Origin of the sequence: Nitratireductor indicus C115 (genome assembly GCF_000300515.1) — a bacterium.
GTDB lineage: Bacteria > Pseudomonadota > Alphaproteobacteria > Rhizobiales > Rhizobiaceae > Nitratireductor > Nitratireductor indicus.
In genome coordinates this window covers 114401-172071 of sequence record NZ_AMSI01000007.1, presented here as the reverse complement: position 1 = coordinate 172071, position 57671 = coordinate 114401, and the positions used below count along the sequence as shown (strand labels likewise).

Annotated in this window: 51 protein-coding genes (2 of these 51 running past the window's edge); 43 read left to right on the top strand and 8 right to left on the bottom strand. The window is 61.5% G+C overall.

What is annotated here, in order from left to right:
* Both NA8A_RS12040 and NA8A_RS12035 read left to right on the top strand, forming a co-directional pair.
* Positions 1-702, top strand: the 3' portion of a protein-coding gene (locus NA8A_RS12040) for a DUF7146 domain-containing protein (protein ID WP_009450562.1). The gene continues 336 nt to the left of window position 1, outside the view; 702 of the gene's 1038 nt are visible here — the last part of the coding sequence; its start codon lies beyond the left edge, outside the window; its stop codon occupies positions 700-702.
* Positions 703-1008: 306 nt separating this feature from the next.
* The gene (locus tag NA8A_RS12035; RefSeq protein ID WP_009450561.1) at positions 1009-1935 is read left to right on the top strand and encodes a DUF2493 domain-containing protein; all 927 of its coding nucleotides are present in this window, start codon (positions 1009-1011) and stop codon (positions 1933-1935) included.
* Between the two features lie 32 nt (positions 1936-1967).
* Here NA8A_RS12035 and NA8A_RS12030 read toward each other — a convergent pair whose 3' ends face one another.
* Entirely contained in the window at positions 1968-2468 is a 501-nt protein-coding gene (locus tag NA8A_RS12030) for a hypothetical protein (protein ID WP_009450560.1), read from the bottom strand.
* Between the two features lie 232 nt (positions 2469-2700).
* Between NA8A_RS12030 and NA8A_RS12025 the strand changes: the two genes are divergently transcribed.
* Both NA8A_RS12025 and NA8A_RS12020 read left to right on the top strand, forming a co-directional pair.
* Positions 2701-3141: a hypothetical protein gene (locus NA8A_RS12025; protein WP_009450559.1), complete on the top strand. Its 441-nt coding sequence runs from the start codon at positions 2701-2703 to the stop codon at positions 3139-3141.
* Between the two features lie 566 nt (positions 3142-3707).
* Positions 3708-4034: a DUF736 domain-containing protein gene (locus tag NA8A_RS12020; RefSeq protein WP_009450558.1), complete on the top strand. Its 327-nt coding sequence runs from the start codon at positions 3708-3710 to the stop codon at positions 4032-4034.
* A 94-nt stretch (positions 4035-4128) separates the two neighbouring features.
* Here NA8A_RS12020 and NA8A_RS12015 read toward each other — a convergent pair whose 3' ends face one another.
* Positions 4129-5370 carry a type II toxin-antitoxin system HipA family toxin gene (locus NA8A_RS12015; protein WP_009450557.1) on the bottom strand — a complete coding sequence of 414 codons (1242 nt, stop codon included), beginning with the start codon at positions 5368-5370 and terminating at the stop codon, positions 4129-4131.
* A complete protein-coding gene (locus NA8A_RS12010) occupies positions 5348-5668 on the bottom strand; it encodes a helix-turn-helix domain-containing protein (RefSeq protein WP_009450556.1) in 321 nt (106 codons plus the stop codon). Before NA8A_RS12010 ends, NA8A_RS12015 begins: the two co-directional genes overlap by 23 nt.
* A 319-nt stretch (positions 5669-5987) precedes the next feature.
* Between NA8A_RS12010 and NA8A_RS12005 the strand changes: the two genes are divergently transcribed.
* The 26 genes from NA8A_RS12005 (at position 5988) to NA8A_RS11875 (ending at position 26906) form a co-directional block, all read left to right on the top strand.
* Complete coding sequence (locus tag NA8A_RS12005; RefSeq protein WP_009450555.1) at positions 5988-6254, top strand: helix-turn-helix domain-containing protein; 267 nt, start codon at positions 5988-5990, stop codon at positions 6252-6254.
* A gap of 60 nt (positions 6255-6314) precedes the next feature.
* The gene (locus NA8A_RS12000; RefSeq protein WP_009450554.1) at positions 6315-6590 is read left to right on the top strand and encodes a DNA -binding domain-containing protein; all 276 of its coding nucleotides are present in this window, start codon (positions 6315-6317) and stop codon (positions 6588-6590) included.
* A 128-nt stretch (positions 6591-6718) separates the two neighbouring features.
* On the top strand, positions 6719-7051 hold the full coding sequence (locus NA8A_RS25465) for a transcriptional regulator domain-containing protein (protein ID WP_240532777.1): 333 nt from the start codon (positions 6719-6721) through the stop codon (positions 7049-7051).
* On the top strand, positions 6987-7484 hold the full coding sequence (locus NA8A_RS11990; protein ID WP_051017999.1) for a DUF2285 domain-containing protein: 498 nt from the start codon (positions 6987-6989) through the stop codon (positions 7482-7484). Before NA8A_RS25465 ends, NA8A_RS11990 begins: the two co-directional genes overlap by 65 nt.
* 136 nt (positions 7485-7620) lie before the next feature.
* Positions 7621-7902, top strand: coding sequence for a helix-turn-helix transcriptional regulator (locus NA8A_RS11985; RefSeq protein WP_010336149.1), 282 nt, complete (start codon positions 7621-7623; stop codon positions 7900-7902).
* A gap of 19 nt (positions 7903-7921) precedes the next feature.
* Positions 7922-9067: a replication initiator protein A gene (locus NA8A_RS11980; RefSeq protein ID WP_009450550.1), complete on the top strand. Its 1146-nt coding sequence runs from the start codon at positions 7922-7924 to the stop codon at positions 9065-9067.
* Complete coding sequence (gene parA / locus NA8A_RS11975; protein ID WP_009450549.1) at positions 9064-9717, top strand: ParA family partition ATPase; 654 nt, start codon at positions 9064-9066, stop codon at positions 9715-9717. The genes NA8A_RS11980 and parA overlap by 4 nt, the downstream gene beginning before the upstream one ends.
* Entirely contained in the window at positions 9714-9968 is a 255-nt protein-coding gene (locus NA8A_RS11970) for a hypothetical protein (RefSeq protein ID WP_009450548.1), read from the top strand. Before parA ends, NA8A_RS11970 begins: the two co-directional genes overlap by 4 nt.
* Positions 9965-10483, top strand: coding sequence for a DUF2840 domain-containing protein (locus NA8A_RS11965; RefSeq protein WP_009450547.1), 519 nt, complete (start codon positions 9965-9967; stop codon positions 10481-10483). Before NA8A_RS11970 ends, NA8A_RS11965 begins: the two co-directional genes overlap by 4 nt.
* Positions 10480-11025, top strand: coding sequence for a S26 family signal peptidase (locus NA8A_RS11960; RefSeq protein WP_009450546.1), 546 nt, complete (start codon positions 10480-10482; stop codon positions 11023-11025). Before NA8A_RS11965 ends, NA8A_RS11960 begins: the two co-directional genes overlap by 4 nt.
* Before the next feature lie 35 nt (positions 11026-11060).
* Complete coding sequence (locus NA8A_RS11955) at positions 11061-11396, top strand: DUF736 domain-containing protein (protein ID WP_009450545.1); 336 nt, start codon at positions 11061-11063, stop codon at positions 11394-11396.
* A 4-nt stretch (positions 11397-11400) separates the two neighbouring features.
* Positions 11401-12111: a lytic transglycosylase domain-containing protein gene (locus tag NA8A_RS11950; RefSeq protein WP_009450544.1), complete on the top strand. Its 711-nt coding sequence runs from the start codon at positions 11401-11403 to the stop codon at positions 12109-12111.
* A 310-nt stretch (positions 12112-12421) separates the two neighbouring features.
* Positions 12422-14497, top strand: a complete 2076-nt coding sequence (locus tag NA8A_RS25690; RefSeq protein ID WP_338086163.1) for a relaxase/mobilization nuclease domain-containing protein — start codon at positions 12422-12424, stop codon at positions 14495-14497.
* A gap of 175 nt (positions 14498-14672) precedes the next feature.
* A complete protein-coding gene (locus NA8A_RS11935) occupies positions 14673-16661 on the top strand; it encodes a conjugal transfer protein TraG (RefSeq protein WP_009450542.1) in 1989 nt (662 codons plus the stop codon).
* 14 nt (positions 16662-16675) lie between these two features.
* The gene (locus NA8A_RS11930; protein ID WP_009450541.1) at positions 16676-17137 is read left to right on the top strand and encodes a ribbon-helix-helix domain-containing protein; all 462 of its coding nucleotides are present in this window, start codon (positions 16676-16678) and stop codon (positions 17135-17137) included.
* Positions 17138-17283: 146 nt separating this feature from the next.
* Positions 17284-18276 carry a P-type conjugative transfer ATPase TrbB gene (trbB, locus tag NA8A_RS11925; RefSeq protein ID WP_009450540.1) on the top strand — a complete coding sequence of 331 codons (993 nt, stop codon included), beginning with the start codon at positions 17284-17286 and terminating at the stop codon, positions 18274-18276.
* On the top strand, positions 18273-18605 hold the full coding sequence (locus tag NA8A_RS11920; RefSeq protein ID WP_009450539.1) for a TrbC/VirB2 family type IV secretion system protein: 333 nt from the start codon (positions 18273-18275) through the stop codon (positions 18603-18605). The genes trbB and NA8A_RS11920 overlap by 4 nt, the downstream gene beginning before the upstream one ends.
* Complete coding sequence (locus NA8A_RS11915) at positions 18605-18886, top strand: VirB3 family type IV secretion system protein (RefSeq protein WP_009450537.1); 282 nt, start codon at positions 18605-18607, stop codon at positions 18884-18886. The genes NA8A_RS11920 and NA8A_RS11915 overlap by 1 nt, the downstream gene beginning before the upstream one ends.
* A gap of 10 nt (positions 18887-18896) precedes the next feature.
* Positions 18897-21404: a conjugal transfer protein TrbE gene (gene trbE / locus NA8A_RS11910; RefSeq protein WP_009450536.1), complete on the top strand. Its 2508-nt coding sequence runs from the start codon at positions 18897-18899 to the stop codon at positions 21402-21404.
* Positions 21401-22183 carry a P-type conjugative transfer protein TrbJ gene (gene trbJ, locus NA8A_RS11905; protein ID WP_009450535.1) on the top strand — a complete coding sequence of 261 codons (783 nt, stop codon included), beginning with the start codon at positions 21401-21403 and terminating at the stop codon, positions 22181-22183. Before trbE ends, trbJ begins: the two co-directional genes overlap by 4 nt.
* Before the next feature lie 20 nt (positions 22184-22203).
* On the top strand, positions 22204-22491 hold the full coding sequence (trbK-alt, locus tag NA8A_RS11900) for a putative entry exclusion protein TrbK-alt (protein ID WP_009450534.1): 288 nt from the start codon (positions 22204-22206) through the stop codon (positions 22489-22491).
* Positions 22492-22494: 3 nt separating this feature from the next.
* Positions 22495-23856, top strand: a complete 1362-nt coding sequence (gene trbL / locus NA8A_RS11895) for a P-type conjugative transfer protein TrbL (protein WP_009450533.1) — start codon at positions 22495-22497, stop codon at positions 23854-23856.
* Positions 23853-24542 carry a conjugal transfer protein TrbF gene (gene trbF / locus NA8A_RS11890; RefSeq protein ID WP_009450532.1) on the top strand — a complete coding sequence of 230 codons (690 nt, stop codon included), beginning with the start codon at positions 23853-23855 and terminating at the stop codon, positions 24540-24542. The genes trbL and trbF overlap by 4 nt, the downstream gene beginning before the upstream one ends.
* Positions 24539-25552 carry a P-type conjugative transfer protein TrbG gene (gene trbG, locus NA8A_RS11885; RefSeq protein WP_009450531.1) on the top strand — a complete coding sequence of 338 codons (1014 nt, stop codon included), beginning with the start codon at positions 24539-24541 and terminating at the stop codon, positions 25550-25552. Before trbF ends, trbG begins: the two co-directional genes overlap by 4 nt.
* Before the next feature lie 29 nt (positions 25553-25581).
* Positions 25582-26682 carry a TraB/TrbI/VirB10 family type IV secretion system protein gene (locus tag NA8A_RS11880; protein WP_009450530.1) on the top strand — a complete coding sequence of 367 codons (1101 nt, stop codon included), beginning with the start codon at positions 25582-25584 and terminating at the stop codon, positions 26680-26682.
* 2 nt (positions 26683-26684) lie between these two features.
* Positions 26685-26906: a DUF2274 domain-containing protein gene (locus NA8A_RS11875; protein ID WP_009450529.1), complete on the top strand. Its 222-nt coding sequence runs from the start codon at positions 26685-26687 to the stop codon at positions 26904-26906.
* On the opposite strand, the gene NA8A_RS11870 is transcribed toward NA8A_RS11875, so the two are convergent.
* Positions 26901-27530 carry a TetR/AcrR family transcriptional regulator gene (locus NA8A_RS11870; RefSeq protein WP_009450528.1) on the bottom strand — a complete coding sequence of 210 codons (630 nt, stop codon included), beginning with the start codon at positions 27528-27530 and terminating at the stop codon, positions 26901-26903. The two genes, NA8A_RS11875 and NA8A_RS11870, sit on opposite strands and share 6 nt — an antisense overlap.
* A 207-nt stretch (positions 27531-27737) precedes the next feature.
* On the opposite strand from NA8A_RS11870, the gene NA8A_RS11865 reads away from it, so the two are divergent.
* The 13 genes from NA8A_RS11865 to NA8A_RS11805 all read left to right on the top strand — a co-directional run bounded on the left by NA8A_RS11865 (position 27738) and on the right by NA8A_RS11805 (position 54177).
* Complete coding sequence (locus NA8A_RS11865) at positions 27738-28709, top strand: LysR family transcriptional regulator (protein ID WP_009450527.1); 972 nt, start codon at positions 27738-27740, stop codon at positions 28707-28709.
* Positions 28710-28975: 266 nt separating this feature from the next.
* The gene (locus tag NA8A_RS11860) at positions 28976-29878 is read left to right on the top strand and encodes a BrxR family helix-turn-helix transcriptional regulator (RefSeq protein ID WP_009450526.1); all 903 of its coding nucleotides are present in this window, start codon (positions 28976-28978) and stop codon (positions 29876-29878) included.
* Complete coding sequence (locus NA8A_RS11855; RefSeq protein WP_009450525.1) at positions 29875-30477, top strand: DUF1819 family protein; 603 nt, start codon at positions 29875-29877, stop codon at positions 30475-30477. The genes NA8A_RS11860 and NA8A_RS11855 overlap by 4 nt, the downstream gene beginning before the upstream one ends.
* A gap of 2 nt (positions 30478-30479) precedes the next feature.
* Positions 30480-31082: a DUF1788 domain-containing protein gene (locus NA8A_RS11850; protein ID WP_009450524.1), complete on the top strand. Its 603-nt coding sequence runs from the start codon at positions 30480-30482 to the stop codon at positions 31080-31082.
* 3 nt (positions 31083-31085) lie between these two features.
* Entirely contained in the window at positions 31086-34625 is a 3540-nt protein-coding gene (gene brxC, locus NA8A_RS11845) for a BREX system P-loop protein BrxC (RefSeq protein ID WP_009450523.1), read from the top strand.
* Positions 34625-38140, top strand: coding sequence for a BREX-1 system adenine-specific DNA-methyltransferase PglX (gene pglX / locus NA8A_RS11840; RefSeq protein ID WP_009450522.1), 3516 nt, complete (start codon positions 34625-34627; stop codon positions 38138-38140). Before brxC ends, pglX begins: the two co-directional genes overlap by 1 nt.
* A complete protein-coding gene (gene pglZ, locus NA8A_RS11835; RefSeq protein WP_009450521.1) occupies positions 38133-40640 on the top strand; it encodes a BREX-1 system phosphatase PglZ type A in 2508 nt (835 codons plus the stop codon). The genes pglX and pglZ overlap by 8 nt, the downstream gene beginning before the upstream one ends.
* Positions 40641-40647: 7 nt before the next feature.
* A complete protein-coding gene (gene brxL, locus NA8A_RS11830; RefSeq protein ID WP_009450520.1) occupies positions 40648-42729 on the top strand; it encodes a BREX system Lon protease-like protein BrxL in 2082 nt (693 codons plus the stop codon).
* 124 nt (positions 42730-42853) lie between these two features.
* Positions 42854-45400 (top strand): PD-(D/E)XK nuclease family protein, encoded by a 2547-nt coding sequence (locus NA8A_RS11825; protein WP_009450519.1) that lies wholly within the window; start codon positions 42854-42856, stop codon positions 45398-45400.
* A gap of 2 nt (positions 45401-45402) precedes the next feature.
* A complete protein-coding gene (locus NA8A_RS11820; protein ID WP_009450518.1) occupies positions 45403-48603 on the top strand; it encodes a UvrD-helicase domain-containing protein in 3201 nt (1066 codons plus the stop codon).
* On the top strand, positions 48603-49817 hold the full coding sequence (locus tag NA8A_RS11815) for a hypothetical protein (protein ID WP_009450517.1): 1215 nt from the start codon (positions 48603-48605) through the stop codon (positions 49815-49817). Before NA8A_RS11820 ends, NA8A_RS11815 begins: the two co-directional genes overlap by 1 nt.
* A complete protein-coding gene (locus NA8A_RS11810) occupies positions 49817-51619 on the top strand; it encodes a phospholipase D-like domain-containing protein (protein WP_009450516.1) in 1803 nt (600 codons plus the stop codon). The genes NA8A_RS11815 and NA8A_RS11810 overlap by 1 nt, the downstream gene beginning before the upstream one ends.
* A complete protein-coding gene (locus tag NA8A_RS11805) occupies positions 51619-54177 on the top strand; it encodes a DEAD/DEAH box helicase family protein (protein WP_009450515.1) in 2559 nt (852 codons plus the stop codon). The genes NA8A_RS11810 and NA8A_RS11805 overlap by 1 nt, the downstream gene beginning before the upstream one ends.
* Here NA8A_RS11805 and arcC read toward each other — a convergent pair.
* The 4 genes in view from arcC to NA8A_RS11785 are tightly spaced (at most 12 nt apart) and all read right to left on the bottom strand, a layout consistent with a single transcriptional unit that may run on beyond the window.
* A complete protein-coding gene (gene arcC, locus NA8A_RS11800; RefSeq protein ID WP_040672458.1) occupies positions 54161-55087 on the bottom strand; it encodes a carbamate kinase in 927 nt (308 codons plus the stop codon). The two genes, NA8A_RS11805 and arcC, sit on opposite strands and share 17 nt — an antisense overlap.
* A 1-nt stretch (position 55088) precedes the next feature.
* Complete coding sequence (argF, locus tag NA8A_RS11795; protein ID WP_009450513.1) at positions 55089-56090, bottom strand: ornithine carbamoyltransferase; 1002 nt, start codon at positions 56088-56090, stop codon at positions 55089-55091.
* 12 nt (positions 56091-56102) lie between these two features.
* Positions 56103-57329, bottom strand: a complete 1227-nt coding sequence (gene arcA / locus NA8A_RS11790) for an arginine deiminase (protein ID WP_009450512.1) — start codon at positions 57327-57329, stop codon at positions 56103-56105.
* 11 nt (positions 57330-57340) lie between these two features.
* Positions 57341-57671: the final stretch of a YfcC family protein gene (locus tag NA8A_RS11785; RefSeq protein WP_009450511.1), read on the bottom strand. The gene runs 1103 nt beyond the window's last position; only the last 331 of its 1434 coding nucleotides appear in the window; its start codon lies off the right edge, out of view; its stop codon occupies positions 57341-57343.

Sequence of the window (57671 nt, the reverse complement as noted above, 5' to 3'; positions counted from 1 at the left end):
CGAACGCCTGCACCATCGGGATCATCCGAGGCGGCACGTCGTCTCTGGTGCATGACACAGCCGCTAATCGGCAATACCGCAGAAGCGTATTTACGCAGACGCGGCATTACGGATTTACGCCAAACCGCAAATCTGCGCTTCCACCCCAGCTGCTACTGGCGGCCCGAGGACGATAGCCCGACCGAAACATGGCCCGCCATGATCGCCGCCGTCACCGACTTCGGTGGCAGGATTACCGGTGCGCACCGCACATGGCTGGCCCCTGACGGTTCCGGCAAGGCACCTGTCGATCCGCCGAGGAAGGCAATGGGCGACCTGCTCGGACATGCGGTTCGTTTCGGGGATGTGCGGGATGTCATGGCAGCGGGGGAAGGTATCGAAACCATCCTGTCGCTGCGTCAGGCTCTGCCCACCATGCCAATGGTTTCCGCACTCTCGGCCGGGCATCTCGCTGCCATCCTGTTCCCGCCGCACCTGCGCAGGCTCTATATCGTCCGCGACAACGATCCGGCAGGTGACAGCGCCCGCGATAGCCTGGTGGACCGGGCGCACGAGGTCGGGATCGAGACCATCACGCTCTCCCCCATGATGGGGGACTTCAACGAAGATCTCACAACTCATGGACTGGATGCCGTTCGGACAGAGATCCGGGTGCAAATCGCTCCCGAGGACGTCAGCCGCTTCATGGCTTCAATTGCATAGCCGGCACGGGGCCGTGATCGGACCGTTCCGATCCTGTCATGCGTGCAGGCTGCATCCTGTCATCAGCAGAGGACCGCGCCTTGGCCTTCCGAGAGGGCGATCGGCCCACAAACGCTCCGGTCAGGCAATGGCGGCGCCCGACTGATTTCCGTCGGCGGGCAGCCCGCCTTTACAGCGCGAAACAAATCAGCCGGGCTTTGCCATCAAGGCCCTCGCCAGAGGCTCGCGCTGCCAGACCGGAGCGCCCGTGGGCGTGTCTCGCCATGAAGGCCGCGACGGTCGCGGTCCAACTGACGGAAGCATCCCATGTACGCGCACGACGATTTCGAACCCGATCACAGCACGTCCCCGACCGGCCATGCCATCGAAGAACTCGAACTCTACGGCTACCGTCCCTCCGAAGACGAGGCCGATCCCCGGATTACACCCGAAGATCACGTCATCCAGGGCGCAGTTTCCGACATCTTCGACGCCCTGATTTCCACCATGGCCGACACCAGCCTCGATTTCGACCTCGACGAGATCCTCTGGTCCACCGTCAACACCTTCCACCGCGCTGTCGAGCGGATCGAGACCAAACTCGACGATAACGAGCAGGCACAGAAGCGCCTTCAGCGTGAACAGGATGGCAGCGAGGTCAAATCCGTCCAGCTCGAAACCCTGATCGGCGCGGGACAAAGCCTGATCGAGCGCCGCGACAGCATGGAAACCTTCCGCGATACCGCCGCCGACATCTATCTGCGCACCACCGGGACGCCCTGGTCGCAACGCTCCGGCTCACGGGTCAACCATCGCCAGATGACCTCGGCCATGATCGACAGCCGCGACTTCATCGCCGCAAAACGCCGGGCCGACAACGAGGTGCTGCTGCCCGCCGGACCGAAAATCGCTTTCTCGGGCGGTGACACCACCGATCACCGGACGATCTGGGCCAAGCTCGATCAGGTCCACGCCAAGCACCCGGACATGGTGCTGATGCATGGCGGATCGCCCAAGGGCGCGGAACGCATCGCGGCCACATGGGCTAATAACCGCAAGGTCGCACAGGTCGCCTTCAAACCTGACTGGGCGAAACATGCCAAGGCAGCACCGTTCAAGCGCAACGACCAGATGCTCGACATCATGCCGATCGGGGTCATCATCTTCCCCGGCACCGGCATTCAGGACAACCTTGCCGACAAGGCCCGCAAGATGGGCATCCCAGTCTATCGCTTCGGGACCGGCAGCGCGTGAGCGCTGCCGGTTCGGCATAACACCATTGCGCACTACTGCAAGAGCGCCAGGTCCTCCCAGCGAATCCGGAGATAACGGCCTGAGCGCTTTGGCAATTGCTTGCGGCTGACCATTCGCCCGGAGACCTGGAACTCCGCATTTATTTTGACCACGAGCAACTTGTTGAAATGCCTCGATGTATCCACCATCACTACGTCCTTGGTCTTGAAAGGTGTGATGGTTTTGATTTCGACATGATCGTTTTCGAGCCTGCCGTCCGAACCCTGCGCGTAGGTCTTGTTCAACTTGATGCCGTAGGTGATGGCACCGAACAGCTCACCGATGTCGCCATACACGGACAAATGCAGGCCCGTCTCCAGATGGTAGCTCTCAGCGAGTGAGATCAGGTCCTCAAAATACGGGATCATTGATCGGATGGCGTTTGGATACTTCGCTCCCCATTCCTTGTGGCGAAGCTGTTCGTCAATGTCTGACCAGCTTACCCATTCGCCATCGTCGTAAAATGCCCGATCTGACCAATCGACTTCTGCCATAAAGTTTAACCCGCATCCTTCCGCCCAACGATATGGTCATCGTAGAGGTGCAGCAGATACTGGTCCACCAGACGCATAAGGTTTCTCATTCAACCTGCTAGTTTTCGGACAGGCCTGGCCTCGAAAGCCATCGCTTCTCGCGCGGTGAGAGGAATGCTGCTATGCTGTGATTGCGCCATGGTGGTGGTGGTGGAAGGCGCAGCCGTCCGACCTTTTGCACGGAGTCACCACCATGATCGTTCTCGGAATTATTGTTTCCATTGCAGCCATCGGGACCATGTGCTGGCTGCTGTTCAATCTCGCCGTTTTTGCCCTGCCGTTCTTTATCGGCCTGAACGCAGGCATATGGGCCTATGGCACGGGCGCTGGCTGGCTTGGCGGCATCCTCATCGGTCTTATCGCTGCGGGTCTGACAGTGGCGGTCGGTCAGGGCCTGCTCATGCTGGTTCGTCCGATCTGGGCACGGCTGCTGATCGCTTTGACCTTCGTTGCCCCGGCGGGCGTGGCAGGGTTTTACGCTACGCTCGGGATCGTCAAACACATGATGCCGTCCGAGACGTGGCAGATCATCTTTTCGGTAGTCGGTGCGGTCGCGGTGGGCGTGACGGCGTTCCTGCGCGTTGCAGGCATGGCGGCAACCGGCCCTGCGGACGGGAACCTTGCACGCACCTGAACTGGAGTGACCCGTAGAGGCAGGACCAGAAGCGGATACGGATCATCTGCCGTCTTCGTCAGGAGGCGGGTGGGTAGATAGCGTGTGGATCCCAGGGCAGCGTGAGGCACAGGCACGGTCCATAGGAGCGCAGGACGGTCAGTGCCAGCATTCGAGGACTGACCGAAAACCGGTTGGGGCAATGCCGATAGCACAGGCCGGAGAAAAGGATGTGCACGACCTGAAACGCGGGGGACCAGACAAGCCGGTGCGCCGGTCTGGTCATCCTGATGGAGCCTCGAGGTTGCCACCGTCCCCGTTCACCCCCGTGTCTCGACCGCTCCAAACGGCCTCTTCAATGGCCTGATCTGGCCGAAGAACAGCGCGATGCGCTTCGACCGCTTTAGCGCAACAGCGTCGTCACAACTTTCTTCCCCTGCCGGCAAAGCCGCCATTCCGCGCGGAACAAGAAAGTTCCTCCTGTGCTGTCCAGCCCCTTTGGGGTGCGCCAGCGTTCGTCTCCGGCCGGTCGATCGCCATAGAGGCCGCAATGGTGCGGGCTCGGAAACGGAAAGCGGAGACTTAAAATGGCAACCATCGGCACCTTCAAGAAGACCGGCTCGAACGAATTCACCGGCGAAATCGTCACCCTCAGCGTCCAGGCCAAGGGCGTGCGCATCATCCCCGACCTGCGCGCCACCGGCGAGAATGCCCCCAGCCACCGCGTTCTGGTCGGTCGCGCTGAAATCGGCGCCGCCTGGTCCAAGCGCTCCAACGAGGGCCGCGACTATCTGGGCCTCAAGCTGGACGATCCAAGCTTCAACGCTCCGATCTACGCCAACCTCTTCGACGAAGAAGACGGCGAAACCTTCTCCCTCATCTGGTCCCGCCCCAACGGTCGCCGCGGCGACTGAGGCGCGGAACAAAGGCTCCGACCGCAAGGTCGGGGCCTTTCCCGTGCCCGCGGGAAAGCCGCCAGGCCCGGTGACCTGACCGGGCTGGAACTGCTCAGCCGGTCAGGATCGGGATCATGGTTTTCACATGGGCGTCGATCCGTTCCAGCACGGGCGGGGGGACCACCTCGCGTTCCGGCAGTGTCCACCATTTCGCATCGATGCGTTTCACCGTCTCGACAACGGCCTTGAGCACGGCAGGCTCGGGAAGCCTTGCCCGATTGGCAAACGTCTTCCAGCGGGCCGGGGCCAGGCCCTTGAAGGCCCGCTCGCCGCCCAGAGACAGCGCCAGCCCATCTGCCGGAATATAGGGAATGGTCGAAAGCATGTCGTAGATCGGTGCAAGAGCGGGCGTGTCGCCGTCGCCCGAATAGATCAGTGACCAGTTCTTGAGGTGCATGTCGCCATTGCCCATGACCACCGAGAAGGTCAGCCGCCGGACAAACTCCAGCGCGGCGAACGGCGAGATTGCCACATTCAGCACAGAGGCGATGTCGTGGGAGGCGGCGCCATCATATTTGCGCGCCGGGTACAGGCCGAAAACCTGCGCGAAATCCTCGATATGGATGCGCTCCCCGTCTGCCCCGCGATCAAAACGCCGCACGAGCAGGACCAGCCCCTCGGCAAGTGTTTCAAACTCTTCGGGAATGCCCTCGAACTGGTCTCGGCTGACCAGTTCCCGCTCAGGCACATTCATACCGATGGCTTCGGCAAGCGCGAGGTTCGCGAACTCGTTCTCGGACACGCCCGGAAAGGCGGTCGAGGGGAATTTCGCAATATATTGGCCCTCGTCATCCCCGAGCGGCAAGGTCAGCCCGCCGCCTTTGCCGGTGTTCTTCATCACCGAGAGCTTCATCTGCACGCCTGCCAGCGAGAAGCGAGCCTTGGGCCGTCCTTGGGGTGGCGCCACCCCGATGCCGGGTTGGCCGTCACTGGGCAGCACCCGAACGGCCCCCGGCAAATCCGCACCAAGGGTGGCCAGGAGATCGAAATCATTCCCCGGCCGCACATTGCCCGCATGGTGTTTTTCCATCGCCTCGCGCAGCCGGTCTTCGGGCAGCAGGTTGGCAAAGAAGGGCGGCAGGCTGCCTGCGACAGGTCGCGGATCCTTGCGCAGGCCCCCTGATGCCGCGCGCAGCGACAGGCTCAGAACCGGAATGCCGCCGGTCGCGCGATAGGCTGGATCAAGGCTGAAGGCGTTGAAATCACCCGGCGTCCTGACGATCGTGCCAACCTTCGCACTGTTCAGGAACACGTCCAGCGCGGTGATGGTCTCAGCGGTACGGACGGCTGTCATCGTCGCTCTCCGGTTGCGGGCTGAAGGCCGGATGATCATCCTCGGCCTCGGGGCGCAGAAGCGCCTCGATGGCGGGCACCATCGCCTGCGGGACCAGCATCATTTCCAGCCCAAGCGCCCTGGCAATGTTGATCAATGTCGTGGTGCGCGCAGCCGCCGCCCCCGTCTCGATGTCGCGGTAGCGCGGGCGCGAAATGCCCGCAAGATCGGCCACCTGCTCCTGGGTCAACCCCGCTGCAAGACGCGCGCGGCGAAAATGGTCGCCGATCAGCCTCAGTGTTTCTTCTTCCGCCTTCATGTGACGCCTTTACAGATCATTTTTGCTGCACTGATCTGGATGGGTATCATATCCAGCGCAGAACGCAAAGAAAATGATCTCCAAACATATCACGATCATTCCTCTTGGAGCGTTTGGGGATCATCTTGTGCTGGTCGGCGCTACGGCCAGCACAAGTGCTGCAATTGCGGCATACAGGCGAATCAGTCGGGCTGCATGCTCAGCCGTGCAGATAACGCCCTGGCCAGATTCGACGATTTCGTATGGCGTATCGGGCGAAGGCGACTAAAATAGCCGTAGTTCTGGAATGCGCGCCGGTCGCGATGGGAGGTGATCATGCATGATCACCGCTCGACAGTCGCGGGCCGCACGCGCGTTGCTGGGTTGGACGCAGGAGACGCTCGCTGACAAGGCCCGAATATCGCTGACTGCCCTGAAACGCCTTGAGTCCGAGAACCGGCTCGAGGTGTATGAGACAACGCGGGATCAGGTGCGCCGGGCGCTTGAAGCAGCAGGGATTGTTCTCCTGTCCACGGATCGCGGGCAAGGAGTATTGCTGGTTCATGGGGAAGACGAGAAGAGACACCGACAGAACCAAGACGCCTGACCGGCGTGGGCGGCATCATCGATCCGCTGCGGCCGCCTGTGCTCTGTGGCGACCCTCGACATGACATCCCCGCTTCCCCCCTTCAACGATATTGCACCTGTTAGCTGCGAGCTGACCGAATATGACCGCGCGCATATCAAGCTCTATATGCGGCTGCTCGATGCCGCCGATGATGGGGCGGAATGGACCGAAGCCGTTAATGTTCTGTTCGGAATTGACCCTGTTCGGGAACCTGAACGCGCCCGGCAGGTCCATGACAGCCATCTGGCACGGGCGCGCTGGATGACACGGAGCGGCTATCGTCAGCTGCTGCGTCATCCAACAGATCGGACCTGACCTCGCCGCCGTCGCACCAGTGATGCCCTCAGAGCATCCCCCCATGTCTTCGTTCCGGCTTCCATCTCGGTAGAGGTGCCGCAATTCTTTCACGCTCCACCTGTGCAGTTTCAACCAGGAGCGGAGCAATGAAGCCGGATACATCCCGCTGGCGAGACCAGGACCAGTATGAATTCTACGATGCGCTGCCCGTTGAGGGCGTCGCCTGGGAATGCCTGCGCCGTAACGCCTCCTATCAGGCCAGTTTCGATGATCTTGTAGCGCAAGGCACCGGGCATCTTCCCTTTGCGGATGATGTCCAACATCGCTGGGGGTTGCGATTTTCCGGCAGACCCCTGCTTTTCCGCGCTCGACCAACCGGTCATCTGGTCGCCTGCTGCCAATCCGGACGTGCTGATGCTCGGGGCGGCGCCCGATTTTCTTCCGCCTTCTCCGTCCGCCTTATCGGTCGATCTTGCTGATGCCATCTGCGGACCAGAGGGGACATATGGTGTCTTTGACGCCAGAGACGGCATTCAATATCTGATCCTCGCCGACACCGATGCCAATTCGCAGCCGGCGATCATCCTGCCAATTGACCAAAATCTGCCGGATCGGCTCGAAGCCATTCTCAGGCTCTGGCACATGCTGGCCGGGAAACCCGCGCGCCGCGACCCCAGAATGACGCCGTATCAGCGCCGGCGGTTCCGCCTGATGATGCAAGCCGCCGACGGAAACACCAACCACGCGACTTATCGTGAGATTGCCATCGCCATCTACGGAGAGGCGCGCGTTCGGGCCGAACCGTGGAAGACATCGGCTTTGCGCGCCTCTGTTATCGCCCTTGTCCGATCTGCCGCCACTCTGATCGACGGCGGCTACCGTGACCTTCTGCGTCATCGTCGCAAACCCTGACGCTGACGCCTGATCGAGGGTGAGGATTTTACCCCTTCGATCTTCCTCATCCCCCATGCCGCCGCGCCTTCGCCACCGTGCGCATGTCATGCCGTTGATCGTCAGCGGCATCCTGCACAACCACGGAGGCCACCCCATGCGACCTGATCTCGCCGCCTTGCCGCCACGCTACCTGCGCACCAAGGAAGCTGCCGATTTCCTCAGCCTGTCCGCGCGCACGCTGGAAAAGCACAGAACCTACGGAACCGGACCTGCCTATCACAAGCTCGGCGGCCGCGTTGTCTATTCGGTCGAGGATCTCGCAGCCTGGGTTGCGCGCGGATCAGTCACTTCCACGTCGGACCCGCGTGGACAGGTTCTCCCGGCGAAACCTTTGCCCCCGACCGCGTTCACCTCGCCCAAGCGCATCACGCGCTGAACGTGGTTGTCACCCCCTGATGGCAGCGCAGCATCCATCCGCCTCGGAACGCGGACAACTCGATCTGTTTCGGGCGCTTCCCGGGGAATTCGCACCACGAGACGCGCAGGATCTCATGGCCTATCCTTTCTTTTCCCTTTCCAAATCGCACCGTATCCGCCCGATTGACTTTGCCTTGGGCAACGTCTCGATCCGTGTCGAAGCTGTTCCCGATCACGGTATGGCGACGATCTGGGACGCCGATATACTGATCTGGGCGGCCAGCCAGATCGTGGAAGCGCGGGACGCCGGTCTGCGCACGTCGCGCCTGATGGCGGCAACGCCTTATGAAATCCTGACATTCACAGGGCGCGGAACCTCCCTGAGGGACTATCAGCGCCTGAAGGCGGCGCTGGACCGGCTGCAATCGACCACGGTTGCAACCTCGATCCGCCAGCGCGCGAATGGACGGCGACATCGTTTTTCGTGGATCAACGAATGGCACGAGCGGACCGATGCCAATGGCCGTCCGGACGGCATCGAGATGATCGTGCCCGACTGGTTCTACAGTGCGGTTCTGGATGACGCCCTGATCCTCACCATCGACCGGGCCTATTTCAATCTGACCGGCGGGTTGGATCGCTGGCTCTATCGCCTGGTGCGCAAGCATGGTGGGCGACAGAAAAACGGTTGGCGGTTCGACTTCCGTCACCTGCACCAGAAATCGGGCAGTCTGTCGCCGTTCAAGCGCTTCGCCTTCGAGCTGCGCGACATTATCCGCCGCCAGCCACTGCCCGGCTACACCCTGTTCGCCGAGGTCGAAACCGGCGGCCGGATGCTGCTCGCTTTCGAGCCTGTCCCGGCCTGTGGAAAACCTGTGGATAGTCTCGTGCTATCGGGAACCCGGACTATCGTGCCATCAGGAACCGGAGGCTCGTGCTATCGGGAACCCAAACACCTCCTATCCTTCGGTAACAAAAGCGAAAATCGCGCCCTTAACTTAGAGTCTAACACAGAATCTAACTTTGAAGAGCGGCGGCGCGATGTGGAAAAGCTCATCGCGAAGGCTGGTGCGGCCCTCAGATCGGGTGCCCATAAAGGCAAGCTGACACCCCCAAAGCAAGGATCGCCCGCGTCAACAAGCACGCCTGAACTTCCTCTCGGCAAGCCGGGAGGACAGCGATGATCGTCGCTCTCCTCAATCAGAAAGGCGGTGTCGGAAAAACCACGTTGGCGCTGCATCTCGCCGGTGCGTGGGCTGCGGAAGGCAAACGCGTCATCCTGATCGACGCCGATCCGCAAGGCTCCGCACTCGACTGGTCGCAGCGGCGTGGCCATGAAGGGCTGCCAAGGCTGTTCAGTGTCATCGGCCTGGCCCGCGATACGCTGCACCGGGAAGCGCCGGAGCTGGCGCGTGACGCCGACCATGTCGTCATCGATGGTCCGCCCCGTGTCGCTGGTCTGATGCGCTCAGCGCTGCTTGCAGCCGATCTGGTGCTGGTCCCGGTGCAGCCATCTCCTTTCGACGGCTGGGCCTCCGCCGAGATGCTGGCGCTTCTGAACGAAGCACGCATCTATCGTCCTGAACTGGCCGCCCGTTTTCTGCTGAACCGATGCGCTGCGCGCACCGTCATCGCCCGCGAAACGGCTGAGACACTGGCGGACCAAGATCCGCCGTTGCTGGCCACGACCATCGGCCAGCGCGTCGCCTTTGCTGAAGCCGCACAAACTGGGCGACTGGTCTCAGAGACCGATGGCGGCGAACGGGCTGCACATGAGGTCACAGCGCTGGTGGCCGAGATCGATAGCCTCGGGATCGGGAGGATTGTGCGATGACACGTCCACCCGCCAAATCCGGCTTCGCATCGCGTCCGGGTAATCCCGATAGCTGGGTCAGGGCCGCCGATGCGCCGGCAACCGGAAAGATGGCTGCCGAGGCGTTTACCGCCCGCCTGACCATCGACATCACACCCGAACTGCGCGGGCGCATCAAGGTGGCCGCTTTCCGGCGCGGCGTCACCGTCGCCGTGATGCTGCGCGAGCTGCTGGGCCGCGAGTTTCCACCCACCGAAGGAGACCGGCCATGACCGGCAAAACCGGGCGTGGTGCGCATGAACATCCGCTGGCGGACGGTCCAGCGCCCTTCACCACACTTGTCGAACTGGCCTTCCAGAAGCGGAAGGTTGAGCACTGGATACGCTTCGGCCACAAGAGCTTTGAGCAGATCATCGACCGCCGCCGCAGTCTCGTCGGCTTCGCACCCGAAAGCATCTTCGCCTTCGTCCGCTGGGCCTCCAACGACTACGGCACCATCGTCTCGCGGCTCGACATACTGCGCGCTGTCGGGCGTGGCGAGCCGTTCCAGACCGTGCCCTTCGTTCGCCCCGGCGGCGAGATCCTGCTGCGTATTGATGGCTGGCCAAAGGTGCAGCAAGCGCTGGCCGCCATCGACGCCGTGGACGCGCTTGGCGTCGATCCTGCGGATGCTGCGCCGGACCATTGGCGGCACGTCCACAACCGCATGATCGCCGGTCAGGACCCCAACCCCTACACGCCGGAACGCCATGCCGCATGGGTCAGCCGCCGGAGGATCGCACCATGAGCCGCCGTCATATCCTCGCCGTGTCCATGTTGGCCGTCGGTACGCTTGTCGCCACGGCCGTTGCCGATCCGCCAACCAGGCTGATCTGGAATGCGACCGCCAGCGCGCCCATCGGCTTCTACACAGTTGTTCCTGCCGATGTGGTCGAAGTTCCTGAACTCGTCGTCATCGCGCCGCCCGAACCGCTGGAGCGGTTCATGGTCGAGCGCGGCTATATCGGGCGGGGCGTGCCGCTGCTGAAACGCGTCCTCGGCTTGCCGGGACAGCGCGTCTGCCGCAGCGGTGCGACGATCACCGTCGATAACGTCGAGATGGGCGATGCACTGGAGCGCGACCGGATGGGACGCGATCTGCCGGTCTGGCAGGGCTGCCGCATCATCCGCGACGGCGAACTCTTCCTCATGAATTGGGAAATCCGGGACAGCCTCGACGGCCGTTACTTCGGACCTGTTCCCGCCAGTTCCGTCATCGGCCGGGCGCTTCCGCTCTGGACCGATGAGGAAGGCGATGGCCGCTACGAATGGCGGGCGGTCACGCATTGAACCCACGCCAAACCCACCAACACAGGAGACATACCATGCCACAGATCGGTCAATTTGCGCGTGACGCATCCGGCTTCGCCGGTCAGCTCGTCACGCTCACCATGAAGCGCGATCTCGTCATCGTGCCCGCTGAACATTCCGATGCGGAGAATGCGCCGGACTATCGCGTCCATTACATTGAGCATGACGGTCCCGAGGTCGGTGCTGCATGGAAACGCACCGGCGAAAAGGCTGGCGAATATCTCTCGGTGCTGCTCGACGATCCGGCCTTACCGCACCCGATCCGCGCCAACCTGTTCCGCGACGACGATGCAGGCTCGTCATGGTCGCTGCACTGGAGCCGCCCGCGGCCCCGCGAAGATCGCGACTGAGATCATGCGATCCCGCACCTTTCTTCTCTTCACGGCCCTGCTGTCGGCTGGCAGCGGCTCGATGCCGGCCATGGCGCAGGTCACGCTGCAACCTGCGCCTGTCACCGCGCATCCCCATGCTGCGTTCATTGCCGAGGCGTCACAGCGTTTCGGCATTCCAGAGCACTGGATTCGAGCCGTGCTGCGCGTGGAAAGCGCGGGCGATGTGCGCGCAATTTCATCGGCGGGCGCGATGGGACTGATGCAGGTCATGCCCGATACCTGGGCGGGCCTGCGCCGCCGCCATGGTCTCGGGCGCGACCCTTACGATCCGCGCGATAACATCTTCGCAGGCACGGCGTATCTGCGCGAGATGTGGGACCGCTATGGCAATGTTGCGGCCATGCTTGCCGCCTACAATGCTGGTCCCGGTCGCTATGACGAGCATCTGGCGACGGGCCGCACTTTGCCCGCTGAAACGCGCGCCTATGTCGCCACGCTCGCACCTGTTCTTGGCAGGGCGACTGCGCCTGATGTGCCGACGATCGTGCCGCCGCCACCGCCGGATTGGCGCGAAGCTCCGCTCTTCGTTGTGCAATCCAGCGGCCATTCGGCGACGGCCAATCAACCGTCGAACGACGTCCGCGCAACCGTTCCTATGCGCGTTTCCGTCGATCAGGAGCCGCAGGACGGCGGCATATTCGTGGCCCGTGCGGGCAATGGAGACGAGCCATGAGCATGGTGTCTCCACGCACTTTCGGTCCGCTTCCGGTGTGCAGTCAGGCAAGGGGTCGCCTGGCTGCATTCCCGGCAGGAAGGGCAAAAAGGGGAAGAAAGGCGGAGGGCAAGATAAAGGAAACCGGCACCCTGTCGGGGCGGTTTCTGGGCAAGCCCTTGCCTGCACACTGTTTTGGGACGCGGCGCACGGCACCCTGCTTTTGGGCCTCGCGTGCCGCGATATGGCGCAAAGCCTTGGCGTTGCGGGGTTTTGACCGGCACTCTAACCGAATATCGGCCGATTTTCCGCCGTCACGGCTTCGGATACGATGATGAGTGGCGACGACGAGAGCCGCTTTCTCCCAAAGCCTGGCCGCATCAGGTCGGACGTGCCGAAGGCGGGCAAGGCGAAGAGCTTTCTGACGCAGGCAAAGAAGCTGGCGCGTCAGCATAGCAACCGCCCCGGCAGATCATCATCATTCGCATCACGGACCTACTCGTCGCCTTCATCTGGTTCGGCCGGAAAGAGTGGGAAGGCATCGCCGGCCGGCAAAGGTCCGGGCGTCAAGCGTGGTCGTGGTGCGGCCTTTGTCCGCGTCCGAATGCTGTCGGGCGGCTGGCGGCACAGTACGGCCGGCGTGCGCCGCGTCGTTGTCAAGACCCGTTATGCCCAGAGCGCGGGGAAGAATGGCAAAGGGGCTGCCCATCTGCGCTACATCCAGCGCGACGGCACCTCGCGCGATGGCGAACGTGGCCAGCTCTATTCGGCGACCGAGGACCGCGCTGATGGAGATGCCTTCCTTGATCGCAGCAAGGATGATCGCCACCAGTTCCGCTTCATCGTCTCGCCCGAGGATGCCGCCGATCTTTCCGATCTCACCGACCACACCCGCGATCTGATGAACCGCATCGAGGCCGACCTTGGCACGAAACTCGATTGGGTGGCTGTCAATCACCACAATACCGGCCATCCCCATGTCCACGTCATTGTTCGGGGGAAGGACGATCTGGGCGAGAACCTGGTTATCAATGGCGACTATCTCGCCAATGGTATTCGTGAGCGGGCGAGCGAACTGACCACGCTGGAACTCGGCCCCGTGACCGAGATCGAGCAGAGCCGCAAGCTGTCTGCCGAAATCGATCAGGACCGCTTCACGCGCATCGACCGCGCCATGACCGAGGAAGCCGACGAAAGGTTCCTCGATCTGCGCCACGAACCAGCAGATGCACGCCGCCAGTTCAACCGCACACTTCGCCTGCGCCGTCTCGCCAAGCTGGAAAAGATGGGGCTGGCTATGGAACATGCACCCGGCGTCTGGGAGCTTGGCGCGAAGATGGAACCGGCGCTGCGTGAACTCGGTGAGCGCGGTGACATCATCCGCAACATGCACAAGGCGCTGAAGGCCGATGGGCAGGAACGTGATCCGATGACCTTCCAGCTTCACGATGCCGCACCCGCGGCGCCCATCATCGGCCGCGTCGTGGACAAATATCTCACCGACGAGATGGGCGAAAACCTGACGCTCGTGGTGGACGGTATCGACGGGCGAACACACCATCTTCCCGGCATTGATCCGGCCCGCGTCGAAGATGCCCGAATCGGCAGCATCGTGGAAGTCGGCCCCGCCGACACGGCGCAACGTCCCTCTGATCGCACCATCTCTGCGATCTCGGAGAATGGTATCTACCGACCGAGCCGCCACCTCGAACAGGCGAAGTTCGAGGGACGTGTGCCGGGTGGCGATTATGAGGGCTATGTCGATGCCCATGTCCGGCGATTGGAGTCGCTACGCCGGGCCGGGATTGCCGAGCGGATCGACGCCGACCAGTGGCGCATCCCCGAAGACTTCGAGAGCCGCGCCACCGCCTATGATGCCGGTCGCAACCGGCAGGCCAGCATCCGTGTCGTCTCGACCTTCGATCTGGAAAAACAGATCGGCGCCGATGGCGCGACCTGGCTGGACCGACGATTGGTCACACCGGACGCCTCGGACCTTACCCCGGCAGGGTTCGGCCAGCAGGTGCGCGAGGCTATGGACCAGCGGCGTGAACACCATATCGCACAGGGCGATGCCACGCGGCAGCAGAATGGACGCATCCTCTATCGGCGCAACCTGCTCGCCAATCTGCGAGAAAGGGAAGTGGCCCGCGTCGGTGCGGAAATGGCCAGCAGCAAAGGCTTGCCGTTCCGGGCGGCTGCAGATGGCGAAAATATCAGCGGCAAGTTCACCGGGACCGCACATCTATCGAGCGGCAAGTTCGCCATTGTCGAAAAGAGCCACGAGTTCACTCTTGTCCCATGGCGGCCAGTGATCGACCGCCAGCTCGGCCGCGAGGTTGCGGGCATCGTGCAGGGTGGATCGGTATCGTGGCAAATGGGGCGAACACGAGGGCTCGGGATTTGAGCCTTTGCCGATCTGGCACCTCGCAAATTGTTCTGTCGACATCGGCATCTGAAAGGGCCTGTCCGATGTGCCGCCGATAGTATCCGGCAACACGGCACCCCTGCTTTTCCTGTTGCCGCTTTCGAAAACGTCTATTCTTTGATCGGCTCCGACTCTCTTGCCGATTGGAGCCTGTATGCGTGGTGGCCGAATACTCTGGGGCCAGATCATTGTCGTATTCACCATTGTCCTGGTGATGGTCTGGACTTCGACACAATGGGTGGCCTTCCGCCTTGGCTTTCAGCCCCAGCTCGGCAATCCATGGTTCGATGTTGCGGGATGGCCGGTCTATTATCCTCCGGCCTTTTTCTGGTGGTGGTTTTCCTATGACGCCTATGCGCCCGACATTTTCACCGAGGGCGCGTTAATCGCCACGTCCGGGGCGTTGTTCGCTATCGCCGCCGCTTTTTTCATGTCGATCATCCGGGCGCGCGAGGCGCGCAACGTCGCCACCTACGGTTCGGCGCGATGGGCCGAGAACAAGGAAATCCATGTTGCCGGACTGCTCGGTCCCGATGGCGTGGTCCTTGGCAGGCACAGCAAGGACTATCTCCGGCACGACGGCCCCGAGCATGTCCTTTGTTTCGCGCCCACCCGATCAGGCAAAGGCGTCGGTCTCGTTGTGCCGACGCTGCTGACCTGGCCGGGAAGTTGCATCGTGCACGACATCAAGGGTGAGAACTGGAATCTGACGGCCGGCTTCCGGTCCCATCACGGCCGCGTCCTGCTGTTCGATCCGACCAATGTGCATTCCGCAGCTTACAACCCGCTGCTGGAAGTCCGTCAGGGGGAGTGGGAAGTCCGCGATGTCCAGAACATCGCGGATATTCTGGTCGATCCCGAGGGCAGTCTCGACAAGCGCAACCACTGGGAAAAGACCAGCCATTCGCTACTGGTCGGCGCCATCCTGCATGTACTCTATGCCGAGAAGGACAAGACGCTGGCCGGCGTCGCGAGTTTTCTGTCCGATCCCCGCCGTCCGGTCGAGGCAACCTTGCGCGCCATGATGGACACACCGCATCTGGGCGAAGCCGGTGTGCATCCCGTCATCGCTTCGTCGGCACGCGAGCTGTTGAACAAATCCGAGAACGAACGCTCCGGTGTTCTGTCCACAGCGATGTCTTTTCTCGGCCTCTACCGAGATCCGGTCGTGACCTGCGTGACGGCCCGCTGCGACTGGCGCATTGCTGATCTGGTCGAAGCAAAAGAACCCGTCAGCCTCTACCTCGTCGTACCGCCATCGGACATCAATCGCACAAAACCGCTGATCCGCCTCATCCTCAATCAGGTCGGGCGGCGGCTGACCGAGGAGTTGGAAACCTCCGGCAAGCGCCATCGCCTGCTGTTGATGCTGGACGAGTTCCCCGCGCTCGGGCGGTTGGACTTCTTTGAATCGGCACTCGCCTTCATGGCCGGTTATGGCCTCAAAGCGTTCCTGATCGCGCAGTCGCTCAACCAGATCGAGCGCGCCTATGGGCAGAACAACGCCATTCTCGACAACTGCCATGTGCGTGTCGCCTTTGCTGCCAATGATGAACGCACCGCCAAGCGGATCAGTGATGCGCTCGGCACGGCCACGGAAATGCGCGATTCCACCAACTATGCCGGTCATCGCCTCGCGCCATGGCTGGGGCACCTCATGGTGTCGCGGCAGGAAACGGCGCGGCCACTCCTGACGCCCGGCGAAATCATGCAGCTTCCGCCAACCGACGAGATCGTCATGGTAGCGGGTGTGCCGCCCATCCGCGCCGCCAAGGCGCGCTACTATGCCGATGCGCGGCTTCAGGAACGGGTGCTGCCGCCGCCCGATCTACGCAAGCAGTCGGTGAAGATGGAAACATCGGCACCAGACGACTGGACGAGCCGTGTTGTTACGCCCACGGTTGGCCACGGACCCGCGTCGAACACGTCCGACGGCGATCCTGCCGATGCCGGTATCCGTCGTGAGCCGGAGCTTCCCGAGCATGAGGAAATCATCCCGGCACCACCGCCGCCATCGCAAGAATTCGACTTTCTCGATGATGAGCCCGACGTCGATGCCGCCAAGGCCCGCGCTATGCGTCAGCGGATGCGCATGGTCGCGCGGCAGGCATCTCTCGACCCCAATGACGGCATCGACCTTTGAGAAGGAAGGCAGGCATGACGAGCCGCACCCGCATGAATGTCTACTTCTCCCCGGATCTACTGAAGCAGGTCGAAGGCTTGGCGCTGCGCCGCAATGTTTCAAAATCCGCAGTGATCGAGGCTGCGGTAGCATCCTTCCTGTCTGGTGACACGACCGAACGGCTGGAAGCCGCAATGTCGCGACGCCTGGATAAGCTTGGCCGCCAGTTCGATATGCTGGACGAAGATGTGGCCATCCTCGGCGAGACGCTTTCGCTGTTCGTACAATTCTGGCTCACCATGACGCCGCCGCTGTCAGATAGCGCGAAACAGTCGGCGCGCATCAAGGGCAACGAGCGCTTCGAAGGCTTCATGCAGACGCTGGGCAAGCGCCTGGCTTCCGGCGACAGATTCCTGAAAGAGTTGTCGCGGGATATGGATTCGCTTCACGATCTTTCGTCACAAGGCCAGTCCGAAGCGGATGGAAACCAGCTCTGAACTTTCGATCCATCCTATTTGCCGCCCTGCGCCGCCGATGCCCGCACGCGCACAAACATCTGTTGAAACGGCCCTAAATCAGGTTCTTTTAATCGACCCCAATCCGGGGTCCGTCTTTTGCGCGTCCCGCCATGAACGGGGCCGCCATGACCGCATCACATCAGAAACCCGAGACGATTGCGCGTGGTGCGCGGATGCTGCGCACCGCGCTCGGGGCATCGATTGCCCGGTTTCTGGAAGATCCCGGTGTGGTCGAGGTGATGCTGAATCCCGATGGCCGCATCTGGGTGGATCGGCTCTCCGAAGGTCTGGCCGATACGGGAGACAGGCTGTCTGCGGCTGATGGCGAGCGGATCGTCAGGCTGGTCGCCCATCATGTTGGCGTCGAAGTTCATTCCCGAAGTCCGCGTGTATCGGCCGAACTGCCTGAGACCGGAGAGCGCTTCGAAGGGTTGCTGCCGCCTGTCGTCACGGCGCCAACCTTTGCCATCCGCAAGCCCGCCGTCGCGGTGTTCACGCTCGACGACTATGTAAACGCTGGGATCATGACCAGCCATCAGGCCGAGGTGTTGCGCCTGAACGTCGCCACGCGGGCCAATATCCTCGTCGCGGGCGGCACCTCCACTGGCAAGACCACGCTGATCAACGCGCTGCTGGCAGAAGTCGCCAAGACTTCGGATCGCGTCGTGATCATTGAAGACACGCGCGAACTGCAATGCGCCGCGCCCAATCTGGTCGCGATGCGCACCAAAGATGGCGTGGCGACGCTCTCCGATCTGGTGCGCTCGTCGCTACGCCTGCGCCCGGATCGCATCCCGGTCGGCGAGGTTCGCGGGTCCGAAGCTCTCGACCTCCTTAAAGCCTGGGGCACCGGCCATCCGGGCGGGATCGGCACCATCCATGCCGGTTCCGGCATTGGCGCGCTGCGACGCCTCGAGCAGCTCATCCAGGAAGCCGTCATCACTGTCCCGCGCGCCCTGATCGCCGAGACTATCGACCTTGTCGCCGTTCTTGCCGGACGTGGATCGTCCCGCCGCCTGGTCGAACTCGCCCGCGTCGATGGGCTGGGACCGGACGGCGACTACGCCATCACGCATCTCATTACTTTGGCAACCACCCCGAAAGGAAACCCTTCATGATCCGCACGATTTCACGCGGCTGCCGCATCATGGCAACCGCCGCTGCCACTGTTTCCATCAGTCTGATGCTGGCGCCTGCCGCACACGCCTCCGGCTCCTCCATGCCCTGGGAGGCCCCGCTTCAGTCGATCCTCCAGTCGATAGAAGGTCCTGTCGCCAAGATCATCGCCGTCATCGTCATCATCGCCACCGGCCTGGCGCTGGCCTTTGGCGATACCTCCGGCGGCTTCCGCCGCCTGATCCAGATCGTCTTCGGCCTGTCCATCGCCTTCGCTGCGTCGAGCTTCTTCCTGTCGTTCTTCTCGTTCGGCGGCGGGGCGCTCATCTGATGGCGGGCGGGTTTGAACAGCTCGATGCGGTGCCGGGCTTCTCTATCCCGGTTCACCGGGCGCTGACCGAGCATATCCTGCTCGGCGGCGCACCGCGTTCGATTGCCATCGTCAACGGCACGCTGGCCGGCGCCGTCGGCCTCGGCCTTCGTCTCTGGCTGGTTGGCATCGCCATCTGGGCGGTGGGACATTTCCTCGCGGTATGGGCTGCCAAACGCGATCCGCTTTTTGTCGAGGTGGGCCGCAGGCATCTGCGCATCCCCGGTCATCTGTCGGTGTGAAGGCGCGCCCATGATGAACCTCACCGAATATCGCCGTACCGCCACCCGCCTCGCGGATTTCCTGCCCTGGGCCGCGCTCGTTGGCTCGGGCGTCGTGCTGAACAAGGACGGCAGTTTCCAGAGGACAGCGAAGTTTCGCGGGCCGGATCTGGATTCCGCTATCGCCGCCGAGCTGGTCGCGGTCGCCGGGCGCATCAACAACGCCGTGCGCCGCCTCGGCTCCGGCTGGTCGATCTTTGTTGAGGCTCAACGAAGCGAAGCCGCGATCTATCCCGGCAGCCAATTTCCTGATCCGGCTTCCGCTCTGGTCGATGCCGAGCGCAAGGCTGCCTTTGAGGAAGCGGGCACGCATTTCGTGTCAGGTTACTTCCTGACCTTCCTCTGGCTGCCACCCGCCGAAGATGCAGCTCGCGCCGAGACCTGGCTCTACGAGGGCCGTGAGCAATCCGGCGTCAATCCATGGGAGCTGATGCGCGGCTTCATCGACCGCACCGACCGCGTGCTGGCGCTACTCGACGGCTTCATGCCCGAATGCCACTGGATCGATGACGCGGGCACGCTGACCTATCTCCATTCCACGATTTCCACGAACCGCCATCGTGTCCGCGTGCCCGAAGTGCCCATGCACCTCGATGCGCTGCTGGCCGATCAGCCGCTGACTGGCGGTCTGGAACCGCGCCTTGGTGACAAGCATCTGCGCGTCCTGACCATTATCGGCTTTCCGACAGCGATCACGCCCGGCCTGCTCGACGAGATGAACCGGCTCGCGTTCCCGTATCGCTGGTCCACCCGCGCCATCCTGATGGACAAGACGGACGCGACGAAACTCCTCACCAAAATCCGCCGTCAATGGTTCGCCAAGAGAAAATCAATCGCCGCGATCCTCAAGGAGGTGATGACCAACGAGCAATCGGCGCTGGTGGACACCGATGCGTCCAACAAGGCGCTCGATGCCGACATGGCCTTGCAGGAACTGGGCGCTGACGTCGCCGGCATGGCCTATGTCACAGCAACCGTCACCGTCTGGGACGCCGACCCCCGTATCGCCGACGAGAAGCTGCGTCTGGTCGAGAAGATCATTCAGGGCCGTGACTTCACGGCCATGCCGGAAACTGTCAATGCCGTCGATGCCTGGCTAGGCTCGATCCCGGGACATGCCTACGCCAATGTCCGGCAGCCGCCGATCTCGACGCTCAACCTCGCCCACATGATCCCTCTATCGGCCGTGTGGGCGGGGCCGGAACGGAACGAACATCTCGGAGCGCCCCCCTTGCTGTACGGCAAGACCGAAGGTTCGACTCCGTTCCGGCTTTCCCTTCATGTCGGCGACGTGGGCCATACCCTCGTCGTCGGCCCGACCGGCGCGGGCAAGTCCGTGCTGCTGGCGCTGATGGCGTTGCAATTTCGCCGCTATGATCGCAGCCAGATTTTCGCTTTCGATTTCGGGGGATCGATCCGGGCATCCGCGCTCGCCATGGGGGGCGACTGGCATGATCTTGGCGGTGGGTTGACCGAGGGATCGGAGGTTTCCGTTTCCCTGCAACCGCTGGCGCAGATCGATGATGCCTATGAGCGGTCATGGGCCGCTGACTGGATCGCCGCGATCCTGATGCGTGAAGGCATGACCATCACGCCGGAGGTGAAGGAGCACATCTGGACGGCACTGACATCGCTGGCATCCGCCCCGGCGGGGGAACGGACCATCACCGGCCTTGCCGTGCTGCTGCAATCCAACGATCTGAAACAGGCGTTGCGCCCATACTGCATTGGCGGCGCCTATGGCCGGTTGCTCGACGCCGAGGCCGAACATCTCGGATCAGCCGATGTACAGGCCTTCGAGATCGAGGGGCTGGTCGGCACTGGGGCTGCGCCTGCCGTCCTGTCCTATCTGTTTCATCGGATCGGCGACCGGCTCGATGGTCGGCCAACCCTGCTCATCATCGACGAAGGCTGGCTGGCGCTCGATGATGAGGGGTTCGCCAATCAGCTCCGCGAATGGCTGAAGACACTCAGGAAGAAGAACGCGTCCGTCATCTTCGCCACGCAGTCGCTCTCGGACATTGACGGCAGCAATATCGCGCCCGCCATCATCGAAAGCTGCCCGACGCGGCTGCTTCTCCCGAATGAACGCGCCATCGAGCCGCAGATCACGGCAATCTACCGCCGCTTCGGCCTCAATGACCGGCAAATCGAGATCCTCGCGCGGGCCACGCCCAAGCGGGACTACTACTGCCAATCGCGGCGCGGCAATCGCCTGTTCGAGCTTGGCCTTTCCGAAGTCGGTCTCGCGCTCTGCGCCGCATCATCCAAATCCGATCAGACCCGTATCGCCGAACTCATCGCCGAGCATGGGCAGGACGGTTTTCTCGCGGCCTGGCTGCGCGATCGCGGCGTCGAATGGGCCGTCGATCTGATCCCGAACCTCACCAATCTTGTCGAACGGACAGAGCCCGCTCGGTCGGTCGCGCCAGATCAAATCCATCCAGATGACAGCCAAGAAAAGGAGACCCTGCCATGATCCGTATCCCCGTTTCCCGATATGTCAGTGCATCCGTGCTGGCGCTGACGCTCGCCATGCCTGTTGCACTGTCGCCCATGCTGGCAAGCCCCGCTCACGCTTTTGGCTTCGGCCGCATCGTCTATGATCCGACCAACTATGCGCAGAACCTTCTGACCGCCGCACGCACACTGGAGCAGATCAACCACCAGATCACCTCGCTTCAGAATGAAGCGCAGATGCTCATCAATCAGGCGAAGAATCTCGCCAGTCTGCCATATTCCTCGCTCCAGACTTTGCAGCAGAATGTCCAGCGCACGCAGCAGCTTCTGGCCCAGGCGCAGAACATTGCCTTCGACGTGCAGAATGTCGATCAAATGTTCCAACAGAAATACGGCAAGGTTTCGCTGTCCGCGACCGACGCCCAACTCGTCGCCGATGCGCGGTCCCGCTGGCAGAATACGGTCGGCGGTTTGCAGGACGCCATGCGCGTGCAGGCTGGTGTCGTCGGAAATATCGACACCAACCGCGCTGAAATGTCCGCCCTTGTCGGGCAGAGCCAGAACGCGACCGGCGCGTTGCAGGCGACACAGGCGGGCAATCAGCTTCTCGCGCTCCAGTCGCAGCAGCTTTCCGACCTGATCGCGCTGATGTCCGCCAATGGTCGCTCCGAAGCCCTGATCGAAGCCGAGCGCGCCACTGCTGCCGAACAGGGCCGCATCCAGCGCGAGCGCTTTCTGACGCCTGGATCGGGCTATCAGCCCGGCAATGCCCGGATGTTCGGCAACGGCAACAACTGACCGGACAGGAGGGGCGCGACATGGACGGCAAGATGCTGGCCCGGCTGGGCGCGATCATATTCGTGGCCATCGCCATCACCGCAACGGTGATCGAAATGACACGCGAGTACGAACCAGCGCAGCCCCGACCGGCCCCGGCGCTTCAGGCGCCTGCCGATCCGCCGCGCCAGAGCCTGCGCCACTGCCAGCAGTTAGGCGAGGCCGCCGTGAACGATCCCGGCTGCCTCGCCACTTGGGCCGAGAACCGCGACCGGTTCCTCGGCCGGACGCCGGTGCCCGCCGCTCCGCATCAGAACGGGGGACAGTGAACCATGGGCGGCACCGGCGTCATCGACAACTTTCTGGGTGTTTTCACCAGTTACATCGACAGCGGCTTCGGCCTGCTTGGCGGCGAGGTCGCCTTCATCGCCACCACCCTGATCGTCATAGACGTGACGCTTGCGGCACTGTTCTGGTCCTGGGGTGCGGATGACGACGTCATCGCCCGGCTGGTCAAGAAGACGCTCTTCGTCGGGGTCTTCGCATACCTGATCGGCAACTGGAACAATCTCGCCCAGATCATCTTCGACAGCTTCGCCGGTCTTGGCCTGAAAGGTTCGGGCACCAGCTTTTCCGCCGCCGATCTGCTGCGGCCCGGCAAGGTGGCGCAGACCGGCCTCGATGCCGGTCGCCCGCTGCTCGAATCCATCTCGGACATGATGGGTTATTGGTCGTTCTTCGAGAACTTCATCCAGATCGCCTGCCTGATGTTCGCCTGGGCGCTGGTACTGCTGGCCTTCTTCATTCTCGCCGTGCAGCTCTTCGTCACGCTGATCGAGTTCAAGCTGACCACGCTGGCGGGCTTTGTCCTCATTCCCTTCGGCCTCTTCGGCAAGACCGCCTTCATGGCCGAGCGCGTTCTTGGCAATGTCGTCTCCTCCGGCATCAAGGTGCTGGTGCTCGCCGTCATCATCGGCATCGGCTCGACATTGTTCTCGCAGTTTACGGTCGGTTTCGGCGGCGTGACGCCGACCATCGACGACGCCATGGCGATCGTGCTGGCCGCACTTTCCCTTCTCGGCCTCGGCATCTTCGGTCCCGGCATCGCTTCCGGTCTGGTTTCTGGCGGCCCGCAGCTTGGTGCAGGTGCAGCAGTCGGAACCGGTCTCGCCGCTGGCGGCATGATGCTTGCCGGCGGCGCTGCCGCAGGCATGGCCGCGAAGGGAGGGGCAGCGGCGCTATCGGGTGGAGCTGCGGCTGTCCGTGGCGGTGCTGCTGCCGCAGGTGCGGCGAGCGCCGCCTATAGTGTCGGATCGCTCGGCCAGTCAGGGGCTGCCGGTGTTGCCTCCGGCCTCGGCGGTGTTGCCCGCGCGGCAGGCTCCGCCGCCGCATCGCCCCTGAAACGAGCGACCTCGAAAGCAGCGGAAAGCGTCAAATCCAGCTTCTCCGATGGCGCGCGCGCCGGGCTCGGCGTCACCGGTGGATCGGCCTCGCTTGGAACCATTGGTGGTGCGAGCGTGGCCGGTGCCGCACCCGCCTCCGCACCGGCGGGCGGACCGCCTGCATGGGCGCAGCAGATGCACCGCCGCCAGGCGCTCAATCACGGCACGACCATGGCCGCCCATGCCGTCCGCTCCGGTGACAGCCACGGCGGCGGCTCTTCCGTCAACATTTCCGAAAGTGACCGCTCATGAACATCTTCAGACGTCCAGCGACCCATTACGGCAAATCGCCCGAACCCGAGACGCCTTACCAGAAAGCCGCGCAAGTATGGGACGAGCGTATTGGCACGGCTCGCGTGCAGGCCAAGAACTGGCGCTATATGGCCTTCGGCTCGCTGATCCTCTCTGCGGGCTTCGCTGCCGCGCTCGTTCTGCAATCGGCGCGAGGGACCGTCGTGCCCTGGGTGGTGCAGGTCGATAATCTCGGCCAGGCCCAGACCGTCGCCTCAGCCACGGCCGATTACCGTCCGACCGATCCGCAGATCGCCTTCCATCTTGGCCGCTTCATCGAGCAGACGCGCTCGATCCCGGCGGACGCCATCATCGTGCGCCAGAACTGGCTGCGCGCCTATGAGTTCACCACGGATAGAGGAGCAGCCGCGCTCAACGACTATGCCCGCGCCAATGATCCGTTCACCCGTGTCGGCCGCCAGCAGATCGCAGTCGAGGTTTCCAGCGTCATCCGCGCCTCGAACGACAGCTTCCGAGTCGCCTGGACCGAGCGCCACTACGAGAACGGGCAGCTTTCCACGACCGAGCGCTGGACCGCGATCCTGACCATCGTGATCCAGACTCCGCGCGATGCCGAGCGTCTGCGCGCCAATCCGCTCGGCATCTACGTCAATGCAATTTCATGGTCGCGGGAGATGAGCCAATGACCATCGTGTTTTCCCGCAATTCCGCCTTGCCGGTTTTCCGTAAGCCCGCCCTCGCGGCTTTGATGCTCTCGGCCACCATGCTTGCGGGCTGCGCCACCAACAAGACGCCGCAGTTCAGCTATGATGCCAATGTTCCGGCTCTACCGACCGTGCAGGCCACCGTTACGGATGATCGGCCCCGACCGCTTCACACGCCGCCAGCCTGGACGGTTGCGCGTGGTGGGACCGCAGCGGGAACACCGGCAGGCCGGGTCGAGAATGCCAATGCCGCCGCCCGCGTCGAACCGCGCCGCGAGGGTTACTATAACGCCATCCAGATCTATCCTTGGTCGGAAGGCGCGCTCTATCAGGTCTATGCAGCACCAGGACAGATCACCAATATCGCGCTGGAGCCGGGCGAAAGCCTGACCGGCGCGGGACCGATCGCGGCGGGAGACACCGCCCGCTGGATCATTGGCGATACCGAGAGCGGGAGCGGTACGTCGCGCCGGGTCCATATTCTCGTCAAACCATCCCGATCCGACATCTCAACCAATCTCGTGGTGACGACCGATCGGCGCACCTATATGATCGAGCTGCGCGCCCGCGAGGCGCTCTATATGCCGTCCGTATCTTGGTCTTATCCGGCGCTGCCTGCCGGTCAGCGCCAGACCGTTCCCGCAGCACCCATCATCCCGGTCGAGGCGGCACGCAACTATCGTTACGGCCTGACCGGAGATACGCCGCCATGGCGGCCGATTTCCGTCTTCGACGATGGCCGCCGTGTCTATGTCGTTTTCCCGCGCGGCATTGTGCAGGGAGAGATGCCGCCGATCTTCGTCATCGGTTCCGAGGGCGAGACTCAGATCGTCAATTCCCGTGTTCACCAGAACATCTTGATCGTCGATCGGCTGTTCGGAGCGGCTGAGCTGCGTCTTGGTAGCGGCAAGCAGCAGCAGACGGTCAGGATCGTTCGCATCGAGCAAAGGCAAGCTGCCCAGCCCGCCAAAACCGGGGAGCAACCGTCATGAGTGAAGAGGCTACCACCAACCCAACGCCGATGCGTTTGCGTGCCGAGCCGCCGCGCGTCACGCGCCTGTCGCGCAAGATGCTGGCCGGTGCCGGGGCTGTTGCGCTCCTCGGCATCGGCGGGGCGCTGATCTATGCGCTCCAGACGCGCGACATGAGCGGAAACGGTGAAGAACTCTATTCGACCGAGAATCGCGCCACGGCAGATGGACTGGCGGGTCTGCCGAAGGATTATACCGGGCCGGTCCTGGGGCCGGCATTGCCGGGCGATCTCGGTGGCCCGATCCTGGATGCCCAGAACCGGGGTCAGCCCGTCACGCCGCCCGCCATGGCGACGCCTGTCCGCGATCCTGCCGAAGAGCGCCGGCTTGCCGAGGAAGAAGCCGCACGTCTTAGCACCGTGTTCTTCCAGTCCGGGCCAAGAGTGGCGACGACAGCTGGCTCAACGATTCCGGGGCTTGTGGGGCCGGACCTTGGTGCCCAACCTGAAACGCAGGACCGGCACACAGCTTTCCTCAATGGTCCTGTGGATCGGCAGACCGTTGCCATGGATCGGATCATGGCGCCTGCCTCGCCCTACATCCTGCAGGCCGGGGCAGTGATTCCGGCGGCGATGATGACCGGCATCCGCTCTGATCTGCCGGGGCAGATCACCGCGCAGGTGACGGAGAATGTCTATGACAGTCCGACCGGCAGTCTGCTGCTGATCCCGCAAGGAACCCGCATCATCGGCCAGTATGATGCGGGCGTGCAATTCGGTCAGCGCCGCGTGCTGCTGGTCTGGAACCGCCTGATCCTGCCCAATGGCCGCTCCATCGTGCTGGAGCGTCAGCCCGGTGCGGACGCTTCCGGCTATGCCGGGCTGGAAGATGGCGTTGATTACCACTGGTGGGATCTGATGAAGGCGGCGGGGCTGTCCACTCTGCTCGGCATCGGCACGGAACTGGCGACCGACGACGAGGATCGTCTGATCCGCGCCATCCGCGACGGAGCACAGGATACCATCAATCAGGCCGGGCAACAGATCGTCCAGCGCCAGTTGCAGGTCGCGCCGACCCTGACGATCCGGCCGGGCTACCCGGTCAGGGTCATCGTTACCCGCGATCTCGTACTCGAACCTTATAGGAACTGACCATGACGAAGCTGAAACTCGGCCCCCTCATCGAAGACAAGCCCGTGAAGGTGACGGTGGAACTGCCGGCACCGCTGCACCGCGATCTTGCCGCCTATGCAGAAGTGCTGGCTCGCGAAACCGGCCAGCCCGCTGCCGATCCTGTCAGACTGATTGTGCCGATGCTTGAACGATTCATTGCGACAGATCGGGGTTTTGCCAGCGCCCGAAGGTCTGGCTCATGAGGTGCCGAGCGAGTCATGGCGCGTCGCGGCGATGATTTCCATCAACGTATCGACGGCCTTTCGTGTCGCATCCCATTTGGGGGTCTGATCCATTTCCCGGTTCTGAAGGGTGAGGCTTACCGCACCATGTACCGTTGACCAGAACATAAAGCTGTAACGGCTCAGATCCATGCCGGGCAAAAAGCCTTGGTTCTGAGAGCAGCGAAGTCCCGTCAGCAATAGATTTAGTATCTGTCTTCCAGCTTCGCTCGACCATGGATCATCGCTGACTCCGAGCCGTGGCGGCGGTGTGAACATCAGCCTGTACAGGGTGGGGTTTTCCAAGGCAAAGCGGACATAGGCATAACTGCCATCACGCAAATAGCCGAATGGATTGCCGCGCATCTGCTGGAAGACGGCCAGCTTTTCTCTGTAGAGCTGGTTGAAACCTTCGTCTCGAACGGCGCGCAGCAAGGCGCTTTTGTTGCTGAAATGGCCGTAAAGCGCTGGCGCTGTGCAACCGATGGCATGCGCGACCGCAGTCAGAGGTACGTCGAGGTCGCCACGCTCTGACAGAAGCCGGATCGTTTCGTCGATCGCACGACGAGCAATATCAAGTTCTTGCTCTTTCCGGGGACGAGCCATTCGGATGCCTGTTGTAACTTGTCGTAAAAACTAAACGACATTTACTTTTTTCGTTGACGGGCCGGAAGTCAAGAAGCAGCATTCGGTAACTGAACGTCGTTTAGTTTGAGGATGTGCGGAGAGCTGATGAACGCACCCAGATCGATTTTCGCGTTGATGATGGCGGGCTGCCCGTCAGAAACCGAACGCTGTTTCGGATGATGCACCATGGCTGTGACCGGGAACAATCAGACCTCGCCTGATGATAGCCTCACGAAGGCCGTTGAGGGGAAACCCGGCACATCTGCGGTCCGGCTGAACCAGTTGCGATATTTTGTTGCCGCCGTCGATTATGGGAGTTTTCGCAAGGCTGCTGCCGCGCTTTCTGTGCAGGAATCCTCCATCAGCCGACGAATCCGTGATCTCGAAGATGAACTCGGGGCGTCGCTTTTCATGCGTCATGCTGGCGGGGTGCGGTTGACTGTTGCCGGGCGGGAATTCCTGCGCAACGCTCGCCACGCTCTTCGCCAGATCCACATTGGGGTGACCAAGGTGGCGGCGGTTGGCCGGGCGGAGCAAGGGCTGATCAAGGTCGGGATATTTTCGTCCCTTGCGTCAGGATTTTTGTTCGATCTGTTGCGTGCCTTCGGCACGCAACACCCGAACGTGCAGGTCGACCTTATTGACGGCAATCCGCCCGAGCACATCGCGGCTGTCCGGAAACTTTGGCTGGACGTCGCATTCATCACGGGAACCGGGGCATGGGATGGCTGTGAGGCGGAGCATTTATGGTGCGAGAAGGTTTTCGTGGTGCTGCCCGATAACCACCCTTTGACGGGCAAGCCGGAACTTGGATGGGGCGATTTGGTCACCGAGCGGTTCATTGTGAGTGACGTTGCGCCGGGTCAGGAGATCCACGACTATTTGGTTGCTCACCTTGCCGGTCTCGGCCGCCACCTCGATATTCAGTCTCAGCAGGTCGGCCGCGACAATATCCTATCGCTGGTCGCTCTCGGTCGCGGCCTCACTCTGACGAGCGAAGCAACGACCGTCGCCCAGTTTCCAGGGATCACCTACCGGGAACTTGCGGATGAGGTGCTGCCGTTCAGCATGGTCTGGTCAGCGCAAAACGACAATCCGGCGTTTCGGCGGTTGTTGAGCCTGGCACGATCACTGACAGGGCTGGCCCGGCGAAAATAGGGTTTGGCGGCACTGTACAATCACGCCGTAGCATTGGCTGCAATCGACGTCGACCGTGTCGGTATCGAAGATGTCGTGGCCCTGCCCACGTCTAGGCTGACCGACTTCGATAGCGCTTTTGCCCCGCCGTGTTTGTGCACGGTGACACGGTGCGCATCCGGCCTTCCTCGGGCTTGACAGTTTGAGGTTTGTTAGAATACAAAATATACGGACATCGTAAGGTGTCCCATATACTTTCTATCCTTTCAAGTGCGGCGGGACGAGCAATGTTGAAATGGGGTGTCGAGAGGCGGTTGGAGTTCATCGAATTCCGCCTGTTCTGGGAGGGGGGTGTCAATCGCTCTGACCTGATCGATACGTTTGGCGTCTCCGTTCCGCAGGCGTCAAAGGACTTGACCCATTATCAGGAGCGTGCGCCGCAGAATGCGGTCTATGACAAAAGCGCTCGTCGCTACGTAGCCGGCCCGGAATTTCAGCCGGTGTTTCTAGACCCGGACCCGGACGCCTATCTCATGCGGCTCCGGTCGATGGCGGAAGGTTTCGCCGACGCGGGGGCGAATTGGCTCGCTGCCCCGCCTGACATGGATATCGCTCTGACTTTGCGCCGTAAGGTCGATACCGAAGTTCTGCGTTCAGTTCTGGCGGCGGTGCGGGAGGAAAGGTCGCTGGACCTTCACTACCAATCCATGAACCGCGATCGGCCCGATCCGGCATGGCGGCGGATTACCCCGCATGCCTTCGGCTTTGATGGCCTGCGCTGGCATGTGCGGGCCTGGTGCCATGAGACGGAGCGCTTCAAGGATTTCCTGCTCTCGCGTGTCCTTGGATTCGGCGAGTTCGGCGAGCCAGGTGCTGCTGCGGCACAGGACCGGCTGTGGCAGGAAACCTTCGATATCACCCTTGTGCCGCATCCTGATCTGTCGGTCGGTCAGCAGGCGGTGGTCGCAAAGGATTACAACATGGCGGACGGGCGCGCTGTGCTGACAGTTCGCTACGCCATGCTGTTCTATGTGCTCAAGCGGCTAGGACTCCTTGACGGGGCTAGGCTGCGCGATCCCCGGACTCAGCATATCGTTGCCGCTGACGAAGACGAGGTTGCCGCCGCCCTTGAGCGTGCGCAACATGAGTTCGATGAGGCTGACACAGCAAGCGGGGCGGTACCTAAATGATGGTGGCCGCAGCGAAATACCGCATGTCCTTCAGTGTGGGCGGGCTGATGCTCAATGAGAGCATCGTGATTGCTCAAGCTTATCAACCCGGTGAGAACTGGGCATCTGCTCGTGAGCGTTTGCTGGCCCAGGGCGCGTCATCCTTACCCAAACTGGCCTCGCAAACCCGCGCGCTTCGTGAAGTGTACGACCGGATAGGCCATCTCTCCGATGCCGAACGTCATTACCTGTCGGTAGAGGCTGACCGCGCCGAGCAGCAGGCGATGATGTGGCTGGCGGTCTGCCGGACCTATCCTTTTGTCCATGAATTCGCCGTCGAGGTGATCGGCGAGCGTTACCAGTCCTGGCGGCTTGATCTGGGCCATGAGGTCTTTGACCGATTTCTCGCAGACAAGGCGGAAAGTGATCCGAGTCTTGCTGAGCTTTCGTCATCGACATGCGCGAAATTGCGTCAGGTCTTGTTTCGGATTTTGCGTGAAGCCGGATTGAGAAACACCGAGGGCAGAATTCAGCCAATTTGGTTGTCGGGGCGCATGAAGCGGCTGATTGAGGAGAATAATCCGGCGGATCTACGGGTCTTTCCCGGAAATGGGGGGTAATTGTGGGTACAAAGACGGATCGGCGCGCGCGCGCCGAGCACCTGTTCAAGGTGATTTCCAGTGAGCGGTTCCTGCAGAAGCGGGGGCTGGGTAACGAGGTTCCATTTTTCATCTGCGCTTTTGATGCAGAGGACGGGCTCAGCCTCGGCGAAGACCGCGAGGATCTGATCGCCCGGCTGGGGCATGCTGGCGTACGCGTGCTCGATATCGACCTCTATGACCTTTCACTCGGAATATTGGAGGATAGAGGGATCCTTGAGCAGATTCTCGAGGTCGAAGCCGAGACGGAAAAGGCGGAACTCAAGGAGCTCCTGCAGGGTGTTCTGGATCCGCAGGACCATCTGATTCCCGAGATCGCGCGGCGCATTAAAGAGACCCCGCATGATGTGATCTTCCTGTCGGGCGTCGGCGAAGTTTACCCCTACCTGCGGTCTCATAACGTGCTCAACAACCTGCAAAGCACCGCAAAGGATCGGCCGACGGTTCTATTCTTTCCGGGAAAATATACGCATGCGTTGGCGACGGGAGCTTCGCTGGAATTGTTCGGCTTGCTTCAAGACGACAAATATTATCGTGCATTCAATATCATGAATTACGAGGTCTGACCGATGGCTACTCTACTACGTGATATCTTCGCCAAGCCGGTCGACCGTTCGATCGATGGTGTCATCAAGGCCGACGATAAGGCCAGCCTCCTGACCGAGCTCGATGAATATGTCATCACCAATGAGATCGGCGCCCGGCTGGAGCAATTCCTCGACGCCTACAACAACTACGACACCGCGAATGGCGTGTGGATTTCCGGCTTCTTCGGGTCGGGTAAATCACACCTCCTGAAGATGCTCGCCCTTCTGCTGGAAAATGCTGAGGTCGAGGGGCAGCGCCCCGTCGAAATCTTTGAGCGCAAGCTCGAGGGCAATCCGATGCTGGCCGGCGCGCTGCGTAAGGCTGTGTCGATTCCCTCCTGGTCTGTCTTGTTCAATATTGACCAGAAGGCGGATGTGATCTCGAAGACGGATGTCGATGCGCTGCTCGCCGTCTTCCAGAAGGTCTTTGACGAGATGTGCGGCTATTATGGCAAGCTCCCGCATATCGCGCAGTTCGAGCGAGATCTGGACAGTCGCGGCAAGCTGGAGGCCTTCAAGGAGGCCTTTGCTCAGGCCTCTGGTAAGCCTTGGGAGCGGGGGCGCGAACAGGCTCTGATGGAAGGCAAGCATATTGCTTCAGCCTTCGCACAGGTTACCGGTGATGAGGTCAAGGATGTTCTTGGCCAGTACCGCAAGGACACAAAGGTCTCGATCGAGGATTTCGCCAATATGGTGAAAGCCTGGATCGATGCGCAGGGTCCAAAATTCCGGCTGAACTTCTTCGTCGACGAAGTGGGGCAGTATATCGCCGACAACGTCAAGCTCATGACGAACCTGCAGACCATTGCCGAAAGCCTGAACACCAAATGCAAGGGGCAGGCGTGGATTGTTGTCACCGCGCAGCAGGACATGGGTTCCGTCATCGGAGATCTGACGGCGCAACAAGAGAATGACTTCTCGAAAATTCAGGCGCGCTTCGCCAACCGGATGCCGCTGAACTCCCAGGACGTGGCCGAGGTCATCCAGCGCCGTCTGCTAGCCAAGACCGAAGCGGGCCAGATCACCCTTGGCAATCTGTACGATGCCGAGGAGAATAACCTGCGCACGCTGTTCGACTTTGGCGACAATTCCTTCAAGTTCAGGAATTTCTCCGGAAAAGAACAGTTCGTCGCAAGCTACCCGTTCCCGAACTACCAGTACGACCTGTTTCAGCGTGCGATCATGGGCCTCTCCCAGCATAACGCGTTCGAGGGCAAGCACAGCTCGGTCGGTGAACGCTCCATGCTGGGCGTGTTTCAGGAGGTGGCCAAAAAGCTGGCCGATGCGCCGGTCGGAGGCCTGGCGACCTTTGATCTGATGTTTGAAGGCATCCGCACCGCCCTCAAATCCTCGGTTCAGCAGTCGATCCAACTGGCTGAAAGAAACCTTGGCGACGATTTTGCCGTGCGAGTGCTGAAGGCGCTGTTCCTTGTCAAATACGTCAAGGAATTCAAGCCGACCGCCCGCAACATTGCGATCCTGCTATTGTCCCGGTTCGAGGCGGACCAGACCGAGCAGCGCCGCAATATCGAAGAGGCTTTATCGCTGCTGGAGCGCCAGACGCTGATTCAGCGCAATGGTGAGGTCTACGAATTCCTCACCAATGAGGAAAAGGACGTCGAGGCCGAGATCAAGGCAATTGCGGTTGACCCCGCCGAGATCGAACGACAGCTCGATGAACTGGCGTTTGGAACGATCCTCCGTCACGGCAAGATCAAGCATGCCGGCACGGGCATCGATTATGCGTTTACCCGCAAGCTCGATGGGCACAGCCTGAACCGGGAGTATGAGCTGTCGGTAAACATCATCTCGCCCTTCAGCGATGATTCCGACGCGCCGGATGTGGTCCGCTCCAACAGCATGGCGAGCGATGAAATGGTGGTTCTGCTGGGGCGGGACGTGCGCTTCACGCGCGATCTTGTCCTCTGGCTGCAGACCGTAAAATTTGCCCGTCAGGTCACCAGTGGCGATGCCCAGCCCGGCCGCGATCGCATCATTGCGGAAAAGCGCGATCAGAATACGCGACGTGAAACGGAACTGGTCCAACGCCTGCGCAGCCTGATCGCAGATGCGCGGCTGTTCGTGCGGGGGACCGAGCTGGAAATCGGCGGGGAAGACCCACAAGAGCGGCTGGTCAAGGGATTCCAGGTCCTGGTGGACAAGGTCTACACCAGCCTGCCCGTGCTGCGCGGCGCCACATACACCGAAGCTGATCTTGGCCGCGCGGGCCGCGTCGATGGCGGGCTTTTCGGCGGCGAAGGCAGTGGCCTGACCGAAGCCGAGCAGGATGTGTTCAACCATGCACAGGCCCAGATGCGTCTTGGGACGCGGGTGTCGGCCAAGGCTCTGGTCGAGAAGTTCGGCGCAAAACCCTATGGCTGGCCTACCATCGCGGTGCTTTGCCTGACCGCAAGCCTTGTTGCGCGCGGCAAGCTGGAAGCCCGGTCCGACAGCGCTTTGCTGGAGGGCGATGCATTGGTGCAGCAGCTGCGCAATAGCCATGCCCTTGGCAATATCCTGCTCTCCCCGCAGATCGAGTTCACCGCCGCCCAGATCCGCAAATCGCGCGAGCTGTTTCAGGAACTGTTCGATCTGCCCGCCTCGGGCAATGACGCCCGCAGTCTGGGGGCGGAGTGGCAGGCGCAGCTGCGCAAGCTGACCAGCGAACTGGAAACGCTCGGTCGGCAGGCGACGGGCTATCCTTTCGTCGCGGCTCTCGATCCGCTGCGGACCTTACTTGACAACATGCGCGATCAATCGGCGACCTGGTTCATTACCGGCCCGGTGGGCCATGAAGACCAGCTTCTCGATGCGAAGGAAGATATCCTCGACAAGGTCCGCAGCTTCATGTCCGGGCCGCAGAAGGGCATCTACGATGAGGTGCGCGCTTTCCTTGCCGCGCAGGACCAGAACCTTGCCTATGCCGGAGATTCTGCGGCCGACAAGCTGCGTCAGGCGCTGGCCGATCCGCACTGCTTCAAGGGCAATGCCATTCAGGAACTGAAGGCGGATTTCTACGCCCTGAAGGAACGCATCGAACAAACGGTTCTGGCTGAGCGCAACGCCGTCATCACGGCGATTGACGAGGTGGCGGATAAAATCGCCCAGACTTCCGAATTCCGTGCGCTGCCGCCGGAACAGCAGACGCGTATCCGCGACGGGCTTGCCACGCGGAAATCCGGCCTTGCCGCACAGAGCCTGATCCCGGCCTTGCGCAATCTTGCAGCCGAGGCGCGGTCCAACCTTCTGGCTAACACGCTGACTCGGATCGCCGAACTGACGCCTGCACCGGCTCCCGCTGCTGCACCACAGCCGCAGCCTGCCGGTGGCGTAGCCGAACCTCAGCCAGCGCCCTATGTGCCGCCGGCGCCGGCAAAGCCCCAATATGTCAACGCCCAGTCGATCACCGTCTCTATCGGGAAAGCCTATCTCGAAGATGCGGACGATGTGACCCGCTATCTTGATGCGATGAAAAAGACCCTGCTGGCCGAGATCGGTGCGGGCAAGAAAGTGATTGTCTGATGGATACCAACGCCCTGAAGAAATTTGCCCAAAGCGCGCGCAACCTGTTGATCGATCAGGTTACCGCCCGGCTGGATATGGTGCTGGCCGAAGGAGCGGCGGGTCGCCGGGAGCATCCCAAGGCAGTCGCCAGACTGGAAGCCGCCGCCAACAGCAACCGCCAGCAGGTGATCGAGCAAGCAGCCTATACATGGTTCAACCGCTTCACCGCGCTGCGCTTCATGGACGCGACCGGCCTGACCAACCCGCGCGTGGTGTCGCCCGCCGATGGCGCGACCCGGCCTGAAATTCTGGCCGAGGCGATGGCCGGCAACCTGCCGGATCGTGCACGGCCGGAGATTGCCGAATATCTGAACGGCACCCGTCCCGCCCATGACGGGCAGGCGGAGGCCTATCGGTTGCTGGTGATCCATGCCTGCAACGAATGGCACGGCGCGATGCCCTATATGTTCGAGCGCGCCGATATGCTCGACCGGGCCGAGGATTATACCGAACTGCTGATGCCCGATGATCTCCTGTCGCCGGACAGCATCCTTGCACGCCTGCGCGAGGTGATGACGGAAGAGGCCTGCCAGGATGTCGAGATCATCGGCTGGCTTTACCAGTTCTACATCAGCGAGAAGAAGGATCAGGTCTTTGCGGGCCTGAAGAAGAACCAGAAGATTACGGCGGAAAACATTCCCGCCGCGACGCAGCTCTTCACCCCGCACTGGATCGTCCGCTATCTGGTGGAAAACTCGTTGGGGCGGTTGTGGCTGCTGAACCGCCCGCAATCGAAGCTGGCGGCGAAGATGGATTATTACATCGCGCCGGAGGAGCCCGAGACGGATTTCCTGAAGATCACTCGGCCCGAGAATATTCGCATCTGCGATCCGGCCTGCGGCTCAGGCCATATGCTGACCTACGCCTTTGACCTGCTCTATGAAATCTATGCCGAGGAAGGCCATGACGCGGCCGAGATTCCTGGCCTGATCCTGAAGCATAACCTGACAGGGATTGAGATTGACGACCGCGCCGGGGCGCTGGCGGCGTTCGCGTTGTCGATGAAGGCCGCGGCAATGCTGGGACGGCGGCGGTTCCTGCGGATGGAGGCGAAACCCGACATCGTCGTGCTGCAGGATGTGCGCTTCACCCCTGCCGAGATGCAGGACGTGGCCGCCGTGGTGGGCAAGGATTTGTTCACCGATGAACTGCGCGAAACGCTGGGACAGTTCGAGCAGGCCAAGAACTTCGGGTCGCTGATCGTGCCGAAACTGCGCGACCCGGCCGAGACGCTGCGAGTGGTCGAGGCGCGGGATTTTGGTTCAGACCTCCTGCTGAAGGAGGTGCAGGAACGGGTCGTGGCAGTGCTACGCATGGCCGAGGTGTTGTCGCCGAACTATCACGTAGTGGTTGCGAACCCGCCGTATATGGGCGCGCGCAACATGAACCCTGTTCTCAAGAAATGGACAGACAAAACCTATCCAGATAGCCGAACGGATCTCTTTGCACTTTTCATGGAGCGTTCGTTGGCTGCATGCATGAAAAGCGGCTACATGGCCATGATCAACATGCAGTCTTGGATGTTCCTGTCTTCGTTCGAAAAGTTGAGGGCTACCATTCTCTCCAAGGGCACCATTCTTACTATGGCACATCTTGGAGAACGCGCTTTTGATACCATTAGTGGCGCCGTCGTGTCGACCACTGCCTTCGTCTGTCGAAATGGAAGCAAGGACAATTATGCAGGGGCATTCATCCGTGCGGTAGGAGGTCGAAATGAGGCTGAAAAACAAGAAATTTTGTTAGGTGTAGCCGATGGTAGATCGACCGACTGCCTCTTCCATATCTCACAAAAAGAGCTTGTCGGTGTCCCTGGGTCACCAATCGCATACTGGTTGAGCAAAGGGGTGCGAGACGCTTTTGGTAGCTTCGAAGCTCTCCGATCAATCAGTGTTCCACGCCAAGGAAATACCACTACAGATAACGAAAAATTCGTTCGGCTTTGGCCAGAAATTTCCAAAGATTCCCTAGGTCTAGATTATGAAAGCGCCGAAAAATTTAACGCAGATAATAAGAAGTGGGCACCTTATAACAAAGGCGGCGGATCTCGCCGTTGGTTTGGGCAAAATGATTCAGTAGTAAATTGGTATAAAAATGGATGTGAAATAAAGGCAATTCCGCACTCGGTAATTGCCAACGAGAGAAGCTATTTCTCACCCGGCCTTACGTGGTCAACAATTTCGACAAACGATATTGGTTTTCGTTACTTCGGCAATGGATTCCTCTTCGACAACAAGGGGGCCTGCATTTTTGTCTCTGACATCATGCAGCAATACCTTGCTGCTCTACTAAATACGAAGATTTTCGTCAGTATTCTGTATCAAATTAATCCAACTGTATCGCTACAGCCCGGGGATGTTGCGAAATTTCCAGTAATTCCGATCGAGGTCGCTGACTCAGCTTCGACGAGCGCTAATGCGATAAGCTGCATCAATCTAACGAAATCCGACTGGGACGCCTATGAAACGTCGTGGGATTTTACCACGCTTCCATTGCTGTCGCCCGATCACCGGGAAGAGACACTGGCGGCTAGCTACGCCAATCTCCGGGTCCATTGGCAGGGTATGACGGATGAGATGCAGCAGCTGGAACAGGAGAACAACCGCATCTTCATCGACGCCTATGGCCTGCAGGACGAACTCACGCCCGAAGTGCCGGTCGAGGAAATCACCCTCACCTGCAACCCGGCCTATCGCTATGGCGTGAAAGGCGCGGAAGAAGAACGCGAGGCGCGGCTCTTGCAGGATACGGTGGCCGAATTCCTCCATTTTGCCGTGGGCTGCATGTTCGGGCGCTACAGCCTCGACGCGCCCGGCCTGATCCTTGCCAATCAGGGCGAGGGGATCGAGGAGTATCTGGCCCGTGTGCCCGAGCCCAGCTTCGCCCCCGACCGCGACAATGTTATCCCGGTGCTGGATGCCGACTGGTTCGCCGATGACATCGTCACCCGCACCCGTGATTTCCTGCGCGTGACCTTTGGCGAGGCGAAGTTTCGTGAAAACCTCGCCTTCATCGAATCTGCGCTCGGCAAGGATCTGCGCAAATGGTTCACCAAGGACTTCTTCGACTATCACGTCCGCCGCTATAAAAAGCGCCCGATCTACTGGATGTTCTCCAGCCCCAGGGGCAGCTTCAACGCACTGATCTATATGCATCGCTATCGGCCCGACACGGTCTCGGTCGTGCTGAACCAATATGTTCGCGAATTCATCCACAAGCTGGAAGTCGAGCGCGCCCGGCTGGAAAAGCTGGCCGTCGATCCCGCCGCTACGCCCGCCCAGCAAACAAGGGCGCAGAAGGAAACCGCCACGGTCATCAAGCAGATCGCCGAGCTGACCGAATGGGAACGCGATGTCGTCTATCCGATGGCGCAGCAGAAGATCGCCATCGATCTGGATGACGGCGTGAAGCGCAACTATCCGCTGTTCGCCGGCGCGCTAAAGCCGATCAAGGGGCTGGAGGCTGCGGATGACTGACCGCATCACCTCCGGCCTGATGCGGCTCTACGAGGATCAGGGGCACCGCATTGTCTTCTGGTATGACGCCGCCCGTGATCTCCGCGGGGCGTTCGATGCGGTTGACCTGCCCGGCGTGACAAAGGTGGAGATCGCCAACAACGAATTCGGCTTGAAATACCGCATGCTGCGGCAGGAGCCGAAGGGGCGGTTCCTGCTCTACAAGGACGGCCCCGAGCCGCCGATGCCTGAGAACTGGCTGCTGGATGTGCAACTGGCCAGTGCCGTCTTCCGCGCCGATCAGGCGGCAATCTGGGTGGCCGATCTGGGCATTCCGGCAAAATACGAAGCCGCCGTGCGCGACCATGCCGATTTCTACCGTTCGGGCAAACGGCTGGATGCGCTGCGGCTAATGGAGCGCGAGCGCCCGTCGCAAAGCGCCAATGATGTCCGCCGCAAGATGCTGGCCGTCTGCGCCGGTGCGGATGGCGATCTGGATACGGTGATCGAGGCGTTGCTGGCGGAGCTCGCCGATGGCCATGATGATGCGCTGCGCCTGATGGACCGGGCCGGTCTGACGGACTTCTTCTGGAAAGAGGTTTCCGCGCGCTATGGCTATACGGCTGCCGAGCCGGATTTTCAGGATTTCGCCATCACGCTGTTTTCCAGCGCCTGGGCGCGCGCGATGGGAGAGGAAGGGCGGCTGAACAGCGATGCCGCGCTGATGTTCCGCCGCTGGAGCGCCTCGCGCCGATGGGGTGAGGCATTCGAGACTCTGTCGGGCAACTATCAGGATGTACTGAAGATCAGGGACGATCTGGCGTCCCGCGATTTCCGCAAGCTGATCCCGCATGACCATTTCGAAGAAGTGGACCGGCGGATCGTCGTCGCCCTGGTTGAAGGGCTGGCGCAGCAGAGCCTGGCAGGAACAGATGTGCTGAAATGGGTGCGCGACCGCCGCCAGAGCCATTGGTTTGGCCGTTACGAGGACGTCTATCAGGCCATCGGCTTTGCGACTGAGTTCCAGCAGGCGCTGGCCGAAGCGGACCTGACCATGACCAGCGTGTCAGACGGGGTAAAACGCTATTCCGCAAGCTGGTTCCGGCTGGACCAGCTCTATCGCAAGTTCATCTATCACATGCAGAAAAGCGGGCAGTCGGGGCTGTTGTCCGCGCTCTATGAAGCAGTCGAGAACCGCTATACCACGAATTTCGTGTTGAAGCTGAACGATGCCTGGCAGGATCAGGTATCGCGCCTGACGGACTGGGCGGTTCCGGGCTTTCCGCGCCAGATGGATTTCTATCGGGAACAGGCGGCGGAGTTCCGCCGCAAGGACCAGAAAGTCGTCGTCATCATCTCGGACGCGCTGCGCTATGAGGTGGCCGAAGAGGCGCTGCGCGAGATCCGCAAGCTGAACCGCTTCGACGCCGAACTGAAGCCGATGGTCGGGGCTTTGCCCAGCTATACCCAGCTTGGCATGGCGGCGCTTTTGCCGCATCGGCAACTGGCGATCCGCGATGACAATGATCTGGTGCTGCTGGACGGTGAAAGCACCATGGGCGCTGCCGCCCGCGAAAAGGCGCTGGCCGCTGGCCGCGCAGGGGACCGGGTGAAGGTTCTGGCGGCGAAGGATTTCATGAATCTCGGCTCATCAGAGGGCAAGGACCTCTTCCGGGATCATGATATCCTCTATCTCTACCACAATCAGATCGACGCGATTGGCGACAAGCTCGCCACCGAGGAAAATGTTCCTGCGGCCGCAGAGACCGCCATCGAGGATCTGGTGAAGCTGGTGCGTAAGCTGACCTCGGCCAATTTCTCGAACATCCTGATCACTGCCGACCATGGCTTCCTGTGGCAGCACAAGGCTTTGGAAGAGAGCGGCTTCGCGCTGAGCGAGCCGGAAGGAGACATCGTTACGCGCAACCGGCGCTATGTGATCGGACGGGGCCTCAGCAGCAGCGGTGGCATGAAGAAGTTCACAGCCACGCAGCTTGGGCTGGGCGGTGATCAGGACATCCTGATCCCGAACTCGATCAACCGTCTGCGCGTGAAAGGATCAGGCAGCCGCTTTGTCCATGGCGGTGCGAGCCTGCAGGAGATTGTCCTGCCGGTTCTGCGAGTCGGCAAGCAGCGCAAGGAGGATGTCGGGCAAGTGTCGGTGCAGATCATTCCGCCAGCTCGTGCCCAGATCACCACGGGCCAGATTCAGGTCACCTTCTATCAGGCAGAGCCCGTTACCGAGAAGCAGCAGCCTCGACAGGTGCATGCTGCGATCTTTGCCGCCGATGGAACGCTCATCTCTGACGAAGCCGAGCTGGAGTTTGATTTCGCATCCGAGAACCCGCGCGAACGCGAGCAGTCGCACAGCTTCCTGCTGTCGCGGGCCGCAGACACCTACAACAATCAGACAGTCTTCCTGAAGCTGCAAACGCGCATCGGCAAGACCCGTCATTTCGAAGATCACGCGTCGCAGCCCCTGATGCTGAAGCGCGGGATCAGCACAGATTTCGATTTCTGAGGTGCCGATGTCGACCCTTGATGACAAGATCAACGAGCATTTTGCCGGTTTCGTGGTTCGCAAGGACCTGGTGAAGGCGGTGAAGGGCAATGCCATCGTCCCGACCTATGTTCTTGAATATCTGCTTGGCCAATATTGCGCCACCGACGACGAAGCCTCGATCGCGACAGGCATCGAGACGGTCAAGGACATCCTGCGCAAACATTATGTCCATCGCTCGGAAGCGGGGCTAGTCCAGTCGACGATCAAGGAGCGTGGCCGCTACAAGGTCATCGATCAGGTCAGCGTGGCGCTGAATGAAAAGACCGATGCCTATGAGGCGGTCTTTGAGAACCTCGGTATCAAGCGGGTTGCCATCGACAGCGCCACGGTAAAGGCGCACCCGAAACTGCTGGTTACGGGTATTTGGTGCATCGCCGATGTGCAGTACGAATTTTCGGAAGACAGCCGGATCTCCCCCTGGATCATCGACACGTTGAAGCCGATCCAGATCGCCCGTGTGGACTATGACGGCTATCGCGAGACGCGGGACAAGTTCACCACTGAGGAATGGATCGATCTGCTGATGCAGAGCATCGGCTTTGACCCGTCACTGTTCGGGCGCCGGTCAAAACTTTTGCAACTGTTGCGCCTGGTCCCATTTGTTGAGCGCAACTACAACCTCATCGAGCTTGGTCCCAAGGGGACAGGAAAATCTCATATTTATTCCGAATTTTCACCACATGGTCAGCTGATCTCGGGCGGTGAAATCACGGTTCCCAAGCTTTTCGTGAACAATTCCAATGGCCGGATCGGATTGGTCGGCTTTTGGGATGTCGTGGCCTTTGACGAATTTGCCGGCCGCGAGAAGACGGCCAACAAGGCGCTCGTAGATATCATGAAGAACTACATGGCGAACAAGCAGTTCTCTCGTGGTGTAAATCCGATGGGCGCCGAGGCCAGCTTCGCCTTTGTCGGCAACACGGACCATAACGTGCCTTGGATGCTGAAAAATACCGACCTCTTCGAAGCTCTGCCGCCGCAGTTCCACGACAGCGCCTTTATTGATCGATTGCATGCCTATTTGCCCGGATGGGAGGTCGACATCATCCGGGGTGAGATGTTCACATCTGGCTATGGGTTCATTGTTGATTATCTCGCCGAAATCCTGCGCCATCTGCGTGCCGAGGACTTCTCACACCGGCCGGATCGCTATTTTACCGTCCCAGTTCAGACCCATATCCGGGACCGCGCAGCGATCAACAAGACCATGTCAGGCCTTTTGAAGCTGATCTTCCCGAATGGTGGCGAGACAGAAGCCGAAGTTGAAGAGTTGCTGCGGTTTGCGATTGAATGCCGCAAGCGGGTGAAAGACCAGCTCCTGCGGATCGACAGCACCTTCGAGGAAGCGGACTTCCATTACATCACCTCGGATGGCGCAAAGCGCGCTGTCTCCACCCTAGAGGAAGAGGAGTTTCCTCAGTTCTACCATCGCCGATCTGCCAGAGATGGGGATGGCAGTAAGGATCAACCCGAGATCACGCCGATCCCGGCGCAGCCGTCCTCAACACCGGCCGCCTCTGACGCACCTGCTGATATCGTTACCCCTGCGTTCGTACCAAAGCCTGGACATGTCGTTTTCACGGAAAACCGCAAAGGCATCAGCTTCGACAAGATCTTTGGTCCGTGGACGGATGGGGCGACACGGATCATCATCACCGACCCGTACATCCGGAAGTATCATCAGGCGCGCAACGTGATGGAACTGATCGAAATGCTGATCAGGCGCAAGCAACCCGAAGACCAGGTTGCGGTGCATCTTGTCACGGCTCCGGACGATGGCAACATCCAGGAGCAGCGAGAGTGCCTGGACGGGATTGCTGAAGCCTGCACAGGCACGGGCGTCGATTTCACATGGGCCTTTGATGGGAGCGGCACTCTCCATGCACGCGACATCACGACGGATACCGGCTGGAAGATGGTTCTGGATCGCGGATTGGATATTTTCCAGCCAACGCCTCGCAAGATGAACGGTTTCTCGCTCGGAGAACGGATGCAGGAGCACCGGATGGTCCGTGGTTTCTACGTGACTTATGTCGAGAACCTTTAGCTTCGTCGGTCGTGTTGGCCGCGCAGGTCCGGCTACGCGCTCGGCGGGAAGCGAGAAGTCGACCTCGATTCCCAAGCCCTCATCCTCGTTACAGTTTTCCTGATCAGCAGATTGCAGGCCATTCATGCACTACCCCTTCCTCGTCATTGATCCGCGCTCCGGCCTGCAATACCGCCTAACCGATACCGGTCTTGCCGAATTGTCCCTTGCCCCCATTTCTGCCGAATGGGCGCCGGGGCGTGCCATTGCCGAGACGCCTGACCCGGTCTGGGCCGAAAGTCTTGCCAATGCGCCTGTCGAGACGATCTCGGCGGTGACTGCCGCGCTGACGGATCTTGTGCTGGCCACGCCGGATCTGAAGGTGCCGAATGTCGATCACCTGCCAGACAGTCGCGCCAAGCGGCATCTCTTGGCGCTGGTCGCGTTGTGGCAAAGGTTGGGGGATGCGCTGCCAGAGGGGCTGGCACCGATTTCCCATGTGTTGGCCCTGCCGCATGGGGCGTTCCTGGGCTCGTTGCCGGTGGTTGAAGGTTCGCTGGATCCTCTAGCTCCTGCGGCGCTGCAGGCGCTTTTTGCCCGGTTGCGGGACGAGTTCGGCACTGTTCCCGCAAGCGCCTATACGCCCCGGGCCGCAATCGGCAGCTGCCTGCACGCGCTGCAGGGCGGTGTTTCGGCACAGGATATCGAGGCCGGGGTTCTGGATGACAGCCTCGCGTTCTATGGTCTGCGCGATCCTGCCGCCTGCGCCGATTTCGCCGCCGCCCAAGCCCGGGCGCTGATTGAGTCCGGCGTTTCGGCCTGTGAAATTGCCGTGCTGTCGGGCGATGATCTGCGCCAGATCGCGCGCGCTTTCTCAGCCCAGGGAGTGCCGCTCTCGGGCCTTCCGGGCCAATTACCCGAGCGAGATGTCATTGGCGAGACCGCGCTACATCTGGCGCTGGCCAAGCGACCGCCAACTCCGGCTATGGTCTTGGCGAGCCTCGCGCTTTCTCCCTTGATGCCCTGGGCGGCACAGACCGGGCGCGATCTTGCCGAAAGCCTCATGGGTGGCGATTTCCGAGGCGCCATCCTCACGGACACGCCCGCACATAAGGAACTGTGGGACGATATCCGCGCCTCGGCCGGCAGCTTGCCGCAGCTGCGATTCCTGCTGGACCGGATCTGCGAGCGGATCGGAAAAGGCGATCAGGTCCGCGCGCGGCTGACTGTCCCCCCCGGCGAAGGCACGCCGGATTGGGAGATAATCCTGCGTGGCATTCAGATCGCGCCGCCCATGGTTGCGGACCCCGACCGCAATCTTGAAGGCGTCAGCCTCTGGTCCGCGCATGAAAGCCCGTGGCGCCCATGCCGCCATCTGATCGTCAGCGATTTCACCGACGGGCTTTACCCGACTCGCCCGCGTGCCAATCCGCTGTTTCTTGACAGCGAGATCGCTGCGATACACGCGGGAACCGGCGTTCATCTTCGCGGTCGGGCCGAGGGGCTGGCGCAAAGCCTCGCGTTACTTGATCAACAGCTTCAGGCGGTTTCCGGCAGCGTCACCTTCCTCATCCCATGGCGCGATCTGGCGGGCGGGCGCTTGCAACCTTCGGCCGGGTTGTCGCTGGTGGCGCGGGCGGTGGCGGGCGTTGAGGATGCCAGCGATCTGATCACCGATCTGTCGCGTCAGAGCCCTGCGGAATGGCCGATTGCGTATCACCATCTGATGCCGGTGCCGGAACCCGCGGAATTGCCTGAGGAGCTTGCTTTCCCGGGGCATGACCTTCTGTCCCTTCGTCGGCGCGATGACGGCACCGCCAAACCGCAATCGCCCTCACGGCTCGAGACGCTGCTTGTCAGCCCGCTCGCCTGGCTTCTGGCTGAGGTTGGGGCCGAGGATATGTCTTGGTCGACCGAAGAACTCGACGTGATGGCAAGGGGCAATATCGCCCATGATGTCTTTGAGCATGTCTTCCTGAAGGATCAGCCGTTCCCGGAAACCGAGGCGCTGGCAGAACTGATCCCCGAGGCCTATGACCGCGCGCTCACCCGTCATGCGGGCTATCTGCGCAGCCCGTCATGGGAGATGGAGCGCCGCGGTTTGGAGCGTGAGATCATGGCGGCGGCCCTGCGCTGGCGCGACCACTTGCTGGCGCTCAATGCCAAGATCATCGGCAATGAAATCTGGCTGGCCGGTGAGGCGCATGGCATCAATCTGCATGGCAAGGCCGACGCGATCCTTGAACTGCCTGATGGTGCGCTCTTGATCATCGATCACAAGAAAAGCGGCACCAAGGGCCGACGGCAGCGGATGGAGGCGGGCTGGGATCTGCAGGCAGGGCTTTACGCCGATATGATAGCGCGGCCCATGCGGCGCGAGGGTGACGGCATGGACCCGCTGATCGGCCGCAAGGTGGCGGTCGCCTATCACCTGATGAATGATGGCGGGTTGCTGACTTCGGGTCTGGTCTTGCCCGAGGGCTCGCCCGCTCGCGACATGGGCGATGCGGTGAATGCAGGGGCGGTAGCCAAGCTGGCGGAACGCTTGGCCGAACTTGGTGCAGGCCGGGTCGTGCTGAACACCTCTGAGGATGCGGCCTTCTTCAAGAAAGAAGCCGGCTTCACCCCCTATGCGCTGACCGATGGCTCGGCCCTGGTCACCGCCTTCATCCGCACGCTCGAGGAGGAATGACCATGGCCCCCGTCAATGCAGATCAAGGTCTGGTCATCGTTCCCGCGGGTGCCGGCGCGGGCAAGACCCACCGCATCAAGACCCAGCTGTCCGATTGGGTGAAACGCGGCATTGTCCGGCCCGAACGTATCCTTGCCGTCACCTTTACCGAGGCCGCGGCTGGCGAGTTGCGCGAAAGGATCCGTGCCGGCCTTCTGGCCGATGGACTGGTCGCCGAGGCGATGGCGGTCGAGCGCGCCTATGTCTCGACCATACATGGACTGGGCCTGCGGCTTTTGACCGAACATGCTCTGGCGGCTGGCGCCTCGCCGCAGCCGCGCCATCTGGGCGATGCCGAGCGGGATCTGCTGATCCGTCAGGCACTGGCACATGCCAAGGCGCTGGACCCGATCAAGGCCGCGCCCGAGCGGTTCGGTTACGCCCCGAACTTCGTGAAGGGCGAGACGGTCGAAGACAGTTTGCGCGCCCGGGTGCTATCGATGATCGACCTCTTGCGCGGCCTTGGGGACAAGGGGCGTGACGCTGGCCTGATCGCTCCGGCACTGACGCGGCTGGATGCGGTTTACGGGCCGGTTCTGGATGACCCTATCGCCGCGACCACCGCGTTGCAGACGGCCGTGCAGGTCATGATCGCAGCCTTTCCCGAGGGAGGCATGGCCGGGATCACCGCCAAAACCAATGTCGAGAAGCTGGAGAAAAACCTCGCGCTTTTCAAACGTGTTGATCGCGCGCCCGATCTTCTGGATCGGGATTGGCAGGTCTGGAACGATCTGCGCAGCCTGTTCATCTCTAACCGCTCCAGCAAGACGCCTGCGGGATATGACGACCTTGCCACGGCGATCATGGCGGCGGCGGATGTGCTGCCCTGCCATCCCGGCCCGCTGGCCGATGCTAAGCTGCACCTGTCCTGCCTAATCGCCTGCGCGCAAGAGGTGATGGCGGCCTATGAGACCCGCAAGAAGGCGCTCGGCCTGATCGACTTTGCTGACATGATCACCGGGGCTGAGCACCTGCTCCGCACCGACCTCGCCGTGCGGCAAGCGGTGCTGGACGAGATCGACTGCGTCATCATCGACGAATTCCAGGACACCAACCCCGTGCAATTCGCGCTTTTGTGGCAGCTGGGCCAGCACGCGCCGCGCACACTGCTGGTGGGCGATGTCAAACAGTCGATCATGGGGTTTCAGGGCGCCGATCCGCGCCTATCGACAGCGCTGGCGGCGGCAAATCCCGATGCGACCCAGCCTTTGGACCGCAACTGGCGCTCGACCCCAGCCATCATGCAATTCGTCAATGCGATGGGGGCTGGCCTCTTTGGGCAGGCCTATAACCCGCTGGTGCCGACCCGCGATGCGGTCGCAGGTCCCGCGATCGAGGTGCTGAACGCTACGCAGGGACGGCGCTCACAAAAGTATTCGCAGCCCCCAGAACACATCGCCGAGCGCATCGCCCGTATCCTGACTGATACTGAGACTATCACCGACCGCCACACGAAGGCCGCCCGACCGGCTCGGCCCTCGGATATCGCGCTGTTGGTCTGTCGCCACACCACCGCCGCCCGCTATGCCGAGGAACTGCGCGCGCGCGGCGTTCCGGTGCGGATCGCCGAGGATGGCTGGGCGAAAAGTCCGGTGATTGTTGCCGCCCGCGCCGCGCTGGCCTTTGCCGCCAATCCGGCGGATATCCATGCTGGGCTACTCTTGCGCACGCTTGGCCCGGACCCACTGTCCTTGCAGGAGGCGCTATCCGCCCAAATGGAAGGGCGGTTGGTGGATGACCCGGTGCTGATGCGGCTCGCCGCTCTGTCGAACCTTTTGGCCCGCCTGCCGGTGGGTGCGGCCCTTGATCTGGTGTTGGATGCCGCCGGCCTGCGCCTCTGGGCCGAACGTCAGCCTGACGCCGCCCAATCCCGCGCCGATCTTATGCGGCTAGAGGCTGAGGCGGGTGAGTTCGAAGCCGCGCATCGCGATCTCAAATCCGCCTCGGGGTTCCACGGCGAGACTGCCAAGGTCTTTCTCGGCTGGCTCGACGCCCGTGGAGGCGAGCGCGATTTCGACCGTCATCCCGATCCTTCCGCCAACAGCGCCGAGGCCGTGGAGATCGTCACCTGGCATGCCTCCAAAGGGCGGGAATGGCCGATCACTGTCGTCGCAGAGTTCGACTATGGTATCGAGGAACGTGCGGGGACCACTGCGACCCGTTTCGATGCCTTGGACCGCATCGACGATATGGCGGTGGTGCTAGGGTCCGCGAGCCTGATCCACACGCCTGGCTTTGCCGCGCCCGAGGCGACCCGCCGTTTTATCGAAGACCGTCGCGCCGATTTTGAAGCCAATGCGAAAAACCTTCTCTATGTCGCCCTGACCCGTGCCCGTGACCGGCTGGTGCTGGAATGGCCGGGTTTTCTGAAGGACCGCGAAGAAGACGCGCCCGAGGCTATGAACCTGTTTCATATCCTGTCCGATACTTGCGCGCCGCAGATCGGGGTGGGCAGCCTCCGCATCAATGGCGTGGATTGCCCGGCGCGGATCACGCAACTGCCTGAAGAGGCGGGATTTACCGAGTACCCAGGCGGTGCGACAGCCTCAGCGCTGCGATTCGGTGCTGCTGCGCCGTTGCCCGTGACACCGCTGACGCCCTGGCGGCTACAGCCCTCGCAAACCCGTAGTGCGGGGGTGCCGCCCGTGTCCCGCCGTATCAACATCGGAGCACCCTGGCCAAAGGCACTGAACGATGCCTACCGCGGCACAGCACTGCATCTGGCGCTGCGCACATACCTGACCCGGCCCGATCTGGCCCCGGCTTTGGCTCTCGCGACCGGGCTTGACGACGCCACTCTTGCGCTAGTGGCCGAGCGCGCCACGGCGCTGAAAGCCTGGCTTGCCGATCAGGGCTATACGGATCTGCGTGCCGAGATTCCGGTGCTTGGCCACACGCCCGAAGGTGCAGAGATCCCCGGTGCCCTCGACCTTCTCGCCATCGGCCCGGCAGGCGCAATGCTGATCGACCATAAATCCGGCGGCGTTGGTGACGGGTTTGGCCCCTATTGGCCACAGCTTTCCAGCTATGTCGGACTGTTGGCCGGACTATACCCGCAGCATCCGCTGCAGGGCGTGGCGGTGTTCTGGGTCGATCACGGCTGGCTGGAACTGGCAGATGAGGGCGCGTCAGCGGGAGCTTTCGCACAGGCCAGAGTTAACTGATGACTTGGGGAATACTTGCGCCCGATACCGTGGTTTCGCAACGGCGCCAGCAGAACCTCGGGCTTGCGGCGGCGGTTCGTCATTTCAATGATCGGGCGGTCCCCGGAATCGGCGGCATGTGGTTTCCCATGCCCATCCTTTGGTCGGTTCTGGCGATCTCTATCGCCGAGGAACTTGGTGTGCCAGCACTGCCTGTCGGCAACGCGGTCGAAGCGCGCGTCATGCTTGAAGTCATCGCGGGCCCGCAGGATCGCCGCGTGCGAGGGGCGAGGAAGATGCAGGGCTTGAAGGATAGCAGTTTCCACAATCTAAGGCGTCGCGGAACTTATGTGGTTCAGCCGATCCGCATGGCGATGGTGCAGCCTCTGGTCGCACTCGGGTTCGTGCAGGGCAGCCGCTACGGCGCGTTCCGCATACATAGCGCTGGCAGAGAGCTGTTGGAGCTGAATGCGATGAAAGAACCGCGCCGTTTGCTTGGTGCCTGGGCGCATGGCAGACAGCCACATGGCCTGAAGGAGGCCCTGGCAGTGCTTTCCCCGGTTGGGGCTGTCCCGGAAGCGGTGCGTAAACTGATCCTTGCCCGATTGCTCGACGGAAATGATCCCGGCTCGACCCGGCGCCGGGATCTGGCGCGCCTCGGCACTGGCCCCAGTTCCACGCATTTGGACCAGGAAACCGCATTGGCGGGGGTTGCGCCGGATCACTGGTCAGATCTGCGCGCCGGAGCGGCTTTTATGGATATTCGCGATGCCGCGTTGACGGTGTTGGACCAGTTGGAACAGCACCTGCTGAAGCTTCGCGACGATAATCAGCCTGTGCGCCTTTCAGAAGCGGAGGCAGCCGAAGTCGCCGTCGAGCCGCTGAAACAATTGCGAGATCTGGCCTCGGCAAAAGGCGCGCTTGTCGATCAGGGCAATGAGGAGACTAGCCGCAGATTGATCGCGGAAATCCGAAATCTGTCCGATCAGCAGCTGATCCAGAGGCTGGCCGAGCGCGATTCTACCGTAATTTGTCAGTGCGAAGGCCACATTGTTCTCGGGCCGGCTGCGGGCGAGTTGCGGGGCAGCTCGGAGACCCAGGACGAGAATCGGCCTCCTCAGGACGAGGCCTTCGCGCCGCAGCTTTTCCGGCTGCACAATCTTCATTGTCTGGTGACGGAGCTGTCCGGAAAGGTGAACCCGGGCAGCCGTGACGCGGGATCGGAGGCCGTCTGATGCAGAACACGACGCTCTACTCCCTCTTCATGCCGCCCGAAGATTGTTATGGCGACTTTGGCCTTATGTGCGGCTTCACCGCGACGCGGCAGGTCCTGGGGCAGATCCGCCGAACATTCACAGGCGAGATGGCGCGCCCGGTGCTGGCCGCCTTCATCCATCCAACCGTGAATGCGATCTCGGACGTTCCGGGACTTGCCTGGATGTGGATGCGCCTCGTGGGACGCGGCTACAACCTTCTCCATGCCAAGGTGGCGCTTCTGGGTTTTCGCAAGCGCGGCGGAGATGGCTATGTCATTCGCCTCGCTGTCAGCACGGGGAACTGGACACAGGATCCGCTTACTCGCAGCATCGACCTGTTCTGGTCGATCGATCTGGACTCTGCTGTGCCTGACGCACAGGACATAGCCGATATCCGCGCCGCGCATGAGATGTTTGGCTGGCTGCGCGAGCGGGCAGATTGCGCCCTGATCGAACGCAGTTTTGACGGGCACCGGCCAGACGCCTTGCTGGAGGCCGCGATCACAGCCTTGCCCACGTCATCCGCGCGTCCCCGCTTCATCGACAGCCGCAATCAGGCGCTGTTTCCTCAGGTGGTCGAGCGCCTGGGTACGAAGAAGAAGGCCGACCGTCTCATCCTCGGGTCTGGCTATTTCGAGAGCGACGGCGATGGTGCTGCTGGCCTGCCAGAGCGACTGCGCCGCGCATTGGTGCAGGAGAAATCCCTGACGAAAACAGCGGCTCTTGACCTGTTTCTCAACCCGTCCTCCTGTCAGGGGCTTGCTGCCCGGGCCGGTGCCTTGATTGACGCAGGCTGGAACTTGCGCCCTCCGCGCTCTGTCTTGCATGGAACTGATGGGTGCCTGCATGCAAAATTTGTGGTGCTGGCGTCGGGCGAGACCGAGGCCTCGGGACGGGCTTATCTTGGATCCGGCAATCTGAGCATGAACGGGTTTGAGCGTGCCGCAAGCGCCGGGGGAAACCTTGAGGCAGGTGTGATCGTCGATCTGCCGGGGGGGCTGAAATGGCCGCGACGCAGAGACACGCGGAACGGTATCGCCGCTGTTTTGCCGATCCAGTTCACTGATGTGGTGACGCCCGAGGCCCTGCAGCAAGGGGAAGGCTTTGTGCGCCCCGATGAGCCAGAAACCCAGCCGCCAGTTGCGTGGCTTATATGGCAAGACGGGGTGCTCTCGGCCCCCGAAGATAAATCGGTGATGGTGATTGGTGTCGATGCGGCTCAGGCCCAGACACCTTGTCCATGGCCTGCACCGGCTCCAGCGATTGTGACACTCGCGGAGGGCGGCTGGCGGCTGCCTGTCATTTCTTCCGAAGCACTTGTTGTCGCTCGCCCCTCCGATATGTCGGTCGAAGATATCCTTGCCAGCCTTGGCTCATTTCCCGAGCCAGGTGATGCTGACAGCGAAGATGAGGGTGAGGAAGGCGAAGAGCCGCTCACCGACGCCTCAGATACCACCGAAGCTCCGCCAGCTGCCTATCCCATTCGCAGGATGATGGAACTTCTGGTGCGTCTTTGTGAGACACAGGCAAGGTTGGACCCGCGGGACTGGCAAAGGTGGTGTCGGGAGTTGCAACAGAACCTTTGCGCTATCGCGTCTCGCGAAAAAACGATGCTCGAGTTCTTCCGGAAGGCTAGGGCAAATCCTCTGCCTGCTCTAGCAGATCCGCGTATGCGCCCGGAAGGGGTTTCGCCAGACCTATTGAGAGATACGCTTTTGGCAGTGTCCGTCGCGTGGGAGCTCAGCGCTTACCCATCGCTCTGGGAACGGGAGGCCGCGTGATGGTGGACTGGAACGAGGTCGCGAGCATTCTGGATCGTATCGCAGGGACGTCTGATGATACCCTGCTAGATCATGGCCAGAAGGCGAGTGTCACAGAACTAGCGTGCCGTATCCGGGCGGGCCAACGCTCGGCCCTGCTGGCTGATGAGGTGGGTATGGGCAAGACCCGCATTGCGGCGGCACTGATCGCAGCGGTGCGGGAGGCGGGCGGGCGCAGCGCCATTGTTCTGCCCGCGGGCCTTGGGGCACAATGGCAACAGGAACTGAAACGGTTCAACGCCGACGACAAGACATTGCTGCCGCTGCGCAGCTATGATGGTTTCATCTCCGGTTTCTTGCACGATACCGATGCGGAGGGGAGCGCAAGACGGATACACAGCCATAAGGAGTGGCTTTCGGATCGCCGCAAGCAGCGTGAGTTGCCGGAGAACGGCTGGGCCGCCGAAGAGATCATAATGATCTCTCATTCCTTCGCGAACATGCAGTTTCCCAATCGTGGAGAAGGCCCCGCTGGAGGCTGGCGCCGGGAACTCTTACCCAACGTCGCCCGCCTGATTGACGGCCGACGGCGCAACTTCATGCGCGAAAATTTCCATTCGGGTGAGGTGGGCTATGTATATGCCAGTCGCCGTGCGGCGCGGCACATTGCCCAAACGATTCTGGACCACGAACTGCCGCGCGATGCCATTAACGGCGATCAGAAATGGCTTTCGGCGGACGATTACAAGAACAGGATCCTGCCGCTGATCGGCTATGGCCTGGGTCAGTTTGATCTCATAGTCGTTGACGAAGCCCACAAGGCGCGCGGCGCAGATTCAAGCCTTTCGCGCATTCTCGGCCCGGTAAGCTGGGAAGCGGATGATCCTTTTCGTCTGGGCATGACCGCAACCCCGGTCGAGCTGGACTCCAGCCAGTGGATCGACACGCTGGAGCGGCTCAATGGTCGCGATGGCAATCAGGATATGACTGCGCTCGCAGCGCTGACGGAATGGATCACCGGCTATGTGGATGTTGTTCGTCGGATTCAAACCGAAGAACTGGACGAGACGCTGACCGGGGAATTCGAGACCTCCGCCCGGCAGTTCTGCGCAGCATTGCGACCATACGTCCTGCGCCGGGACAAACGCAGTGACCCCGAATTCTGCGTCTTCAAAGACAGTCATGGTGATTATCGTGAGGTCACCGATATCCCGGTTTCACCGGAGGCAGAGGGTTTTACCCGTGACTGGTTGCGCCGCTTTTGTGCGGCTGAGGCGCTGTCGTTACTCCCTCAGGATGATCCGCGTGTGAAACGGGTCAGGCTCGCCGTTGCCCAGGGGTATGGGTTCGGCTTTGGAGAGGATGAGGAAGACAGCCCTTCTGGCATGACAGATGCAAAACTCGTTGGTCCGGCGGGGTTTTGGACGGAAGCTTTCACCGCTGAGAGCAACGACATCTATAGCCACCCTGCGATCCTGGCGGCTGTGAGACAAATCGAGGCCTATACACGGGCCGGCGAGAAAGTGCTCGTCTTCGGCAGGTTCCTGACGCCGATGAATGTGCTGACCAGACTGCTGGACGCGCGTGAGATGCTGCGTCGTTTGCGAGACGGACAGCACTGGCCTGCCAGTGGGATCGGGGAAAGCAATATAGCAGCCGTCATTGCGGCGATGAGGGATCCTGATCTTGCGGTGGCGGGTGGGGTCGACGAAATCGATGTGATGTTGAAAACCCGCTATCAGGAGTGGGCGAGCGAGCGCCGGGCTGAACTCGCACGGCTTCATCGGGAGTTGGAAGACCTTGCGCTGGAGGGAGGAGCTGCTGCATTTCTGTCAGAGATTCTGCGCCATGAGGACGGCAAACAAGACCTTCAATTCGGGGCATTGCTCGAGGCACTTGGTGGCAGGCGGGAAGTTGCGGGCGCTTCCTGGACGGGGCGGGAAATGCTCGGGCTGTTCGAAAAACTGCTCATGGAGCTTGCCGGGGATGATGAAGCAGAGAACAACGATACGCAGAAAGCCAGGCTGGATGCCTGGCTGAACGATTATTCCGGGCGCGAGGGCAACTTCGCCAGGATGATGTCAGGCGCAACCGCACCGCAAACGCGGCGTATGCTGCAATCTGCATTCAACCGGTCGTCCAGTTGGCCGATGGTGCTACTCGCGCAATCCCGCGTCGGGCGTGAGGGCCTGAATCTGCATGAGGCCTGTCGCACAGTGATTCTACTGCACGCGGAGTGGAATCCCGGCATTGTCGAGCAGCAGATTGGGCGTGTGGATCGCAAGAACAGTCTTTGGCTTCGCGAATGGCGGAAATGGAGGGATCATGGTGATGGTCTCCCGCCCCGCATTCGGGTTCACCCTGTTGTCGTCAGTGGCACATACGACGATCACAACTGGCAGGTTCTCAAGGCGCGTTGGCTGGAACTGAGGGCGCAGTTGCATGGCGATGTCCTGCGTCCCGTTCCAGGTCGGTCAGAGGTGATAGATGACAAACGAACCTGCGCTGACCGCGTTCGGCGCGCAGTGCCGGATTTTTCGCCGCCGCTCTCAGCTTGCGATATCAGCTCGCTGGATTGATCGCCTGAAGCGTCACCAACGTGCCTTGCCGCCCTTCTAGAATCCCGCGCGCATCTTCAAGCCGGCCTATTCCAGCAATCCCGCCCGCGTTCGCAAAATCGCACGCCGCTTCGACTTTCGGTCGCATGGACCCGGCCGCGAACATATCGCTGGTCAATTCGGCAGGCGTTACTTTGCGGATCGGCCGCCTATCCACCGTTCCCCACCCCTCATAAACGGCGTCCACGTCGGTCAGCATCAGGAAAGCGTCGGCCCCGAGCGCCCTGGCGAGAAGCCCGGCTGCTTTGTCCTTGTCGATCACCGCTTCCAGTCCCCGAAGCGTCCCATCGGCTTCGCGCATGACCGGGATACCTCCACCGCCGGCGCAGATGACAGTGACGCCAGCCTCCACAAGGAGCCTGATCGTCTCGATCTGGGTAATATGCTGAGGTAGTGGTGACGGGACGACCCGGCGCCAGCGGCCCTGCGCTTCTTCTACCATCGGCCAGCCATATGCCTCTTTCGCCTTTAGCGCCTCGTTCTGCGTGTAGACCGGACCTATCGGCTTTTCCGCGCGAGCGAAGGCGGGATCGTCCCGGTCCACCTCGATCTGGGTCAGCAGTGTCGCGATCCTTGAACCCGCAGGCATCGCATTGGTCAGCTCCTGCTCGACCAGATAGCCGATCATGCCGACGCTCTCTGCACCCAGGACATCGAGCGGATAGGGGTCGACGTCTTTGTAGGCCGCCGCCTGCAAGGCGAGGAGACCGACCTGTGGTCCGTTTCCATGGGCGACCACGATGTCATGGTCGCGCGCCAGATCGGCCATCGCTGCGGCCGCCTTGCGAACGTTGGTGCGTTGCGCATCGGCCGTCATTGGCTCGCCGCGCTTGAGGAGCGCATTACCGCCCAGTGCTATCACGACCCTCATGTCACGACCCCAAGGTTGCGACCAGCAGGGCCTTGATCGTGTGCATTCGGTTTTCCGCCTGGTCGAAGACGATGGACGCTTCGGACTCGAAGACCTCTTCGGTCACTTCCATGCTGTCGATGCCGTATTGCTGGAAGATCTTCTCGCCGACCTCGGTCTCGCGATTGTGGAACGCGGGCAGGCAGTGCATGAATTTCGCATGCGGATTGCCCGTCGCCGCCATGATGCCAGCGGTGACACGATAGGGTGTGAGCAGTTCAATGCGTTCCTTCCAGACCGAGTCCGGCTCCCCCATTGACACCCACACATCGGTGTAGACGAAATCGCAGCCGTTGACGGCCTCGTAAGGATCTTCGGTCAGGGCGATCTTCGCACCGGTCCTGGCTGCGATCTCCTGGCACTGACGCACCAAATGGTCCTCAGGCCAGCAGGCTTTCGGCGCGCCGAGGCGCACATCCATGCCGATCTGCGCGGCGCCTGCCAGCAGCGAGTTGCCCATGTTGTTTCCGGCGTCACCGAGGAAGGCGAAACTTACCTGGGACAGGTGCTTGCGCGTGTATTCCCGCATGGTCAGGAAATCGGCGAGAATCTGCGTCGGATGGAACTCGTCGGTCAGTCCGTTGTAGACCGGAACGCCGGCATAGGCCGCCAAGGTTTCCGCCTGTTCCTGTCCGAAGCCGCGATACTCGATGCCGTCATACATCCGCCCGAGAACGCGGGCGGTATCCTTCATCGACTCCTTCTTGCCGATCTGGGTGCCGGTTGGCCCGAGATAGGTAACGTGGGCGCCCTGGTCATAGGCGGCCACCTCGAAACCCGTGCGTGTGCGCGTCGAATCCTTCTCGAAGATCAGCGCGACGTTCTTGCCTTTCAGGCGTTGCTCCTCGTAGCCGCCATATTTCGCCTGCTTGAGCGAAGCTGACAGTTTGAGCAGGAAACGGATCTCGTCCGGCGTGAAATCGAGCAGCTTCAGGACACTGCGACCTCTCAGGTTAACGGGCATGATAGACCTCCTTTAAACCGGATCCCGGATGAGGGGGCACGTCATGCAATGACCGCCACCCCTGCCGCGGCCGAGTTCGGCGCCCGGCACGGTGATGACCTCTACGCCTGCCTTGCGCAGTTGGGTGTTGGTGTAGGTGTTGCGGTCGTAAGCGACGACGACGCCAGGCTCGAGCGCCACGACGTTGTTGCCGTCATCCCATTGCTCGCGTTCAGCGACATAGGCATCGCCGCCCGTCTCGACCACGCGCAACTGCTTCAGCCCCAGCACCTCGGCCGCGACCTCTACGAGCGGCCGCTCTTCCTTGCGTACATCGATCGTGCCTTCGCGCTCGCCCGGACGAATGGAATAGGGCTCGATCTTGTGGGCGACATCCGCAAACAGCGTCACGAGATCGCGGTCGCAGAAGCTGAAGACGGTGTCGAGGTGCATGGAGGCGCGCTCGATAGGCAGTTTGCAGGCGATCACTCTTTCCGCGCCGCCCTGTGCGAACAGCGACCGCGCGAGCTGACCGACGGCCTGTGGTGTCGTCCGCTCGCCCATGCCCACAAGAACCGTTCCGTTGCCGATCGGCATGACGTCGCCCCCCTCGAGAGTGGCAAGGCCGTGGTCCTTGTCGGGATCGCCCCACCAGACCGGGAAGCCCATGTCGCGGAAATCCGGGTGGAAGCGATAGATGGCGGCGATGTTGACGGTCTCGAGCTTGCGCGCGTTCCAGCGCATCGGATTGAGCGTGACGCCGCCATAGATCCAGCAGGTCGTGTCACGGGTAAAGAGGTGATTGGGAAGCGGCGGCAGGACAAAATCCTCCGGCCGCAGCGTTTCGGCGAGAAGGCCGGCGCTTTTGATCGGTAACTCCGTCTTGCTCAGTCCGCCCAGCAGGATCAGGGAAAGGGCGTCCGCCTCGATCTCCATCAGATGCGCCCTGAGATCATCGGCGAAGCCGACGCCAACCGTGTCGTCATTGACCCGCCGTTCAAGAAGCCATCGGCGAGCCTCGGGAATCTGTAGCGTTTCTACCAGCATCTCGCGCAGAAACACGACCTCGACGCCGCGATGGCGCATGGCGTCCACGAAGGTCAGATGCTCGACGCGGGCCTGCTTGACCCAGATGACGTCGTCGAAGAGCAGTTCGTGGCAATTCGACGGGGTGAGCCGGGCAAGCGCTGCCCCAGGTCGATGGACCAGAACGCGCCGAAGCTTGCCGACCTCGGAATGGACTCCGTAGGCGTGGGGCATGACAATCTCCTTCAGACGATGATGGCGGCGATGCTGAGGCTCGCCATGATGATGACGGTGAGGATCACGAGAAGCGGCCACATGAAGCGCAGCCACCGTTCGTATGGGATGCGACCTATGGCGAGCGCACCCATGACCACGGCGAAGGTCGGATTAATGAGATTCACGATGCCATTCGCCGACTGATAGGCAGTGACCACCAGATCGCGGCCCACGCCGGCAAAATCGGCGACCGGGGCCATGATCGGCATCGACAGGACTGCAAGACCCGACGACGACGGCACGAAGAACGACAGCAGGATCTGAAGCCAGTACATCACGTTGATAAAGGCGACCTTGCCG

Coding starts and splice junctions, on each gene's coding strand:
- NA8A_RS12035 (WP_009450561.1), top strand. CDS start 1,009: ATGTACGCGCACGACGATTTCGAACCCGATCACAGCACGTCCCCGACC.
- NA8A_RS12030 (WP_009450560.1), bottom strand. CDS start 2,468: ATGGCAGAAGTCGATTGGTCAGATCGGGCATTTTACGACGATGGCGAA.
- NA8A_RS12025 (WP_009450559.1), top strand. CDS start 2,701: ATGATCGTTCTCGGAATTATTGTTTCCATTGCAGCCATCGGGACCATG.
- NA8A_RS12020 (WP_009450558.1), top strand. CDS start 3,708: ATGGCAACCATCGGCACCTTCAAGAAGACCGGCTCGAACGAATTCACC.
- NA8A_RS12015 (WP_009450557.1), bottom strand. CDS start 5,370: ATGACAGCCGTCCGTACCGCTGAGACCATCACCGCGCTGGACGTGTTC.
- NA8A_RS12010 (WP_009450556.1), bottom strand. CDS start 5,668: ATGAAGGCGGAAGAAGAAACACTGAGGCTGATCGGCGACCATTTTCGC.
- NA8A_RS12005 (WP_009450555.1), top strand. CDS start 5,988: ATGATCACCGCTCGACAGTCGCGGGCCGCACGCGCGTTGCTGGGTTGG.
- NA8A_RS12000 (WP_009450554.1), top strand. CDS start 6,315: ATGACATCCCCGCTTCCCCCCTTCAACGATATTGCACCTGTTAGCTGC.
- NA8A_RS25465 (WP_240532777.1), top strand. CDS start 6,719: ATGAAGCCGGATACATCCCGCTGGCGAGACCAGGACCAGTATGAATTC.
- NA8A_RS11990 (WP_051017999.1), top strand. CDS start 6,987: ATGCTCGGGGCGGCGCCCGATTTTCTTCCGCCTTCTCCGTCCGCCTTA.
- NA8A_RS11985 (WP_010336149.1), top strand. CDS start 7,621: ATGCGACCTGATCTCGCCGCCTTGCCGCCACGCTACCTGCGCACCAAG.
- NA8A_RS11980 (WP_009450550.1), top strand. CDS start 7,922: ATGGCAGCGCAGCATCCATCCGCCTCGGAACGCGGACAACTCGATCTG.
- parA (WP_009450549.1), top strand. CDS start 9,064: ATGATCGTCGCTCTCCTCAATCAGAAAGGCGGTGTCGGAAAAACCACG.
- NA8A_RS11970 (WP_009450548.1), top strand. CDS start 9,714: ATGACACGTCCACCCGCCAAATCCGGCTTCGCATCGCGTCCGGGTAAT.
- NA8A_RS11965 (WP_009450547.1), top strand. CDS start 9,965: ATGACCGGCAAAACCGGGCGTGGTGCGCATGAACATCCGCTGGCGGAC.
- NA8A_RS11960 (WP_009450546.1), top strand. CDS start 10,480: ATGAGCCGCCGTCATATCCTCGCCGTGTCCATGTTGGCCGTCGGTACG.
- NA8A_RS11955 (WP_009450545.1), top strand. CDS start 11,061: ATGCCACAGATCGGTCAATTTGCGCGTGACGCATCCGGCTTCGCCGGT.
- NA8A_RS11950 (WP_009450544.1), top strand. CDS start 11,401: ATGCGATCCCGCACCTTTCTTCTCTTCACGGCCCTGCTGTCGGCTGGC.
- NA8A_RS25690 (WP_338086163.1), top strand. CDS start 12,422: ATGATGAGTGGCGACGACGAGAGCCGCTTTCTCCCAAAGCCTGGCCGC.
- NA8A_RS11935 (WP_009450542.1), top strand. CDS start 14,673: ATGCGTGGTGGCCGAATACTCTGGGGCCAGATCATTGTCGTATTCACC.
- NA8A_RS11930 (WP_009450541.1), top strand. CDS start 16,676: ATGACGAGCCGCACCCGCATGAATGTCTACTTCTCCCCGGATCTACTG.
- trbB (WP_009450540.1), top strand. CDS start 17,284: ATGACCGCATCACATCAGAAACCCGAGACGATTGCGCGTGGTGCGCGG.
- NA8A_RS11920 (WP_009450539.1), top strand. CDS start 18,273: ATGATCCGCACGATTTCACGCGGCTGCCGCATCATGGCAACCGCCGCT.
- NA8A_RS11915 (WP_009450537.1), top strand. CDS start 18,605: ATGGCGGGCGGGTTTGAACAGCTCGATGCGGTGCCGGGCTTCTCTATC.
- trbE (WP_009450536.1), top strand. CDS start 18,897: ATGATGAACCTCACCGAATATCGCCGTACCGCCACCCGCCTCGCGGAT.
- trbJ (WP_009450535.1), top strand. CDS start 21,401: ATGATCCGTATCCCCGTTTCCCGATATGTCAGTGCATCCGTGCTGGCG.
- trbK-alt (WP_009450534.1), top strand. CDS start 22,204: ATGGACGGCAAGATGCTGGCCCGGCTGGGCGCGATCATATTCGTGGCC.
- trbL (WP_009450533.1), top strand. CDS start 22,495: ATGGGCGGCACCGGCGTCATCGACAACTTTCTGGGTGTTTTCACCAGT.
- trbF (WP_009450532.1), top strand. CDS start 23,853: ATGAACATCTTCAGACGTCCAGCGACCCATTACGGCAAATCGCCCGAA.
- trbG (WP_009450531.1), top strand. CDS start 24,539: ATGACCATCGTGTTTTCCCGCAATTCCGCCTTGCCGGTTTTCCGTAAG.
- NA8A_RS11880 (WP_009450530.1), top strand. CDS start 25,582: ATGCGTTTGCGTGCCGAGCCGCCGCGCGTCACGCGCCTGTCGCGCAAG.
- NA8A_RS11875 (WP_009450529.1), top strand. CDS start 26,685: ATGACGAAGCTGAAACTCGGCCCCCTCATCGAAGACAAGCCCGTGAAG.
- NA8A_RS11870 (WP_009450528.1), bottom strand. CDS start 27,530: ATGGCTCGTCCCCGGAAAGAGCAAGAACTTGATATTGCTCGTCGTGCG.
- NA8A_RS11865 (WP_009450527.1), top strand. CDS start 27,738: ATGGCTGTGACCGGGAACAATCAGACCTCGCCTGATGATAGCCTCACG.
- NA8A_RS11860 (WP_009450526.1), top strand. CDS start 28,976: ATGTTGAAATGGGGTGTCGAGAGGCGGTTGGAGTTCATCGAATTCCGC.
- NA8A_RS11855 (WP_009450525.1), top strand. CDS start 29,875: ATGATGGTGGCCGCAGCGAAATACCGCATGTCCTTCAGTGTGGGCGGG.
- brxC (WP_009450523.1), top strand. CDS start 31,086: ATGGCTACTCTACTACGTGATATCTTCGCCAAGCCGGTCGACCGTTCG.
- pglX (WP_009450522.1), top strand. CDS start 34,625: ATGGATACCAACGCCCTGAAGAAATTTGCCCAAAGCGCGCGCAACCTG.
- pglZ (WP_009450521.1), top strand. CDS start 38,133: ATGACTGACCGCATCACCTCCGGCCTGATGCGGCTCTACGAGGATCAG.
- brxL (WP_009450520.1), top strand. CDS start 40,648: ATGTCGACCCTTGATGACAAGATCAACGAGCATTTTGCCGGTTTCGTG.
- NA8A_RS11825 (WP_009450519.1), top strand. CDS start 42,854: ATGCACTACCCCTTCCTCGTCATTGATCCGCGCTCCGGCCTGCAATAC.
- NA8A_RS11820 (WP_009450518.1), top strand. CDS start 45,403: ATGGCCCCCGTCAATGCAGATCAAGGTCTGGTCATCGTTCCCGCGGGT.
- NA8A_RS11815 (WP_009450517.1), top strand. CDS start 48,603: ATGACTTGGGGAATACTTGCGCCCGATACCGTGGTTTCGCAACGGCGC.
- NA8A_RS11810 (WP_009450516.1), top strand. CDS start 49,817: ATGCAGAACACGACGCTCTACTCCCTCTTCATGCCGCCCGAAGATTGT.
- NA8A_RS11805 (WP_009450515.1), top strand. CDS start 51,619: ATGGTGGACTGGAACGAGGTCGCGAGCATTCTGGATCGTATCGCAGGG.
- arcC (WP_040672458.1), bottom strand. CDS start 55,087: ATGAGGGTCGTGATAGCACTGGGCGGTAATGCGCTCCTCAAGCGCGGC.
- argF (WP_009450513.1), bottom strand. CDS start 56,090: ATGCCCGTTAACCTGAGAGGTCGCAGTGTCCTGAAGCTGCTCGATTTC.
- arcA (WP_009450512.1), bottom strand. CDS start 57,329: ATGCCCCACGCCTACGGAGTCCATTCCGAGGTCGGCAAGCTTCGGCGC.